The following is a 57671-nucleotide window of genomic DNA, read 5'->3' on the forward strand; positions in this document are numbered from 1 at the left end:
GCCGCTCACGCGGCAGGCCGAAGCATCACGAATACACGGAAAGCATCATGAGCCAATCGCCCTCTTCCTCGCGCCCGTCGGGCTGTCCCATCGATCACGCGGCGCTTGCCGCGATGCAAAGCCCCACCGGCTGTCCCGTCAGCGCCCGCGCCGCCGAGTTCGACCCCTTTGGCGATGGCTACCAGCAAGACCCGCCTGAATATGTGCGCTGGGCGCGCGAGCAGGAACCCGTGTTCTACAGCCCCAAGCTGGGCTACTGGGTGGTCACGCGCTACGAAGACATCAAGGCGATTTTTCGCGACAACATCACCTTCAGCCCGTCCATCGCGCTGGAAAAAATCACCCCCACCGGCCCCGAGGCCAACGCCGTGCTGGAGTCGTACGGCTACGCCATGAACCGCACCCTGGTCAACGAAGACGAACCCGCCCACATGCCGCGCCGCCGCGTGCTGATGGACCCGTTCACGCCCGAAGAGTTGAAGCACCACGAACCCATGGTGCGCCGCCTGACCCGCGAATACGTCGACCGCTTCGTCAACGACGGCCGCGCCGATCTCGTCGACCAGATGCTGTGGGAAGTGCCGCTGACCGTGGCGCTGCATTTCCTGGGCGTGCCCGAAGAAGACATGGAGCTGCTGCGCCAATACTCCATCGCGCACACCGTCAACACCTGGGGCCGCCCCAAGCCCGAAGAACAAGTGGCCGTCGCGCATGCTGTCGGCAACTTCTGGCAGTTGGCCGGCAAGATCCTGGACAAGATGCGCCAAGACCCGTCCGGCCCCGGCTGGATGCAATACGGCTTGCGCAAGCAGCAGACGCATCCGGACGTCGTCACCGATTCCTACCTGCATTCCATGATGATGGCCGGCATCGTCGCCGCCCACGAAACCACCGCAAACGCATCGGCCAACGCCATCAAGCTGCTGCTGCAACACCCCGACGCCTGGCGCGAGATCTGCGAAGACCCCGACCTGATTCCCAACGCCGTCGAAGAATGCCTGCGCCATAACGGCTCGGTCGCCGCGTGGCGCCGCCTGGCCACGCGCGATGTCGAGATCGCCGGCGTGCCGATCCCGGCAGGCTCCAAGCTGCTGATCGTCACGTCGTCCGCCAACCACGACGAAGGCCAGTTCAACGACGCCGACCTCTTCGACATCCGCCGCGAAAACGCCAGCGACCAGCTCACCTTCGGCTACGGCTCGCACCAATGCATGGGCAAGAACCTGGCCCGCATGGAAATGCAGATCTTCCTGGAAGAACTCACGCGCCGCCTTCCGCATATGAAGCTGTCGGAACAGGCGTTTACCTATGTGCCCAATACCTCGTTTCGCGGGCCGGAGCACCTGTGGGTGGAGTGGGACCCGAAGCAGAACCCGGAACTGGCGTCGCCGGCATTGCTGAACGACCAGCACCCCGTGCGTATCGGCGAGCCCTCGTCGCACGCCATCACGCGGCCCGTCGTCGTGCAAAGCGCGGTCGAAGCCGCTGACGGCATCTTGCGCCTGCGTTTGGTGTCGCCCGATGGCAAGCCGCTGCCGCGCTGGACGCCGGGCTCGCACATCGACGTGGAATGCGGCGACACAGGCTTGTCGCGCCAATACTCCTTGTGCGGCGATCCTTCGGAAACCGGTGTATTTGAAATTGCCGTGTTGAAGGAAACAGAAGGCCGAGGCGGCTCCGCGTGGATGCACGCGAACGCGGTGGTCGGCGCACGCTTGCGCATCCGTGGGCCGCGCAATCACTTCCGCATGAATGAAGCGGCCGACAAGCTGATCTTGATTGCCGGCGGCATCGGCATCACCCCCATCAGCGCCATGGCGCGGCGCGCCAAGGAACTGGGCCTGGATTACCAACTGCACTACAGCGGCCGCGCGCGCACGTGCATGGCGATGCTGGACGAACTTGTCGCGCTGCACGGCGACCGCCTGCACGTCCACGTCAAAGACGAAGGCACGCGCGCGGATTACGCGGCGCTGTTGTCCCAGCCGGATGCCGGCACGCAGATTTATGCGTGCGGCCCGCAAGGCTTGCTGGATGGCTTGGCCACTTGCTGCGCCGCATGGCCCGAAGATGCGCTGCGCGTGGAACACTTCCATTCCACCTTGGGCACGCTGGACCCGTCCAAGGAACAGCCGTTCGAAGTCGTGCTGAAGGACTCGGGCATCGTCATCAACGTGCCCGCGGATCAGACCCTGCTGACCGCGCTGCGCGGCGCCAATATCGACGTGCAGAGCGACTGCGAAGAAGGCCTCTGCGGATCGTGCGAGGTGCGCGTGCTGGAGGGGCAGATTGACCACCGCGACGTCGTGCTCACGCGCGCGGAACGCGACGCGAACAACAAGATGATGGCGTGCTGCTCGCGCTCGTGCGGCGGTGCGAAGGTGGTGTTGGAGTTGTGACGATCAACTGATCGCTTCCGCTACCAACCGCTTCCACGCGGATACCATCCTTTAGGACTCGGATTGCTACACATTATCTAGTTCGACCATCCCGCCTTCGGGATTCGCCTGCGCCGTCACCCCGGCGCAGGCTTTTTTATGCCCAGTCGGTTAGTAAAAAAGGCGGTGTACATGCCGCCAGCAGGGAAACCACGCAGGCGGCAAACGCGCAACCCGCGTGCTAGCTTGCCTCACGCGGGCGTCATCCCAGCCAGCAACAGATGTATCGGAAGACTCGATCTGTGGGGAGCTGAACATGATGAAGAATCTGGCCATCTTCTTTGACGGCACGTGGAACGAACCCAACGACCGCACCAACGCCTACGAGCTTTACAAAGCCGCGCCCGAAACCAGCACGCAGGAAACCCTGTACATCGAAGGCGTCGGCACGCAAGGCCAAGGCCTGTGGGCCGCCATCGACAAATTCCTGGGCGGCGCATTCGGCGCCGGCCTATCCGCCAATATCCGGCACGGCTACCAATGGCTATGCCAACGCCAGGAAGCCGGCGACCATATCTTTCTGTTCGGCTTCAGCCGTGGCGCATACTCGGCGCGCAGCCTGGCCGGCATGGTCCGCAAATGCGGCCTGCTTAAAAGCCCCACTGACGACAACGTCGCCGAAGCCTACGCGCTTTACCGCGACGATTGCCATCCGTCGTCTATCGAAGCGCTTTCGTTTCGCACGCAATTTTCTCGCGATACCGACCTGCATTTTGTGGGGGTTTGGGACACGGTGGGCAGCCTTGGCATACCTGTCGGCGGCATTTCGTTTCCGGGGTTCTCCAAGTTCTATAACTTCCACGACACCGAACTCAGCAACCACGTCCACCATGCTTATCACGCGATCGCAACGAACGAATATCGCGAGCCGTATTTTCCGACCTTGTGGACGCGGCTGGTTAATTCCGAACCCCGCCCTGCGGACAGGCCGGTAGAGCAGCGCTGGTTTATCGGCGCGCATTCGGACATTGGCGGTGGGTACCGGGACGGGAGTTTGCAGACGCTGCCGGCGGCTTGGCTACAGGGGAAAGCGCGGGAGGTAGGGTTGGAGGCGGGCATCGCGCACCGGGTGTCTACGGACTATGACCAGTGCCATCCGCATGACTCGTATAAGGAGTTCACGGATAAGGTGCTGATTCATGTGAAGAAGCGAGCGCGGATGTGGGATGGCGCGGCGGTGCTGAATTTGACGGTGGATGAAAGGGTGGTGAAGCGGGTGGAAAGACACTCCGAATACATGAGGGAGTATTTGGAGTTCAGGGATGCACTCTCGGAGCTTCCCGTGAGGCGGGATTGACGTTTGTTGAAATACGCATTGTCAAAACTCGGACGAGCCAGGACTTTGTAGACTGGGAGGAATATCGGGTGATCGCCGCAGAGCGGCGCCCGATCTAAGCGCTGTAATGCCTCGGCCTTGCAACAGGCACTCGAGATCTTGCCCTGAGGCCATGTGACGTGATGCTTCCCATAATCATCAAGGCTTGGAAAAGGGACTGAAAATAGATCATTCCAGGATAGTTTTCAAATTCAGCCTATCAAAATTGTCTATTTATATTTTATAAGTTTATCGATCGCCGACGAACTAGTTTAAGGTTGATTTAAAACCTAAAAAATAGATCCAATCATACGACAGACGGCCGGTTTATATCGTATATGTCAATATTCGCCTCAACAAACAAATCTTCAAGCTTATCCGAGCCGTAATTGTCTGCGAAGTCTCGTTCTTTGCGCGAAATAGGCACTGCCAGTAGCCACGCGACCAATCGACCATCCATTTCGACAGAACGAAGACGATCCCCCCAAAGAAATGGCGAGGAAAAGTAAATATCAGTAAGCGAACTCGATATTCCGTGCATGGACACGACATCGGGAAATATTCTCCCCGGGGCACAGAACCAATGCGAATTTATCACGCAGAAAGACAAGGTCGCTAAGACCTCATCGAACCCCGACGTATTCGACGCACACGCGCCGACCAGTTCAGCTCGGGTCCCGAACTCGACTCCATTATAAAAAAGCGGATGATCCGACAAGCCGATAGTCGCGTAGGCCGATACACCAAGTTGCGGCCGATCATCAATCCGCATAATGTAAACACTGCTAGTTTCCGCCTCGTCCCAATACGACGAAACTCCCTGCACACTCGCATCCATAGCAGAGGCGGTGTGTTTCGCAATTTTTTTATGTATATCAGTTACCACCAGCATTATTTATACTCGCTACTTAATAAGCCAATTGGACATATCTTCTCCCTTATGCCCCCTATTGGAGGATGGAAGCTCTGGGCGATATCGTGTCGGATCATTCATCCTATTTAAGAACTCTTTTCGAGTGACTGCTCGACCGGTTTCCATCCATTGATAAATTGAATAATCGCGCTCCTTCCGATACTCCATCTGAGGACGATGCCCCATGTCCCAGGGCTCGTTCTTTTGCATGATAACCTTTTGAAGCGGATCGCGAACTACGTTGGTAACGGGTTCAGCAGCTCCGTCCCATGCTTCGTCGCGAACGCCCTTTCTGAAACCCGAAGGCCGATCATAGGTTTTTGCGTCGAGCACTTGTCCTTCAGAGCTAACGTAAAAACGTGTAGACGGATTTAGGGGTGGGACCTCTACTTTCAGGTCAGAGCTGGGAGCTTTCCGTACATGCGTATCGGCAAATGGGATGCTAGGTTTGGTTGCTGCCTTATTGTCTATAACGCTATTGATCTTTTTTGCAGTACCCAGTGCGTTCTTCGCACTATCCATCACCATCTGACCAGCGAACATCACGCCTGAGGCCAAAAATCCTGCCTCGTCAGGCTGTAGCCCCCACTGCTGCTCAAGAAACGAAGAAGCACGCCCGTGGATGTAATCGCCCACCTGCGCCGTGTATTCGCCGATTGCGTACTCGGTCACTGAGTCCACAATCGTTGACTTGATGAGCTGCGCCGGCCCCATCATGGCCAACTGAATGCCAGTTGCCGCCACTCCAGTAAGAGTTGGATTCTCTTCGGCAAAAGCACCCACGGCTTTGACGCCGTCCATCATTGGATGAAGAACATCGTCCGTGAAGGGCACCGTCCAGTGATGCCCGATTACGTTAACTGGTGCCAACGTACCCAAGTCCTTGACTTCGACGCCCACGTTCCTGCCATCACTTGAACGAGACTGCGCTATTTCTTCAAGATTCAGGTTTGCAATGCCATCATTGGCCTGCGCTGCCGCACCAAACAAATCGTTCCTGATCCGCGGATCACCGACAAACTTCCCGATCTCATCGGGCGTGTATCCGTCCTGTATGAGGCCGTTGGTCACATCGCGCAGAACCTTATCCTTGCCTGTCGCCCCCACCTTATCCGGGTCAATGCCTGCCCGCCGCAAAACCTCATTTACCCCTGGATTCTGCGAAGCGCGTTCTGCTGCTGCGACCGTCGAATTGCCCAATGCGTTGCCGAAAGCATCAATGGCAACCTGAACGTAGTCAGCCTTTCCTCCTGTCAACACAGACGCCGTAACTCCACCAACCGTACCCGCCGCGAATCCTCGAGCCAAATCCCAGCCGAAACCCTCCTTACCCTGGAATACCGCCCCGCCGACTGCCGACCCAACACCAGCGCCCACACCTGCGGCAGCGACGTTTGTCCAACTGAACTGGGTTTGCAAGCCCACGGCCACAGTAATGCCCTGCGTGATCGTCGAACTCACCATCGCACGGCCCGCAACCTGCACAGCACGTTCAGCCATGGAGTTGCTAAGCGATGTCGTTCCCCCAAACTGGGCGCCGACGCCCGCTGTGACCGCTGTCGATACTCCAGCCATGGCAACTCCGGCCCAATTGAACTTGCTTTGGGCACCGATTGCCATGCCAACACCTTGACTCACTACGCTTCCAACCGCGCCGGCGATCAAGCCATAGCCCACTGCTGCACCGAAGCCATAGGCGCCGCCCAAAGCGCTCAGACCGGTGCCCATCATTGCCCCCAAACTCGCGCCTAAGCCCGCGCTTGCTGCTGCTCCCGCAGCAGCGCCGGCCGCTGCACCAGCTGCAGCGCCCGCACCAGCTGCAGCCCCAGCCCCGGCCGCAGCACTTGCGCCAGCGGCCGCGGGCGCAGCCAACGCCCCCGCGGTCAACACGGTCGCCACCACCGCCACCACCGCAACGATGATCATCCCGACGCCGCCGCATCCGCCACCGCCATCCGCCTTCGGCATCGGCATCGTCGGTTGCGTATCCCCGATCAACTTGGCCGGGTCATACGGCTTGAACGTCTTGTAGTCGTTGTGGTTGCCCGTCACGCGGTTCGGCACCGTGACCGTTGCGCCCACGCGCAGGTCACGATCACCTGACAGGCCATTGGCCTCGGCAATCAGATACCAAAGGCGGCTGTCGCCATATGCCTGCTGCGCGATCGACTGCAAGGTGTCGCCCGCCTGCACGCGATATGAACCCGGTGCCGCCGACGGGTTGCCACCGTCGATCGGCCTGAACGAAGGCGAGAAATCGTCAGCGCCCACAACCGGTCCCGTGGTCCCCATCATCTCGCCGTTCACGATCAACGTACGAGTGATCTTTCCGTCTTGCACGCGCTGCAGGATCTTGCCGTTGGCGTCGTTCACCAGCGTCTGGTTGTTCTTCGCTTCCTTGGAGTCCGTCACGCCGATCAGGTTGCCGTTCACGTCGTACTTGTACGTGGTCAGGCCCGGATCGAGTTTGGTGCTGGTGCCGCTCAGCGTGGCTTCGCGATAGCCCTCGTAGCGCGCATGGGTGTAGTTGTAGGTATTGATGTAGTGCGAGCCTTCCCACACTTCTGTTTTGTACTGTGTGACGTTGCCCGCGCCGTCATACCCCGTGTAGGCGGTGTTGTACTTGTTGGTAAACCCATTGACGGCCGTCATGCTCAAGACGCGCACATTCGACACCCGGCCCGCCGCGTCATACATGGTCATCTTGCGTTCGTTGACAAGGCCAGACCGTTCATAGAACTGCCCGCCGAACTCGCCGCTAATGCCGCTGGTGACAACCCGATCCGCACCGTCGTAGTAACGCCGATCGGTCAGCAGCCCATCACGTCGGATGGTGCTCAGGCGGTTCATTTCGTCGTAGCTGTAGGTTTCGTTCGTGAACCCGTCGCTGGCCACACCGTCGCTCGAATACGCCTTGCCCCAGAAGCGGTCGCTCAAGCGGTTGCCCATGACGTCATAGGTCAGCTTGTGGCCCTGGCCAACGCCAATGTCGAGGTTGGCATTGACGCCGTCCACGGTAGTTTGCCGGTTCATCGAGTCGTAGCCATACCAAAGGTCGCGACTGCGGACCGTTCTGCCGGTATCCGTGTACTGCGTCTGCACGCGAATACGGTTGCCGTTGGCGTCGTAGTCGATGTTCTCGCGCAGGTACCCACCCGATATTTCGCGCAGACGACCAAGCGCGTCATAGGCCATGACGTTAGTTTGATACACGACGTTGGCCTGCGTCGTACGTTCGCGGACCTTGTTGCCCGCGTGATCATAGGCGTAGTCCGTGATCTTGTTCAGCGAGGCGTCGGTGATGCGCGTCATCTGGCCAGCCGCGTCATACGCATACGTCAGTGACTGCCCACGTGTATTGGTCTGCTTCAACAGTTGGCGGGCGTTATCGTACGTATAGGCGTACTGCGCTCCACCGATGTCGGCGTGAGCGACCAATCGGCCGAAATAGTCGTATGCCCATGTCGACGCGTTGCCGTTTGCATCAGCTTCGAAGGTCTTGTTACCGCGTGCGTCGTAAGCCGTGCGCAGTTCCGTGGCAATGCCCGGCTTGCGAATGCCGGTGACGTTGCCACGCAAGTCATAGCGAAAGTACGTGGTCTCGCCGGCACCGTTGGTGGAGCTGAGTTTGTTGCCCAGCTCGTCGTACGTCACGCGTTCGATCACCGTGCGGCTGCCGGTGTACTGCAGGTCCAGCACGTTCGATACTTTGTAGCTACCGATCCCTGGCAACGACGTCAGCAGCAGGCGGCCAAGATTGTCGTAGCTGTAGTTGGTCGTATTGCCTAACGCGTCTATCCACGAAACCTTGTCTCCCAACGCGTTGTAGTTGTAGCGGTATACCCCTCCATCCGCATGCGTCTCGCGAATTCGATTGCCGCCCGCGTCGTAGGTGTTGCCATTGACATTGCCGTTGGCGTCCCGCGTGCCGACGTTGTTGCCGTTCTGATCGTAATAAAGGTACGTCTTCGGGCCGGCGCCCGACACGCCATCCGCGTTGGGGCGGATTTCAGATGTCATCTGGTTCGCGGCGTTATAGGTGTACGAGGTGACCCAATAAGGCGAGCGCGGGTCCGTCACCGTCAACACATTGCCCCAACGGTCGTAACTACGTTGCACGCTTGGACGGCTGGCTTGCGTGCCACCGTTGTTGGCGCCTATAGGAGTCCACGTGCCGACCACTCCCAGATTGCCGGAAGCCGCGACGCTGATCGGGCCAGGGTTGGACGCCGTTGTGCTGGTCACGCCGTACTGGACTGCTGAGCCTTTAATGGTGTAGCCGGGGGTGTAGGGCGCGGTGGACTGCGTCATACCCGGGCGCGGCACAACCGGAGGAACCCAGACTTGTTCCGACCGTTGTTCCTGGCGATATTCCACTCGCCAGTAGCCAGCCTGGCCGCCTTCGCCCCCCTCGCCCGTACCGGGAACGGGAGGGACCCAGACCTGCACCGGAACCGTCACGGTGTAATAACGCGTGTAGTAATAGCCCGGCGTCGTCGCACCTTGCGAAATCGTGCCGATCCGATGGAGCGTCGGGCCGCTGGCGACAGCGGGTGTATACAGCAGGTCGTACTCGTAGTTGCCTGCTGGCAAGGTTCCAAACGCCACCGAAAAGCGAGTGACAAGCCCCCCGTTCTCGCCGCCTTCGCCGCCTTCGCCGCCGCCGGCAAGAGCACGAGACATCGTCACTTGCGACCACCCCGTAGTGCCTTGCAACCGATACTTCAGCACCGCAACGCCCGTGTATTCCCCGGGCGCCGCCCAAGTGATGCTCGTGTTGCTTGAATCCAAAGTCAGGGCTTGGGTAATCGGAGCGATCCCGACTGGAGGAACCCACCGGTCCGGCACCGCCGCCAGCTTGTCCACTCTGCCGGTGGCATGAGCATAGGCAGCGCCCGTCTGCTTGTCGATCAACAACAACTCATAATCAAAGGCGCCCGCACCCAAAGCGGCCCAATCCACGCCATCATGGCCCTTGGTACGCGCCACGACCGGCAATGCCGTCCATGTGCCTCCGCCGGCAGGGCGATATCGGAACTGCGCGTTCACGCCGGGGCCAAAGGACGGCCAGCTGAATACCTCGCGGCTGACAGTGCCAAAACCCATCGCACTACCGATGGTGGACAGGGCAGGCGCCATCAAAGCCAAGGTTCCATTACCGGTGACTTTGACAATGCCATCGCGACCAATATGCGATACGCGGTACTCGTAGCTACCAAGCGCAAGGCCGGCTGCATCGTACCGGTACGACTTGCCGTAGTTGGTCATCGCCACTTCGGACCACGCACCGTTTGGCTGGCGAATTTCCAAGCGCACCTTAGTGGATGGATCCACCGGCGCCACCACGTCAATGAAGTTGCCTGTATTGCCAAAGATATCTTGCTGCTGGATCACATTGCGATACACACCGCCCGTGTCCTTTTTCTGAACCAGCAGCGACACCACCTTGCCCACCCCTCCGTCCAAGGTATTGCTGGCGTTGCCGTCCCAGCTGATGGTGACGCCGGCTCGCGCGGCGTACGCGCTGTAGTTCTTGGCGATCGTGCGCCGTACGCCGGACTTGCTTTCGTAAACCATAGTGACGCGAATATCGCCATCGCCAAGATCAGAGAGGGTCGTCCAATTGAGCTTGACGCTGTTGGTCCCCTGCCAAGTCGGAATTCCGGTGGGTTCACCGTTTTCTCCGGTCTCGCCATTGCCGCCGCCCCATTCTGGGTGCGGCAAGTACACAAGAGTCGCGGACGTAATTTCGGCGCTGGTGAAGTCGCGCTTCACCGATACACCACCTTCAGACACCGTGCGGGTAGCGCCGAGCGTGGTGACCACGTTACCCAAGGCGTCGTAAATGGTGTCGTCGCGCCTGAGGTTGGTCATGGCAGCGGCCTGCTGCAGCGTCTGGATCGCCGCGACATTGACGTTTCCGCCGCCGGCGCCGGCGCTGGTCATATTGGCCGTGGCCTTGCCCTGAAGGTTGTACAGCGTGATCTGGTCGTTGCCATCCTTGGCATTGGTTCGTACCAGGTTGCCGCCGTTGTCGTACTCGAAGTACTCCTGCGCACCGCCATTAACGCCACGACGAGTGACTTCACCGAACGCGTTGTACTGGATTGCCGTATCGGACCAGCCCGCATCAGCCTGCGACACGTCAGTAATTCCCGAGCCGTTGGCGGCGGCATTGCTGCCCTCCCATTTGCTTACCCAGTTGCCGGAAGCGTCCTGTTGCCAGACTCGGATATAACTCAGCTGCGAAATCCCGCCTTGTTCGACTTTGTTATCGGACCAACGGATGGAAACACCGGAAGCCGCCGAGGCGGCGGCCACATCGACGGTGCGGCTGGTCGCCACACTCGGCGATCCGAACGTAATCGTGTTGCCTCCGGTGGTCACACCGCCTTCGCCGCCCCCTCCCTCTTCGTTCGGAATAGTCTCCGTGGAAAGCGTACTGACCGTGTTGTAGTAAACCTGGACCCGCACCAAGCCGCCGCTGGCATTAATCAACGAGGACCAATTCACGTTGATCGTGTTCGTGCCCGTCATTCGGTAGCGATAGAACCCATTGAATTCCTTGGCCGACGACGACCACCCCGTCTGCACACCGCTCTTGAGCACCGACGTCGACGCCGGATCAATTACCCGGGTCTGCTGCCCCAACTTGTCGTACTCGTATGCCTGGAACCAGCTTTTTACGCTGCCATCATTGCCCGTAACGGTTCGCCATTGCTTAACCAATTGCCCGCCGGCATTGAACGACGCATAGGTGCTCTTGCCGTTGCCATCCGTGGTTTGGATCTTATTGCCCCGGCTGTCATAGCGTACGTAAGTCGCACGGTCCTGGGCGCTGGTCGTGGCCTTGAAACCTGTCGGGGTCTCAGTGACGACCGAAGTTCCGTTGGCGTGTTGAATCGTGGCGATGGCGTTGCCCAGCGCGTCGCGCCGGAACGTTGTCAACGGCGTCAGTGCCGCGCCCCCAACTTCTGCGTTGCGTGTTGGCTCAGCAATGGCCGCGACGCGGCCCAAAACGTCGTAATAGGTATACGTGGATGCGCCCTTGGCGTCGGTCACCCGAGTGCGATTGCCTAGAACGTCGTATCCGTACGTAGTCTTGAGGTCGCCGCGTAGTGCCGTGGCGGAGGATTGCGCGCTGTATTCCACGCCGACGCGCGTCTCAGACACCATTCTGCCCAACGCGTCAAAAGCATAGGTCGTGACGCGGTCGTTTGCATGCGCGACAGGCAACGTGTACGACTGCGCATTCCACACGGTGGCGGCTGTCGCATATTCGCGCTGCGACGTCTTATTGCCATTTCCGTCGTAGGACATCGTTGTCACGTAGCCCAGGGCATCTACCTTAGCCGTAACGTTGCCCAATCGGTCGTAGTATTGGGTCGTTGTCGCCCATACCTGAGATACCGGATTGACCAGATCTCGCACGGCTACGACCTGCCCGAAGGCGTCGTACTCGTTGCGTGTGACCTTGTTGCTGACAAAGTACTGGGCGTTGGCCGCCGCGGATGAATCGTAGGCGTAGATCTGCGACTGGCTGACTTCGACTACGCGGCCAAGGCGGTCGTAGCTCGAGACGACACCACGGTCGCCGCTATGATCCACCCCCGCGGCATTGACAGCAGCGGACACGACGGCAGCGCTGATCCCGGTATACCCGTAACCCACGAGTCCCGGTTTGGTGGCATATCGCAATTGCAGGGTCACATCGCCCTGCGCGTTGCGCTCGTACTCGGTAACGTAGCCCTCTGCGTTGACTTCGTACTTCAGCGCGCCCGTCTTGTCGTACACCTTATAGCTAACCGCGCCAGCCTGGTTTCTGCCGGCCACCGCATTCCCGAATGCGTCATACAGCACGTCTGAGGTCAGCGTGATCGGCGCTCCCTCGGTGCGCGAGGCCAAGCCTGACGCGCCATTGGTCAGAAGATTGTCCGCGCTGGGGTCATAGACGGAGACCGCTGCGTAGATCGTTCGGATCTGGCGTCCGGCCGCGTCATAAACGTAGCGGGTGGTGACGGCTTCGGGCCGTCCGGCCGCCTCGGTTCGCGCGACCAGATTTCCGAGACCGTCGTACTCGTAGCGGGTCACGACCGATGCGGCCACGCTGGCACCCAGCGTCAGGTTGCCCGCTGCGTCCGTATTCAACCCCACCACGGCGACTTTGGGCGTCGTTTCGGTCAGCAAGCGACCCGCGGCGTCGTAATCGTATGTCCACAAGCTGCCCAGCTTGTTGGTGAAGGTTCGCTTGTTGCCAACGCCATCGTAGGTGTAGGACTCGGACTTGCCCATTGCATCGGTGCTACCGAGAACACGTCCGGCCTTATCGTAGACGTAGGTCGTTACCCTATCTGTCGCCGTGTTCGGTGTCAGCGCCGCGGCAACTTGGGCCACTGTCGGTTGACCCGCCAGTGACACGGGTGCGCCATATCGACGGCTGAGCACTACACGCCCGCTGGTGTCGTAATCCGATTGGGTTACGTAGCCTGCCGCGTCGATCTGATAGACCGCGCGACCCGTTGCATCAAAGACCGCACGCGTCGTTCGGTCTTGCGCATTGGCAGCAGGTTTGCGTGCCGACAAGGCGGCCTGGGTCAACGCGGTAGCCGCCTGCCCTGCCAGATCCGCACCGGTTAGTTTGCCGAAGTACCGAGTACTGCCTACCAGATTTCCGGCAGCGTCGTATCGGTTTTCGGTGACGCCCATCATGGCGTCCACAACCATCACGGCTCGGTTTGCACGGTCATAGGCCGTCGTCACTACGCGGTCTTGCGGCGACGCCACTGCGGCGTCCAACATAGCTGCCGCAGTACGCGGAACGTCCGCGCCCAAGCGACCCGCGTAAGACACGACCTGGATCACGTTGCCGTTAGCGTCCAGTACTTTTTTGGTGGCGGTGCCGGTCGCATCCACCGTAAGGACTTGCCGGTTGGCGCCGTCATAGACCCAATCCGTTGCCCGGTCATCTGGGCCGCCCTGGACAGTCAATGGCCCAGCGCCCGCTGCAACCAACTTTGCATACTGAATCTGGCGGACGACATTGCCGTTCTTGTCGTAGACATTCTCTGTCACCGCCCCCATACCGTTCATGGTATGAGTCATGCGCCCGGCATTGTCGTAGATGTTTACCGTGCGCTGGTCCCGCCCTGGGGCCGCCGCCGTGGCAATTGCGGCGGCAATGGCCGCCTGTGTCAACGCGGTCGTGCTCGGCAAGCGCGTCGCGTATGCGATACGTTCGATAACGTTTCCGCTCGCGTCAAACCGCTGCTCGACAACTGCGCCGGTGCCATCCAGTTGATAGATGGCACGGTTCAGCGAGTCATACACGGTGCGCGTGCGAAGATCGTGCGCGATATCAATCACTGGCGCCGAGGGCATGGCTACCGTGCCGATCGACGCCGCGGCCAGCCGGTTGGCATGTGCAACACGTTCCAGCACATTGCCGTTGGCGTCATAGCGATAGGTCACGACCGCGCCGGTCGCATCCACCGTCATGGCCAGGCGACCGCCCGTCGTGTAATAGCGGAACTCGCGTACGTCAGAGGCGGCTGGCGCCAACAACGCACGGACTTCCGCTTCCGTGGGCGTCTGCGGCAGGTTCACCAACGCGATGGGATTGCTATACCTAGCAGTACTTGCGAGTTGGCCGACGGCGTCGTAGCGGCTTTCGGTAACGCCGCCATTTGCGTCAATTTTCAGGATGACGCGATTAGATGCGTCCAGCACATACCGTGTGGTTCCACCGTTTGGATCAATACTTGCGACGACGTTGTCATTGGCGTCGTACACATACCGCGTAGTCAGCTTCAGGCCCGACGGGTCAACGACCTCCTGAGTGCGGCGTCCCAGGCTGTCATAGGTGTACTGCGTAATCGTGCCATTGGGGGACGTCTGTGTCAGCGTACGGCCGGCGAGATCGTAGGTGTAAAGCGTTCTCAGTTTTAGGCCGGCAGCGTCTTGATAGGCTGCCGTCACGCGGCCTGCTTTGTCGAACGCGTACGTCGTCTGGCGGCCAAGAGGATCCGTCACGACATAGCGTTGTCCCAGCGCGTTATAGCGATAGTTGGTCGCCAGCGCCAAACCGCCTACATCGACCGTCGTCGTGTAGAGTTGCCCCGCCGCATCGTAGACGTGCGCCGTCCGCACGCCGCGCGCATCCGTTGTCTCGATCAAACGGTTGAGCTTGTCGTAGGAATTCTTAACGACAGTTCCACCCGCTTCGGTCGTCAATAACGAACCCGAGGCATCGTACGTATACACGGTGTTGTTGCCGTTGCCGTCGCGCAAGGTAACGCTCTGGCCATGACGATTTCGCGTCGTAATCACCGACACGCCGTCGGGCGTAGTCATGGTGACGCTTCGATTCTGCGTGTTATATGCAAACGTCGTACGCCGACCCAGCGCGTCCTGCTGCCAAATGGTATTGCCGAACGCGTCCAGACCCGTCGTCGTTGTCCCATCCGCATTTTGCGTCAGGATGACGCGGCCCAGCTTGTCGTATTGGTAGGAGACGGCATTGCCGTTGCCGTCGCGCGTACTGATCACACGCCCGAAGGCGTCGTACTCGCGGCTGGTGACTCGGGCGAGCCCGCTCGGGTCCCCCGTGGTGCTGAGCAAACGGCCTAGACGATCATAGGAGAACTTCGTCGCAACATTCAGGCTGGCCGTCAACGTGGTCGTGCGTAGGACCTCGTTACCGAAGGCGTCGTAGTCATGCGACACCACGCCCCCGTCGCCCGCCTTCTCGGTAAGGCGCCGGCCGTCAGCAGTGTATGTGTAGGTCTCGCGGACATCCGCTGTCGGTTTGACTTTGGCAGCGATGGCAGTCAACAACGTGTCATTGACCAGGCCGCCTGTCAAACCTGTCAGCGCGATGCCGACGCTGTATTTGACAACCTCGACCAGTTGTCCAAGGTTGTCGTAGATACGCTCTTCCGTGTAACCCAGCGGGTTAACCGTATGGGTGACGCGCCCTTGCGTATCGTAGTAATACAGCGTGCGCTTGCCCGCCGCATCAGTCGACGAAATGCGCCGGCCAACCGCGTCATAGGCGTACGTCGTTCCATAACCGGTCCAGACAGCGTTGATTTGCGCCTGCGTCAGATTACCGGTCAAACGGGCAGCGCCTTCCCCTGATAGTTCCCCGATAAGGCGTCCTTGCAGGTCGTAGCGCGCCAACATGCTACGCGCTTCGGCGGTGCCCGCGGCCACCACCGTGGACGTCAGCCTGCCCATGCTGTCATACACATACAGCGTCATCGTGCCTTCCGCGTTTTTCGCGGAAGAAACTTGATTGAGTTGCGTATAGCTATAGGTAAATACTTGGTCAGCGGCGACGCTCAATGGCCTCAAGCCAATAAGCGAGCTGGTCGGCCCTGCACCAGTCGTGACGGTGGCGTAACGGATCTTTGTTGTCAGGTTGCCGCTACCGTCGTAGACGGATTCGGTCAAATAACCCGCGCCATCTACGTGGCCCGACACTTGACCAAGGTTGTTGTAAAGCCAGTATTCACTGATGTCCGCCGCTGTCGCTGTCGGCTTTAACGCGTCAAACTGCCCACCGCCCGCCGGCACTGTGGATACGCGATTAAAGGACGTGGTCTTGGAGACTTGACGTCCTGCGTTGTCATACGTGTACTCAACTACCGTACCTTCAGCGTCGATAGTGCCTCGTAGCAGGCCATCGGCCGTGTAATAGCGATAAGACCGAGCATCGCCTTGGGTCGTCGCAGGTGTAACGGCGCCAGGTTGGGTCGCAGGTCCCAATGCGCTGGTGGAAACGCGTGTTGCATAGCGCACGACCTCCACCAGTCGGCCTGCGCCGTCATAACGATTTTCCGTCACGGCGCCCGTCGGATCGATCGTCTTGCTCAAGCGGCCCGACGTATCGTAGAGCTGCCAGGCATTGCGATCATTGGCCGAAGCGGAGGGCAGAATCGCGCTCAACGCAGGGTTCAGCGCCGCGCCGGCCCCGTCCACCAGCAGCGCCAGGTTTACAGCGTTCGCATACTGCGTCGTTTGCGCCAGTCGGCCTGCGGCATCGTATCGATACTGTGTGAGTGCGCCCAAAGCGCTGATGTCGGCAATCTTGCGACCGGCGGCGTCATATAGGGAAAATGCCTTGGCGCCCGTCGGGTCCGTCGTCATCAGCAAGCGGCCGTTGGCGTCATAGGCATACCGGGTCTCGCCCAGCGCTGCTCCGGCCGCGTTCTGATGAATTTGGCTGATCTGCCGGCCAGCCTTGTCGAACATCGAGACGACACGCAGTCCATTAGCCTGCGTCACGATAGCTCGGTTTCCGGCATCGTCGTACTGCGTCAACGTCAGGTTTCCGCCTGCGTCTTGCACGGACACCAAGCGCCCCAGCCCGTCATACGCGTATGACGTATTGCCTCCGGTAGGTGACACCTTCAATAACAATCGCCCGGCTTGGTCGTAGACGAATTTGGTCAGCACCTCGGTGCCGTCGGTCACCCCAATGCCTGCACTGGTTACTTTCGCGTAGGCAATGCTTTGCTGCAGCATGCCCCGGTAGTCGTAGGTGAAGTCGGTGCGCGAAATGCGGTTCATGTCCGCAGAGGCGGCCCAAGCTGTCAGCTGTTGTTCCGAAGGCACCGTGGTGGCCGCCAACCCCGCCACGGGATAGGCACTGCCCGCATACTGGATTGTGGTCGCGCGTTCGCCCGTTGCGTTATACCGGTACTCTGTAACCCGCCCTTCGGGAGATATCGAAAATCGCAGTCGACCAGAAGCATCGTACGTGTACCGCCGTGTCTGCGCGCCGGACGCAGCGGTGGTACCAGACGCTGGAGCGGTATAGACCGTCTCGGTTGACACCCGGTTACCCGCGTCGTACGTGCGCGTGACCGTATTCCCCAACGTGTCACGCTGGCTGAGCTGATTGCCGCGCGCATCGTAGGTCATGGTGATCGTGTTTCCGCCCGGCTCCACGATACGCAACACGTTGCCATTGGCGTCGTAGGCGTAGCCCGTCACCTGCGACACACCATTGACCGCGGGCGCGGTGACCTTGGTCAATCGTCCTGCAGTGTCGTTCTCAAATACCGTAACCGCACCCTGCGGATCCGTGATTGAAGTTCTGCGATTCGCGGTGTCATAGGCGTAGCTTGTCACCCGGCCCAACGCGTCCGTAACCGTCGCCACGCGGAATTCCGCGCCTTCCTGCACGTAAGTGAAAGACAGCACACTGCCGTCAGTCTGGGAGACGTTCGCAAGCCGATTGCTAGCGCCGTCGTAGGTATAGAACGTCTGGAACACCTTGCCGTCGGCAATAGCGTTGTCCTGAGGCGTCAGGTCCACTGAGACGGATGACAAGCGGTTCAACGTGTCATAGCCGTACCGCACGCGAGTCTGGATCACCTGGGCGCCGTTTTCTACACTCGCCGTGCGGATCTGCGTGAGATTGTTCCCGGTGTAGTCGTAGTAAGTAATGCCGCCGCTTGCGTCGGTGACACGTGCCAGCTTGCCGTTAGCACCATAGGTGTAGGTCACCGTGTTGCCACTAGTGTCCACCGAGTTCAGAAGCCGACCGGCGCCGCTACCTTCGTATTTCTCCGTCAACGCGGAAGCGCCGTCGGTCCAAACGTATTGTCCGCTTGCAGCATCCTTGGACAACGTATCGTAGGCGCCCGCGCCATCCGAAGAAACGTACAACTTGCGCGTGGCGTCGTACTTGTAGACCTGTTCGGAGCCATCTTCGTCCACCCGCACCATTGTGCTGCCAACGGCGTTGAGCTGCCCGACCAACCGCACCGACTTCAATGCCGCGCCCACCGACCACGGCGTGCCCCCGAGACTTCCTTGGCTGTTGTAGGTCCGTACAGATCCGAACAGAGAACCGTGGCCGGCAAGTTGATCGTCCAACGTGCGAAACACCAGGTTTCCGTTGACAACGTTCACATAGACCTGGTCCGCACTGCGCCCCAGATCGGCATTGCCAAAGACCCCGCGATTGCCCAACGTACCCAAAGACGTCAGGTTCAAGCCCAGGCTGTTCCCACTTACGATCGCGACCATTTTTCTAGCCCTAGAAGTCGTTCATCTCTCGTCTTGAACTTTCAGGACGAGATGTCAGTGATCAACTTCTCCGTCCGCGCGATTTCAGGTTTAGGCCGAAGCATGCGGCCAACAGTCAAGCCAGAGACCGGGACTAAACCGGCGCCGTGCCACGCGGACAAGTTGTATGAGCCGGCAAATGGCCGGTCTATTCCTATGCGGCCGGCCGCCAGGCACGCCAATATCCATATCGGAGCAACCATGAGCCAGACCCCTATCAACTCGCAGCAACCCGTCGCCGGTCAAAACGACCCCAAGCGCTTCACCTGGAGCGTGGCCAGCCAGCAGCGCCGCACCCAATCCATGCCGGTGCCGGCCGGAAGCAGCGGCAAGTAACTCGCGCAAGCCGGTCCGCGGGCACTGCTCGCGCCCGGCCCTCCGCCATGCAACTGGATCTTCCCCATGTGTTGATGCCCGGGAGCCTGCTGCATGGTGCGACCCTGCAATGCCGGCTCGGCAACCGCAGCCTGTCATTGCGCGCACCTCGCGCGGTCCTGCGCAGCCTGTATGCGTTTGACGGCAGCCTTACTCCCAGACAGTGGCTCGACGCCTGCGCGAAACGCCATTGGGATACCAGCGCCGCTGCCGGTCTGCTCTATGCACTGGTGGACTGCAAAATTCTGGTCTGCGTGCATGATCTCGCGCGACAGCTTTGGAGTCATGCCGAAAATCCAAGGTCGATGGGCGGCGTTCCTACCACGGACACCGTGCTAGAACTTGTAGAGGCCGCGCAACGACGTCTGGCGACGCCGGCTCCTCCTTCCTCCATCACCTTCAACAGCGACCGCCGTGCCGAGCCTCTGCATCGCTTGCTACGCGCGCGCGTTTCCAGCCGAGCTTTCGGCTGCGCGCCGATTCCGCCCCCAACGCTAACCGCCCTGCTTTGGGCCGCGGCCGGAGTCGTCGGCGAAGAAGATCGTCTTCGAGCCACTACTCCCTCGGCCGGCGCACTCTATCCGCTCAGGCACTATTACGTGAACCTTCGTACGACCGGCGATCTTGCGCCAGGTGTTTACGAACTGTGCGCAGGAAAGCCAGGGCAATTGCATTACGTTCAGTGCCACTCGGATCTGACTCAACTCGACGCGGCATTCTCTACGCCCAACCTGCTGGCCCATGCGCAAGGCATTCTCGTGGTGTGTGGGGATTTTGCACAAAGCGCAAGCAAGTACGGTCCGCGCGCGCTTTCTTATGTGCCCCTTGAAGCAGGGCATGCTGCCCAGAACGTTCTACTTGCCGCGGCGGCATGCGATTGCCATGCCGTCGAGATCGGTGGCTTTATTGAACAGGACCTTGCCGCATTGCTGCGATGCGAGCCATCCTTCGTCCCCATAACAACGGTGGCGCTGGGATCCACTGCCCCTTCTCGCGATACGCACGATGCAAGCGAGTTTGAATGGGTGGACGTCCGCGATGCCGACGGACATCGCCCATTTTTCCTTTGCCGTGCCCGCGCTGCGCCGATGCATCCTTGGTCCTGGGGTCGCGACCTGGAACCTAAGCACGCACGCCTTAAAGCCACAATGGAAAGCCACGAACGCGCAGCCTTGTGGCAACCGCGCGACTTGATCCGCGCGCGCTTCCACGACCTGACCGGTGCGGTGGATCCGACCACGATCCTCGCCTACGACGCCGCGCAATACCGCCGCTCCAACTTTCCCTATCGCCCCTTCGATCCGACAGCGCAATACCTTTGGAAAGCCGCACGCAACGTACTCAATGGTTCACCATGCTTCGTGCTTGCCGACCTTGTCTATCTGGAGGAAGGCTTGGCGGGTCTCCTGCGGCCACCGCCCTACACCAGCGCCAACACGTCCGGCGCAGCATCCCACTTGTCCTTCGAAGCCGCGTTGGAAAACGCGGCTCTAGAATTGATCGAGCGCGATGCATTCATGCGCCTATGGCTGGGTGCAGGCGCCAAAGAAGTGAACGAAGCGCAGTTACCGGATGAGTTGAAAGCGAGGATTGCCCGCCTGCGCGCACTAGGTGTGACGGTTGCCTTGCGCGACATCGGTCATGCCTATTGCCACGTGGCCTTCTGTCACGCCCAATCGGGATCCCTGCACTTCACCCGCGTTTCCAGCTGCGCCGCCTACAACTTCAATTCGGCGATGGAGCACGCGCTGATGGAGCTGGAATCACAGGTTCTTATCTCGCTGCACAACCCACCCCCTGCCCCGATCCGAGCAAGCCAAGTCCGCCAAGCCGAGGACCATGCAGCGTTGTACGGACAAAAGGCGCACTTCCGCAAGGCCGACTTCCTGACAGCGAACATCCGAGTCTCGCCTGAACCCCAGCGTCTTGCTCATGACTGGGCACATTTGACGCGGCTACTCCTTGACGACGGGCAACAACTGATCGTCGTCGACCTGACCGACGGAGCGCCGACCCAGACGCCCAGCGTCAAGGCATTCATACCCGGATTGATACCGATAAAGTTCGGAGCCGGCAACGAGCCTGGCGGTCATTCGGCCTACCAACTTCTACGCCAGAAATTCGCTACGCCAGATCGCGTTCGCGGATTCCCACACCCTTTCAACTGAAGGATATAGGCCCATGCCAACGTACTCCGTTAAAGAGGCGCCCGAAGCCCTCACCATCGTTCAGCACTTGAAAGAACAAACGTCGTTTTCGCAAGCGAGTTCGGCCTTGAACGATCGCACGTCGTCTGAGCTGTTGGCGATCCCGTTGCCAGAGGATCTGTATAAAGACTTGCAGGATGCCGCGCATGAAGTGATAGACACCTATGGGCTGCACGGCTGGCTATCGGCCGAAGGCCGTCACCACAATCACAGCTACCAATCCTTATCACTGGTCTACAACCCCGACATGCAAGATCCTGGTGTGCACGATGTGCACCAGGCAACGCTAGGCACGTCGCTGAATCCCATTAGCGAATTTTTCTACAACTCGGTTCAACATCACCGCAGCTTGAAAAACTCGTATTTTGATTCCTACGGGTTTCGCGTTCGTACGCCGGCAGCCAAGGTCGGTGCGCTTGGGAAATTCCTGGACGAGTGCGGCTTGAAACTAATCCGCTCGCGTCTGTCAGTGCTGATCGGAGAACGCGGAGCTACAACCGATTTCATGGATGGCTGGCATCGTGACGAACCGGTATTTGAAAACCTGCGGCTGAATATTCCTTTGACATCCGATCCGGCTTACCGGCTACAGATCGAGCACGAGAAAGACAAACCCCAGATGGACTCCGACACCATGACCGAGCATTTCCTTTCGCCCGGATACGCCTACACATTCAACACCAATATCCCGCACCGGGTGTACGTGAAAGAGCCGAGCAACACGCCTCGCATCCATTTGGTTCTGGGATTTTCCCCCTGGTTCGATCACAACGACGATCACGATCTCTGGAAGGCCAACACGCATTTTGGCAAAACCCACCCATTCGATCTGCTGCGCAACGGCCAACTGCACACCGCGTTGAAGGCACCCGTATGAAAAAGAATATCGTGCTGCTCTCCTCGTACAGTCGAGAAAGTGTCGCCAAAGAGAAGCAGTACAAAGCGGCCGCCCATACGCTAGGGCTCGGCGTGGCCGAGTATCCCGATGCACAGACCGTGGGGGTTATCGCCTGCAGCGACTTTCGTAGCGTAGATGCCGCGAACCTGGCCGCATTGCACGGCGTGGCGGGCCCCGACGTGCTGGCGACGATGCTCGCCACTCAAAAATCGCTCGCCTACCGATTCTTCGCGCAACGTGGATTCGCCACGCTATGGGCACATGCTCCGCTCCGCGTAGAAGACCTGAAGCTGAACCTTCCGCACCAGATCATCGTCAAGCCCGACAAGGGAAGCGGATCGTTCGCCGAGCATCCCTGGGCATATCAGCGTTACGACAGCCTTCAGCACTTTCATGACTGGCTGGTTGAGCAGCAGTTGCTGGAAGCGTTTCTGGCTTACCAGAACGATCCCAACTCGTGGTACGGGCGCTACCTGACCATGGAGTACATCGGCGACAGCGACGTCTATACCGCAGCCGCGGTGGCCGGACCGGAGGGATTTACCGTCTACGAAGGCGGCCGTTTGCGATTCACGACGGATTCGTTGCAATGCGAGTGGATGCTTCTGGGGCAGAGGCACCCTCGGCACGAAGAAATCGAAGGAATGATCCAAGCCCTCTACGACGTGGGCCTGCGCCAATCCATTATCTACATCCAAGCCGTCGAGAAGGACGGACGCCTGTGTGCGATCGACATCAATCTGCGTCCAGGAACGATGCCCGACCGAGCGTTTCAGGGTTTGGGGCTGCCCTTCTATCAGACCGCCCTTGCATACATGCTGGGGATGGCTGTTTCATTGGATTTCACCTGGGTCGCCCCCTATATAGGCATTCGACGCGTGGTGGTACCCTTGCAACACGGTCGCCGCACGGCGGAATTCGGCGCCGGATGCGTCCCTCTGATTGGGGAGCTTGCCTACGATTCGAACCGCCCCTTCGATCTTGGCCACGCATGGCCGATGTTCGCCGTCACAGGACAAAACGACGACGAATGCGCTCAGCTCGCAGAATCGCTTGCCAGCGAAATGCTGTTGTCGCCGCTGGCGCCGATTTGACGACCCCCATCTCCGCACATATACGCTATGACTCCCGCCGCTTCCCCCCTTCCATTTCTGGATCAATACGCTCAGGCGCTTGAAGATGGAGATAGCGAGCGCGCGCTCGCCATCCTGCAGCAGGCGCATGAGGATTTCCCTGATTCGGGACAGACACTTGCACTATTGGCCGCCCAGTACATTCAAATGGGAGCGCCGGATGCTGCTGAAGCGGCATTTATCGGCGCGTTGCAACGGGATGCCGCGCTCCCTACCGCAAGATTTCAGCTAGGCTTGCTGCAATACACGAGCGGGAGACCCCACACCGCTTTTCAAACCTGGCAACCATTGGACATGCTGGGGGAAAGTCATTATCTGGTGCACTTCAAGCGCGCATTTGCCGCCCTTGCCATCGATGCTTTTGACGACACACTCTTGCTTCTCGATAAGGGCATTGCTGCCAACCAGGATAACGCAGCACTGAACCAAGACATGCGCATGCTTGGCGCCCAGATCAATGCGCTGCGGGCCAAGAGCGACGAAGAGTCTTCCGTTTCCCAAGACGAAGCCGCGACTCAATTCGTCCTTGCATCCTACAAGCAGAACCTGTAGAGCCAACCATGATTGACGGCATTGGGCGCCTCGCCCAACTTATCCAGCAACGCACCGTTTCTGGTGCAAGATCTGGTGATATCGGCCGAGCGGGAAAAGCCGCTACTACAAAAAAATCGACAGAGCCCCCTGCATTTACCGAACTCTTGAAGCGAGTTGCCAGCCTTGCTCCCGACGACCAAGAGCGGGAGCGCAAGGCGTTCCGTTATTTTTTGGAGGCGGCGTTGGTTTCTGACATGGGCACGAGCCTGATCAACGATCCTAAGTTCCATCAGCTTGTAGACATTGTTCAGCAACGTATGGAAGCTCAACCGGAGTTGCTCGCAGCCAGCAGGCGGGCGGCGCGCCTGCTATTGGAAATTCCTCGGGAATCGTAGGTATCGGCGCCCCGGTCTCTGGTGCGCCGCCCTCGCTTGCTAGCGCCTTATCCAATCAACCAGAGACTTTCCATCGGGCGCCTCGACGCCGCGCAACGCGCGCGAAACAAGTGCTTGGAACTCCTCCGGTCGGTGAACGGCGCCGGACAAAACCGCTTGGGCAAATCGCGCCGATAGGCCGGCAGGGTCCAAGCGAAGCGCAAGCTCGATGTGCCGCGAGGCCGCGTCTCGAAGATTTGACACGGCGCACGCTACCGCGACGGCGCCATGACTTTCACCAAAGTTGTGGTCTAACGACAGCGCCCTTTCAAATGCGGCCTTCGCCTGCTGATGCGCCCCTGACAACAGCGATGCCCAACCTAACCCATGCCAACTGCCAATATGGTCTGGCATTAATGCCGTGGCGTACTCGAACGCGGAGCCGGCCGCGGCTCCATCCTGCAGTAACAGATGCGCAATGCCAAGCGATGACCATGCCCGGCCTTCCTTCGGCTTGGCTTGCACTACCGAGGCTAATATCGCGATAGCCTGTTCGGGATTTTTAGATGCCACCGCCAGTACGCCCGCCGTGGTGCGCGCCTCGACCGATTCCGGCAACGTGGCCAGTGCGATAGTTGCCCATTGTCCAGCAGCATCAAACTTTCCTGCGTCAACGGCGATCAAACTCAAGACTCCCGCCGCTTCCGGCAATTGCCGCAGCGTTTGCGCATGGACGTCACCCAACGATAGCGATTCGTCCAGCCGCCCAAGAAAGTGAAGCGTGCGTAATCGATTTGGCCACGCTTGGTCAGGCAATACACCACGCTGCTGCAGCGTTGACCACACACCCTCGGCCTCGTCATACCGGCCAGCATAGTGCAGCAGGTTGGCGTGGGCCCATTGCAGATCGATGTCCTCGGGGAAACGTTCGCAAAGGTCCGCCTGCAAGCTTAAAGCATCGTTCCATAGCCCCTGCGCGGCGAACAACGCCGCGCGCCTGTACTGCAGCGACGGCTCCTGCCCGGCGACGGCTAACGCCTGGTCCAGATAGGCGGCTGCTCGGCTGTACAGGCGCAGATCCAATGCCAGTTCAAATGCCTCCACCGCCAGCGACACGTTTCCCGGATCCTGTTCCAGATACCCGGCGTAGCGGTCCAAGCGATCAGCGGGATTCGACATGAGTATGTTTCCTATGGGCAAGTTCATTCAAAGTAGCGCGTAGCCCTATCCGCCGTTCTAAAAATCGGCGGAGGACTGTTGATATCGATTTAATTCCCGCCGGAGCATTTCCAGTGCCCGCTTATGCAGTTGGGAGATCCTGCCTTTAGTCAGACCCATCTCCACCGCGATGTCCTGGAAGGGGATGTCCTGCATATAGTGGGCACGGACGATATGGCGTTCGCGTTCTGGCAGGGAGGACACCAGCGCGATAACGCGGTCACGCAACTGCTTAAGCTCTACTTGCTCGTAGGCACCAAAGCCGTTGGAGTTTTCAGCATTCTGCCACTCGATAAGTCCGGATCCCTCCAACAGCACCCCAAGCGCCACGCCCACCCCGACGGCCGCCAACCGCCGGAACAGATCTTCGGCCGACTCAGTGGCTTCCCCCCCTTCGTCAAGTTCCCCTAAAGACGCGGCGCGATCTTCGTGGTGCGCCAAGCGCCGTTGAATCGCAACCTGTTGCTGTCGCTCGGTCAACTTTTCAAGGCCATTCAGAATCGAGCCAGTCATGCGCGTCGTAGCATAGGTCTTGAACGAGGCCCCTAATCCGGGCTGGTATCGATCCACACACTCCATCAGGCCTAATGAGGCGTATTGAAGGTAGTCATCGAACTCGAAGTCCTGCCCTCCCCGACGCGCGTACATCCGAGCTGCGATCGCCCGCGCGTAAGGAAGATAGCGTGTCACAAGCTGGTCGCGAAGAGATTGATCAGGTTGCTCGCGGTATCTACGCCACAAGGCGTCCTCATCCGGCGGGATGGGCCATTCCGACTCGACTGCTGCGACTTTCATAATGGCCAAGGGACTCAATGGAAGGACCCTATCGTTGACCGCAACACAAGCCCCCAGCCATCGATCAGCACAAATAGGAGGATCTTGATCGGCAGGGATACTGTTACGGGAGGCATCATCATCATCCCCAAGCCCATCAGCACGCTGGAGACAATGAGGTCGATCAGAAGAAATGGCAGAAAGATCACAAACCCAATCTGAAACGCCACCCTAAGCTCCGACAGCATGAAGGCGGGAATCAATTGGACGTTGCTTACCTGCTCCAACGTCTCCGGTTTCGATGCACCGGACAATTCAAGCATGAGCGCGAGATCTTCTTCGCGCGTCTGCTTGACCATGAAGACACGCATGGGCTGCGCTGCCCGGTCGTATGCCTCGTCGATCGACATCGCTCCTTGCATAAAAGGTTGAAGCGCATGTTGATTGACGTCCTGAATAACTGGAGACATGACAAAAAGCGTCAAGAACAATGAAAGCCCGAGCAGCGCGGCGTTAGGTGGCGTTTCCTGCATACCGAACGCATGTCGCAGCATCGACAGCACAATAATGATGCGAAGGAAGGCCGTCATGCATACCAGCATTGCCGGCAACAGGCTCAGCGCCGTCAAACCAATCGCAATGCGCAATGCTGTTGCGGTCTCCGGGGCAGCTCCGGCGACTGGAGCCAGAGAAGCAGCCAGGCCCGGTGCGCTTACGCCTGTCGCCGCCAAAGCGGAGCCGGCAAAAGTCGACAGCAAGGCGCCCAGCAGGATCTGCATCATGCGAGGGAATGGATTCAAGATATCCGCTCCTCATCATCGGCGGTCACGCGCTCTCTTGCGATTTCTCGGGCGCCAGTTTCACTGACCGACAACAGGATCCGATAATGGCCAAACTCCACGACCTCGAGTGCGACCTTCTGATTAAGTCTTGCTCCACCCAGTCGACGAACCGGCGAATTACCAGGCTTAAGCCAAACGGGCGCCCCGCCGCGTTTGCGTAGCCATAGCACCACGACGCAGGCCAGCAACGCGAGCAAAATCGCCAAAGCCCATGACCAGGACTGAAGTCCGGATACCGGCGTCATGTTCCGGGCAAAATCGAGTGGCGTCTCGGTGTTCATGCGAGTGAACGCAGATCCAGAGGCAGTTCGATGATTCTTACGCCGAAATGATCGCCCACTGCCACTAATTCCCCACGCGCCACCACGCTGCCTTCCAACAGCAGGTCCACGGGCTGATCGACGCGACGGTCCAACGCAAAAACCTGAGCGGTCTTGGCATTGATGAGGTCCCCCACGGTAAGTTCGACGTCGCCCACGCGCACGGACAAAGTCGCTTTTACGTTATGGATTGGGTTCAGATTTCGAATCGCCAAAGGGACTTGGTCGGCTGCGGCCTGCTCCCCTTCCGGGTAATCAATGGGCTGGGCCATCACATGCGCGATATCGCCTTGGTGTGTCGTCAACGTGTACTCCATATATATGCTTTAAAGATCCGCGCAAGCTCAAGGAATTGCGCGCTCCAATCGGACCGCTTTGCGAACACCGACTTTTGCCAAATGCGCCTGCGCGACGAAGCATCCGTCTGCGGCCCCCAAAGTGACGGGATCGTCAAGCTTGTGGTCAAGCGCAATCACGTCGCCCACGGCTAGTGAACACAGACTGCCGATTTCGAGTCGAACTGGCTGCAATGCCACGCTAAGCGAGATCGGACGCTGACCGATCACCTCTTGCAACGCCACTAGCGACGTCGCGGAGGGCTGCGCCTTTCGACCGGCGACCGCCCGGCATACCCCTGCGCTGAAGGCCAATTGCAACGTGGCGTTTCCGACGCAGAGCGCAAAAGCCAGGCCTCCTCGCTCCAGACCAGACGGCAACGCTTCGCGGGACTCATCCGCGGCGTTCCAATCGAAATGTGTACACAATGCGGCAGCCAGCGCATGTGCAGCTTGGCTTCCGGCCTGGAACGCCAAAGGACCGCCATGCCGGCCCAAACCCGGCGCGTCCTCGCCAGCGCTTCCGCACAGCGCAATTCCCAGCTCGCGCCCGGCTGCGTCCGGGTGGGTCATCCAAACTCCGTCCCTATCGCCGCGGCCCGTTATTGGTTTCCAGTCTGCTGCTTGGCTGACGCCGGTCCAGGGGATACTCGTCACCGAGGGAAGCCGGGACTGGCCTTCCCACAAGACCGTCCATTCGCCCAACGCGGCGGCTACCGCTGCGGCGGCACGTTGCTGTTCGGCGTCGGTCCACCAGCCAATTGTCCAAGTCGTCATTAGCGCCTGCCCTTCAAATCGAACAGCGACTGGATGAGGTCGTTTGCCGTCGAGATCGTTTGTGATGCAGCCTGATAGCCGCGCTGCATAACAACCAAATCACTGAATTCCTGGGAAAGGTCTACGTTCGACCCTTCGACGCGTCCAGTTTGCAGACGACCAAAGCCATCGATGCGAGGATTGCCGACCGTGCGCGCACCAGGCTCGGTCAACACGAATTGACTGGCTCCCAGCGGGGACAGCACTTCATCCGACGAGAACCGTGCCAATGCGATACGCGAACCCTGCACCGATTGGCCGTTCGAGTAGCTGACGGACAACGTCCCAGACGCGTCAAACGTAACGCCCGTTGCCGTGCCCGCGGCATAGCCATCCTGTTTCGACGCAGTCAATGTCGATGTGGTCCCCGAAGCGAAGGAGGTCACCCCTTCGCTGAAGTCAAACACCAGTTGCTGAGCGGACTGGCCCGTCTGCGGAAAATTCACATTGATCTTCGACGTCGCCGGGTCTATCCGTCCGTCTTTAAATACGAGCGTGCCCTCACCCAGACGCGTGGGGCCGTCTTCGATCGAGACTTTCCACGCACCCGGCTGAGTCGCGCCCTGATTCACAAAGGTGACCTTCAGCAGATGTTCCGCGCCAGACCTGTCATAGAACTTGACCGCGGTGAGTTCGTGATCTGTCCCGGTCGATGACAAATAGCCCGAAAACTGGATTGACGTGGTCGGGGTGGCGGCCGAGGTCGTCAATCCAGCCAAAGAAATCTCGCCCAGCGAACCCGTACCATCCCGATTAGTGCCCAACACGGCCGCGCCATCGGATTTGTTGCGCAAGATGCTGTCAGCAGCAAAGTCGAACTGTCCAGCCCGTGTATAGCGGATCTCCGAGTCGGCGCCGCGCAACATGAAATAGCCGGCTCCATCCAAAGCCATGTCCAAGCCGCTACCGGTCTGGCGAGCTTCGCCCGGGCTGAAGTCAATGCGGGTCGCATACGTGTTCACGCCCGCTCCCTCGCCGTTGTTGCCCGGCCCCTGGCGGTCGTGTTTAAACGGTACGCTGGCGTTGAATTGCTCTTCGAACAAGACCTGGGATTTCTTAAATCCGGGCGTATTCATGTTCGACACGTTGTTGCTGATCGTGCGCAAGCCTTTCGAGAATCCGTTCATCCCTGAAAGGCTGAGCCAAATGCTGTCTAGCATGGTATCCCCTTAGCGAATCGCTGTGACCGCACCCAAGCTCAAGTCGTTGACGACTGAGCCGCTGGAGGTTCGGACGCTCAACGTGGGCGTGCCGGAAGACAGGCTTAACGCCGTCACCGTTCCAGTGATGCTGCCCGTCGCCGATTCCACATCGACGGTCTTTCCGATCAAGCCAACCGACTGCAACGTCGACTGCAGCCCGACTAGCTGGTCAAGCTTGGAATAGGTCTGCCGGCTCTGCTCCAGGGACGAAAACTGTGCGATCTGACCGATGAAGTCCTGGTTCTCCATCGGCTTGAGCGGGTTTTGGTTCGTCAGTTGCGCAAGTAGCACCTTGAGCAGGTCCTGCATGCCAAGCTGGGTCGAGGCCGCAGCCCCGGTCGAATCGATTGCCATGATGCTTACTCCGACGGTTTGGTTGAGAGCAATGAAACGGGTGTCATGGAGCGGGTCGCCACCACTTCCCCATTGAGATACAGCGCCGCAACGCGATCGTCTTCGCCCCCGAGGCTGGCGACGATCGCCGCGGCCAGATGCTTCGCCTGCAGGCTGTTCAACGTGGCATCTCGCACCCAAATAGAGAGCCCGTTCTTGCCAGCCTCCATGTGCATACCCTGTTTTCGTGGCCGCGCGCCCGTTGTGTAGCGGGGCGCCGTGGGCGTATTCAGCTCCTCCTGGACGCCAACGACGGGCGGTTCCTCGAACGCGACTCCGCCCACAGTTCCGGCTGGCGGCATTGCCACTACGTAGGATGTGGGAAACGTTGGTGTCCCGGCGCGCCGAGGCGTGAATGGAAGTCGTGCCGATTGAACGTGTTCCTTGGACAACGGCGAGCCGGAAGCTGACGTCGTCTTGTACTCATATGACGGCGGGGGGCTGTGCTCAGCACCGCCATCACGAGGTGCCCCCCGGCCTTGATCGTCCGTGGTTGGTTGCTGATACATGTCGACGCCGCGATTGCCCAGCCAAGATTTAGCTTGCGCCTGTTCGACGGCCTGGCGCCAGTCGCCCGCACGCCCCCGAGAGCTGGACGCACCCGCGGTCGAAGTGGGTGCTGTCGCGCCCGCCATCAGTACATCAAACGCAGTCATGGGCGATGTCCTTTCAATGGCCACGAAGCATCGGCCAAGCGCTGCTCAACGCGAGCAGATTCCTGCGCAAACTCGCGTAGCGAATACTCCTTATGACGAGCTACGGTTTCAACGCGCCGATGAGCTAGCGCCACGTGCTCTCGGCAAAGCTCTACTTGCGCTTGCAGTTCCTGCCGCGATTCAACGGCTGCCGCGAGGGCAGCCTGTCGCACGGCCAGGGCCTCACGTACGGCGGCGAATCGAGCGGGGTCGAATCGCATCGACTGGCCTGATACCTCGATCCAATCGTCATGCGCCCGCGCCAACTCCAATTGCATATGGCCGATAAGGCGCTGCTGTTCGTCCACCTTTCGCTGGGCAGAGACCAAGAGCAAGCGCGTCTGTTCAAGCCTGTGCGCGTACAACGTTTCCAAAGCACCCAACGAATACTTGAAACGAGGTTGAGCCGCGGTCACGTTCCCGCCTCCTGTTCGGCCTTCAGCGCTTCACCTAATGATGCAAAGGCCCCGTCGCGCGTATCTGGCCTATCGGTATCCTGCCGCAGCCAGGCCTCCAGTTGAGGTGCTACTGCCAAGGCGGCGTCCAGGATGGGATTCGATCCGGCCTGATACGCACCGATGTCGACCATCTGACGGTTTCGCTCCAGCAAGGCCAGACATGCCGAGGCTTGGACCAATAAAGCCCGCTCTTCCTTGGTGGTCAGCTCGCTGACCAATCTGCTTGCACTACGCAGCACATCGATAGCTGGATAATGTCCGCGATGCGCCAGGTCGCGGCTAAGGACAATATGGCCATCCAGTGTCGCGCGCAGGCTGTCGGCAATTGGCTCGTTGAAATCGTCCCCCTCCACCAACACGGTAAAGACGGCGCTGATGGAGCCCCCGCCTTCCATACGGCCGCATCGCTCGCAGAGTTCGGGAATATCCGAGAAGACGGACGGCGTATATCCTCGCGCCGTCGGTGGCTCACCTGCCGCCAACCCGATCTCGCGCCGCGCCATCGCATACCGAGTGACCGAGTCCATGGTCAGGAAGACGTTCTTTCCTTGGCCCCTGAAGTACTCGGAAATGGCCAGGGCGGCATAGGTGGCCCGCGCCCGCATCAAGGCAGGTTCATCCGAGGTCGCTACCACCACCACCGAGCGCGCAAGCGTGTCCGGCCCAAGTTGCCGCTCGATAAAGTCCCGAACTTCGCGCCCTCGTTCGCCGATCAAGGCGATAACGTTGATATCCGCCTTCACGCCGCGCGCCAACATGCCCAGCAGCGTACTTTTTCCCACGCCACTGCCGGCGAAAATGCCAATACGCTGGCCTTGGCCTAAAGGCAACATGGCGTCGATAACGCGCACGCCCGTCTCCAGCGGCGTGTCAATGGGCTTTCGATGCAATGGATTGACGGCTGCCGCTTTCAAGGGCGCGTACGCAATCGCGTCCACGGGAGGGCCGTCATCCAGCGGTTCGCAGAATGCGTTGACAACTCGCCCCAACAATGCCGGCCCCACCGGCACACCCGTCAGGCTCCCCGCTGCTGTCACACGGCAACCCGCCGACACGCCATCAAGACGTCCATAGGGCATTAACACCACGCCATCAGGTTTGACTCCAACCACTTCGGCCAAGATGTCGCGGCCGGCCGAATGCGGTGTGATCCGACACAGTTCGCCCAGGCTGGCGTCCGGCCCTGAACACGTCACGACTAGGCCCGCCACCTGGCGAACCGCGCCATCGCGCGCATATATCGCCGCAGCACGAATTGCGTCTAGATAGGGGTGCATGGCAAAGCCCGTCATGCCTGATGGCCTCGAGCGCGATAGACCCGCATCAACGCATCTTCAAGAACGGTCACCTGTTTGAGCAGGCGAGCGTCAAGGTTGCCCGTCTCGGTTTGCAAGATGCAGCCACCTTCGATTGCTGGATCCTGAACCCACTGAACGTCGGCGGCCTGCGGCACAAGCGATAGCGGCAGCACGTTGGCCGCCTGCAGCAGTTCGATGTCGGCGGGGGCCATTCTGACCCTTACGCGCGTGGGGTCTCTTAACTGCGATCCCGCCTGCCGCACAATCGCCGCGACGGATTCCGCTTCAGGCGACTGTCCCAGGATTCGCGCAAGCGCGGCCATTGTCAGCTCAAGCGCCGCGTCTTCCGTGGCGACGCGTTCACGATCCAACGCGCCCGCGAGGGCTTCCGTCACGATCTCGAATCGCGTCTGCAGGGATAGCAAGTGTTCCGAGACCTGGACTTCGGCAGCGCGGAGACCTTCATCCCGACCGGCCGCCAAGCCTTCCTCACGCGCCCCTTTGCGTACCTGTTCGATTTCAGCGCGCATCATCCGCTGCGCTATCGCCAGCGCGCGTTGCTCGATCTCCGCCTCACTCACAGGGGGTGTGATCTTTACCTGCGCGGCGGAAACGGAAGTTGTCGCAGACGAAGAGGCGTTGGACGAGGAGGCAGGCAGACGCGGCGGCAGCTGAGCCGCCGGCCCCAACCGGCGTGACGACGGCGCCACGGGCATTTGCCGCAGGATAGGCGCTGTTTTCAAGTCGATCTCCTGGCGCGTCGCCCGAAGCGCCAACGAGTTTGCGGTACGCGGGGGTAAGTGGATTGGCGAAGACTCAGCCTACGGTCGAGTTCGCCAATCAACGCCTGCTCCAACGCTTCAGCGACAGGAAGCTGCGTCGCCAGGTTGTCGATTCGCTTCGCCCGAACCGGTCCGCAGAGTTCTCGTAGCGCTGGTCTCCAGGGCCAGTCATGAAGCCGAATGATCCTGCAAAGGACGGCGTCCGACTCACCTCTGAGAAGCGTCCATACATCTTCAGCGTCGGCCCGTAGCAATCGCTCGACCAACGCACCCGCAACCGGGCTGCGCGCCAATACCTCTTGCTCGCGCACCAGTTGCTGCACGATTTCGGGGTCAGCTGGCATACCCGTTACCCGCAGCTCATCGACCAACGCTGCCAGTTGCTTGCGCTGTGCCTCAGGCAAACGCGACAACAGCCACGCGCGGTCGCGGTCTGCCACCGCGTGCAGCGCCAAAGCGCTCATGCGCAGGCGGTCCATCATGGCTTCTCCACGTCCGTTGCCGGCTTGGCCGGATCTAACCATTCCCTCAACTGGTGAAGCAGAACCTCGCGTTGCTCCACGGACAAGCGAGGCGCCTGCGCGCGGCGCCGGCCCAAGAGCAACAGCAGCACGACCAACACTCCCCCCGCAGCCAGGAGGAACGCAATTGCCAGGCGTGGCGTCCATTCAAAATCGGTCCGCAGCACCGCGGCAGGGGCCGGCGCGCTTGCCACGGTCAACCCGGCATCCTGCGCGATTGCACCATTGCGCGCCGCCATCTGCTCGGTGCTATAGACTACGACCGTGTCTCCGCGCTCGACCTGCGCGCCAGCCGCATTTCCTACAAGGACACGAAGTCGATCCAGCGCAACGCCGTCAATGGGGCCACGGACCACAGCAGTCACACCCATTTTCATGATCACCCCAGGCGTGGAGACAATTTCTTCGACCTTTCTTCCCGCCTGGTAATCGGTCTCGCTTTCCGTTCCCCCGCCCGCGCGTCGACTGTTGTTAACACCCGCGCCCAGCTCGCCTTCCCGGTTCGACCGCCGCTCGCGGACCACCACACCGGTGGGCTGCCCCTTGCCTGTAGGCGAGTAGGGCAACACGTCTTCAGTCGTGATACGGATGCGGTCCATATTCAGCAACACGTCCACGCTCGCAACAACCGTCCCCGCGCCAAACGTCTGATCCAACATGGCCGAGATCTTTCGCGTCAGGTAATCCTCGGTCGAACGCTTCAACGCAAGCCGAGTATCCGCGGCCCCAGCGCCATCGCCTTCCTCTCCCGAAGCGGTCAGAGCCACGCCGTGTTGATTGACGATCGTGACATTGTGCGATTCGATATCAGGGATTGACGCCGACACCAGGCGCTGTATGCCCCAAACTTGCTCAGACGTCAGACTGCGTCCGTCTCGTAGTGCAACAGCAATCGACGCGGTAGGCGCCCCGCCGCCCCGATGAAACAAGCCTTGTTCGGGTAAGGCGATAAGCACTCGCGCTGATTCGACGTTAGACAACGACAGGATCGTTCTTGTGATTTCGCCCTGAAGCGCCCGTTGATAGTTGATTCTCTGTGCGAACTCCGTCATACCGAAGTCGGCGTTGTTAAAGAGTTCAAAGCCGACCCCGCCGTGCAACGGCAGGTCCTGACCCAAAAGACCAATCCGAGTCTTGTGAACCACTTCTTGCGGAACGAGAATGGCGGTACCTTCCGCCTCAAGTCTGTAGGGAATCTTCTGCTTGTCTAGCTCGCTCAACATCACCGACGCATCCTGCGGCTTCATGCCGGAGAAGAGCACCTGATAATTTCCGCGCGTTATCCAAAACCCGACTACAGCAACCGCCACGACAATGGCGCCAATACCCAGCGTCAAACTGACGCGATTGCGCCGATCAAGGCGCGTCCAAAACTCCGTGAGAGACATTTACGATGAATCCTGTGTCAAATCTGCATGCGCATGACTTCTTGGTATGCGTCCATCAGCCGGTTTCGCACTTGCAAGAAGAGTTGGAAGCTGGCCTTGGCCTCTTCCATGTGAATCATGACCTCATGGAGGTTCTGGACGTCCCCGACCGCCAGGCGTTGTGCGTCGACTTCCGTGCGGAGCAAAGCCCGGTTAACTCCAACCAAGCCGGCATTGACCATTGATTCAAAGGACGATCCTTGTGATGCCAGCGGCGCGGGCGCGCCTGCGGGCATCTGATGTGCTGCCGCGGCTTGCAAAGCCTCGATGGCGGCAATGCTCATGAACGGCCTCCGATCTCAAGCGCCTTCATGGCCATGGTCTTGGCCGCGTTGAATGCCGCCACATCCGCCTCGTAGGCACGGCTGGCGACCATCAACGTCATCATCTCAGTAAGGGAGTCGACACCGGGATACGAAACAAATCCGTCTTTATTGGCCTGGGGGTGTCCCGGTTCATACACGCGTCGTGCCGGCGCACGATACGGCGCCACGCTCAGTGTCTGTGCCGCGGCAATTCCTTGGTCCATCAGTGCGTCGAAGCTGCGTGCTCCCGGCACGGCGCGAACGGATGCTTGCACGCGCAGCGGTTGATACCCCGCTCCATTGGGCGACAAGGGCGAATTTGCGTTCGCAAGGTTTAACGCCGCCACATCGACGCGCAGCTTTTCCGCCGTCATCCCCGCCGCACTGATGGCGAATGCGCTTTGATAATCCATGGCTAGCGCCTTCCATCAGAAAGTGCCGCATCGACCAGCGCAATCTGCCCATTCAGCGATTTGATCAGCGCTTGGTAATGCAAGGTGTTACGAGCCAGACTCGCCACTTCCTGATCGATGGACACAGCGTTCGCCCCGTACGGCATGGCGGTTCCCGACGGCGCTTGGGACAACTGCGGCGTGGCGAGATCGCGGGGATCAAGCCGGCCGCCTCGCTGCAACGTATTCAAAGCACCGGGCATCAGTGCTTCGAACCCGACACGGATGGGCTTATAGCCAGCGGTATTGACGTTGGCGATATTGGTCGCGCCGACTTGCTGCCTGAGACTTGCTGCGTCAAGCGCAGCGCTCAGCGTGCTTAATGTGACGGGGTCAATCATGTTGATGGACGCTCATGAAAAGTGGCTGAATTACTGAATGATGAGATCGGCGTGCAGCGCGCCCGCCGTCTTGATTGCTCGCAGGATGGAAATGATGTCCCGCGTGCTCGTCCGAATCTTCGTCAACGCCTGTACCAACTCGGCAACGGTGCTGCCTTCCGACATGACGAAAGCGCTGCCCTCTCCTTCGCGTACATCGATGCTGGAGTTCGAGACCACTTCGGTGCGAATACCGTCGCCGCCCTGCCGCACGAAGATCGGCTGCGAAACCTGGTTATCGGTCACGATGGAGATTCGTAAATCACCGTGTGAGATAGCCACCTTGGACAAACGGACATTGCCGCCTGAAACCACCGTGCCGGTGCGTTCGTCAAGAATCACCTTGGCGCGTTGATCGGGCGTTACAGACAGTGCCTCGATCCTTGAGACAAAGGACACAAGGTCATCGCGCTGATAGTCGGGCACCATGATGTCGACGCCGGCGGCGTCGCGCGCACGCGCAACCTGGCTGCCGAGCGCGCGATTGATTTCGGCGGCAACGCGGCCGGCCGTCGTGTAGTCTGGATTGGCCAGCAGGAATGTCAGAATGCCATCGTTACTGATCATCTGAGCGGCAACGCCTACTTCGACTAAAGCGCCCCCTGGGATGGAGCCCGCGGTTGGGTGATTCTTCTGCACCACGTTGCCATTCATGTCGTAGCGGTAGCCGCCCACCGACAAGGGGCCTTGGGCCAGCGCATAGACTCTTCCGTTGGCGGCCTTCAACGCCGTTACCAGCAGGTTGCCTCCCACCAGACTGCGCGCGTCCCCGGCCGACGTCACGACGACGTCAACCGCGTCACCCGGACGTGCAAACGGGGGCATCATTGCGCTGACCATCACTACCGCCACGTTCCGGCTCTGCACTTGTTCCGGGGCCACGGTCAGATCAAACTGCGAGTAGACGTTGGCCATGGCCTGGCGAGTCGTTTTGTTGGATGGAGAATCGCCAGTACCGGCGAGGCCGGCAACGATTCCGTATCCGATCAGCGAGTTCTCGCGCCAACCCTTCAACTTGCCCAAGTCCTTGATACGAACGACATCCGTCGCTGCAGGCCTTGCCGCCCAAGCCGGCCCCGTCGATCCCAGGAACGCGAAAGCCAGTACTACGATCAACGCACGCATCAAAACCCCAGCCAATTGAGAAAGCGGTTCCACCAGGCAGGACGCTGCCGGCCAGCCAATTCGCCTTCGCCTACATAGATAATTTCCGCCTCGGCCAGGCGCGTCGACAACACCACGTTGGCCGGCGAAATATCCTGCGGCCGCACCCTGCCCTTAACGTGGATCTTTTGCTGTTCGTCGTTCACCGTCAGCAATTGGTCGCCGTTCACATACAAGTCCCCGTTGGCTGCAATGTCGACGACGTTGACGGACATCTGCGCCAACAATCGTCCGGAGCGCTGCGTCTTTCCGCCGCCGTCGAAGTCGCCATCGACGTCCAGGCTTGCTGACGTGGTGGGATGCCGCGACAGGCTGAAGCCCGCATCGACGCTCGCCTTACGGCCAGTTGTGGTATCCGCGGAGCTTGTGGCGGACGATGTCTCCACGACTTGGATGGTCAACACGTCACCGATGCGCGCGGCCTTCCTATCCGTGCCCAACGAGCGATACAGCGTGGCGTCATAGAGGCTTTCAGCGCTTACTCCGGCTGCGATCATTGCGAGCACGGCAAAAACAACGCCACCAGCTCCCCAAGTGCGAAGTCGATTGATCATTCCTGTATCTCCACCAAGCCAGTGCGAACGACCTTTGCAAGGACCGTGTCTTCGGCCTTATTTGGCCTTACCCGCACCGAACGATCGACCCATCCGTCCTGCAGGGCTTGCGCAGTCGTCTCGATGACGACCGAACCCGATCGGACGCGCAACGCCACATGATCGCCACGTTCAACATCAGGAAGCGCCTGCAACTGCGCACGTAACAGCACGGCGCCCGCCGCGAGGGATTGCTTGGCTCGGACTTTGTGCAAGGGTGTGTCGGCGGGCCAATAGGCGCCCGTCAACGAGGCAACGTCGACTTCCTGCACGGATACGTCGTCCGAAGACAACGATGCCCCTGCAGCAACGTCTGCGTTCAACTGCAGAACAGGCGCGAATGCTCGAACGTTAAGGGCGATCGGAAGTGCTCGGTACAGGCCCTTGTCATGCCAAAGCTCAACCCACACCACCAAGCGGCTGGGCACGACTTCGCTTAGCTCCACTGCGCGAGGCCGCGCTTGATACTGGCCGGCCGCGACTTGCTGAGGCAACAGATTCCCTGCGGACTCCACATCAAATTTCCGATAGCGGGTCCGTAGCGCAGCCACTGCTGCCGCGATGGCTGCCTCGGTGACCTTGTTTCGATCAAGCGATACGACCTTGCGGGTCACACGTACACTTGAATTTCCTCGCCATGTCACCGGCCCCACCGGCTCCAGCGCAGTGTCGATCCAGCGTTGCAGCTCTTCCCTGCCGATTTCCCTCACGGCGTTGTCGACAGGAGCCCGCCCGATAGGTAGCCTGGCCAGGCTAGCGACCTGGTCCGCGCTTCCATCAAGCTTGGCAACATCGCCTAGCGTAAGGTCCGTGTTTTGAACCTGCACTGCGGCGCGCAGAAACACAGCCGTGCTTTCGGGCGTGCTTGCGCAGGCCATCGCAGACCAGAGCATCAGAAGCGGAAGAAGCAGCACTCGCACGTTGGTGACCTAGCGCCTGAGGTTGTTGACAAGACCGAGCATGTCATCGGAGGCCTGGACAATCTTGGCGTTCGCCTCATAGGCGCGTTGTGCGACCATCAAGTTGACGATTTCCTGGTTCAATTGCACGTTGGAAGACTCGAGATAGCCTTGCGCATACAAGCCCATCCCGTCTTCGCCCGGCCTTCCCAAGATGGGATCCCCGGAGCGCTCGGTCGCTTGGTACAGGCCGTCACCCAGCACCAGAAGGTCTTCCGGCGCGTTGAAGCGCACGAGATCCAGCTTTCCAAGCTCATCGGCATCGCGACCGCCGTTACGCCATGCGGTGATCCGGCCATCCGGAGCAATCGTCAGCTTTTCGCTGTCAGCAGGGACGGAGATCATCGCGTTCAACGGCAGACCTGACTGAGTGGTCAGCAACCCGTCCTGATCGACTTTCAATGTGCCGCCGCGGGTATAAGCGACGCTGCCATCCGGCATTGCCACTTCCAACAATCCATCGCCCCGAATCGCCAAATCCAAGGGCTGGCCGGTCGGCTTAACTTCTCCTGCCGAAAAGGACTTCGCATTGCGCGAAATTGCCACCCCCAATCCCATGTTCGACGCAGGATCCATTCCGAGTATGCCGGCCGGCAAGCCTTCCGCTGCGGCGCGGGTCATCATGTCTTCGAACACGACGTAGGACTTTTTGTAGCCTGTCGTGTTCATGTTGGCCAAATTTTGCGCGACCACGTCGACGCCAGCCTGTTGCGCATGCATGCCAGTTGCACCGATATATAGTGAATCAATCATTGCCAGACTCCTTAGAATTCACCTAGTTTTTGCACGGCGCGCCCCGTCATTTCATCTACGACTTGCGCAGTCTTCTGCAGGCTTTCGAAATGACGCATGACGTCAATAGTTCCCACCATTTCATGCGCGGGATCGACGTTCGAACCTTCCAGGTACCCTTGCAGCACGGAGAAGGCGCCATCCTGCGCCGGCTGTGCGCGCTGGTTCTCCGCACCGTAGACGCCGCCGCCCAATCGCGTCATTTTTTCCGGCTCATCGAACGAGGCCATGCTTAACTTGTCGACGAAACGGCCCTGGTCATAAACGTTGCCCAGATGGTCGATTCGGGGTGACGTCGAGACCACGCGGATTTCCCCCCCCACTCCCATCACCAAGTCGCCCTGCGCCGTTACCAGCCGGCCCTGGCTGTCTGTGTGCATAGCGCCTTGCCGCCCGTACAGCGTCTTGCCGTCGCGGGACAGTTCCAGGAATACATTGTTTCCAGTTAGCGCAACATCAAAGGGGCGCCCTGTGTACTGCACGGCCCCGGGCCGCATATCCGAATAGGTTGATGAAGCCGTGGCGCGCGTTTCCGCCACGGGCGCGGGGCGTTCGAGTGCATTCATCTGCGCCTCAAAACCAATGCCTGCAACCATTTCCCGCTTATAGGCGGGCGTACGCACGTTGGCCAGATTCACCGCGATCGCGTTAAGTCGCGTCTGGTCGATTGCCATACCTTGCGCGATGACGTTCATTATTTCCACGACTCACTCCTTGATCGGTCACTTTTGGCGGTGGGCGTAGGCATCAGGCCGCCACGTCTTGCAGTGCAGCGACGGACACCGCCGAAAACGCCTTGAGGTCGATGCTGTTGGGTACTTCGGACATCGACAACACGCGCAGGTGCGGCAACACGCGCTCTGTCAGCATCCTCATATGCCGCCGCAGATCGGGCGAGCACAGCAGGACCGGCAGCAGATTCGCTTTCATCATTCTTTCCGCCTGCTGAACCAAGTTTCCGATCAACTGATCAGCGAACTTTGGCTCGATAGCCAAGCGGGCTCCTGTCTCGGATGAAAGCCTGAGCGCACGGCCGATGTGGGCTTCGGTTAGCGGATCCAACGTGATGACATGCAACGTACTTGTGTCCCCGGACAGCGAACGGCAGATTGCCTGCCCCAGGCGCTGCCGAACTTGTTCGGCCAACAAACTGGAATCGCGCTGGTGCCTCCCCGCGTCGGCAAGTACCTCCAGAATGGCTTCCAGATTACGTACGCTGACTTTTTCCCTGACCAGGGCCTGAAGCACCTTTTGCACTTCGGTGGTGGACAGCACCCCTGGGATCAGCTCTTCGACCAGGCCAGGTTGGTCCTGGCGTATCCGCTCCAGTAGCCTGTCCGTCTCTGAACGAGTCAGCAGCGTCGCGGATTCTCGGCGTAGTACTTCCGTCAAATGAGTCATCAGTACGGTCAACCCGTCGATGAGCGTATAGCGCCCTTGTTGGGCACTCGCCTTCTCTGACTCTTCGATCCATACCGCGGGCAAGCCATAGGTTGGATCACGGGTCTCGATGCCACGCACAGTCTTGGTGACTCCAGCCGGGTGAATCGCGAGCCAGCGATTGGCCATCGCCTGGCCTTTGGCAACTGGCACGCCGTACACCAGGATCTCGTATTCATCCGGACCCAAGCGGGCGCTCGCGCGGAAACGGACGATTGGCAATACCAGCCCCATTTCCTGCACATACTGATTGCGAAAGACGGACACGCGGTCAGAGAAGCCGCTGTTATCCAGCACTGACGGCAATAGGTGCGCACCAGCCTGGATCTCGATAGGTTCGACTTTTAGCGCTTCGTAAGGGTCACCAGAAGCCGGCGCAACAGGCAAACCGTCTTCCGTTCCTTCCTGGGCGCCTTGGGTGGCTGCCGAGCGCATGGCCCGGCTTGCTATCCAACCCACGACCAGCATCAGCATCGCCAAGACGAAGGCTGGCAGCGCCGGAATGCCAGGTAATGCCATCAGCCCGAACAAGGCGGCGCAAACAAGGAAGAGTGTCTTGGGGAACAAGGTGATCTGTCGCGCCACCTCTTGGCTGAAGTTGCCGTCGGATGCCGAGCGGGTAACGATGATGCCCGTCGCCACGGCAATCACCAGCGCCGGCACCTGCGTCACGATCCCGTCGCCAATCGTCAACAACGTGTAGATCTTGACCGCTTCGCTCCAGGGAATTCCCAGCTGCATCACACCGATGACCAAGCCGCCGATGATGTTGATCGCCATGATAAGAATGCCGGCAATCGCATCGCCCTTGACGAACTTCGATGCACCATCCATCGCGCCGTAGAAGGCGGCTTCTTTTTCGAGTGTCTTGCGTCGAGTCTGGGCTTGTTCCTGCGTGATGAAGCCCATGTTCAAGTCAGCATCGATGCTCATCTGTTGACCCGGCATGCTGTCCAACGTGAACCGCGCAGCCACTTCGGAAACACGCTGCGCGCCGCTGGTGACCACGACGAACTGGACGACGATCAGAATCAGGAAAACGATCAATCCGATTACGTAGTTGCCGCCCACCACATAACCACCAATTGCAGAGATCACGCTTCCCGCGTTGGCTTCCGACAAGATAAGCCGAGTCGCCGCGACGTTCAGTGACAGGCGGAATAGGGTTGCGATCAACAGCAACGCCGGGAAGGTCGAGAATTCGACCGGCCGCGTCATGTAGAAAGTCAACAACAGAATTAAAAACGCGAAGCTGAAGTTCGCCAGGATTAGAAAGTCCAACGCCCAAGGCGGAATGGGCATGAACAGGACGATCAGGATCCCCATCACGACGAGCACCATGATGACGTCCCGATTGCTCGCCAACCATTGCGAGATCCGGTTCATTTGGCCCCCGACAATGCCGCGCGTGCATTGCGCTGCGCAAATAGCCACACCATGATGCGTGCGACGTCCGCATACAGCGCCGTCGGAATGGTTTGGCCCATATCGCCCTGGAAGTACAGGGCTCGCGCAAGAACTGGGTTGCGCACGATTGTGACGCTACACCGCGTAGCCTCGGCGCGCATCCGAGCGGCCAACGATCCCGCACCTTTTGCCAACATGACGGGTGCGGCCATCTCGCCGCGCTTGTATTCCAAGGCGACAGCCAAGTGCGTGGGGTTGACGATCAAGACATCGGCCTTACCTACCTGGCGCACCGATGACGCCTTCAGTAGCATCTCCATCCGCAATCCGCGCAACCTTGACCGGACACGGGGATCGCCTTCGCGGTGCTTTACCTCGTCCTTTACGTCGCGGCGACTCATACGCATCTTGCGCCTGAACTCGAACCGGGTATAGCCCACATCCAGTAGCGCCAAAAGCAGCGCGACGAACGCCAGTTTCAGTGCCATTGAGGCCAACATCGAGATCAACATGCGCAGCGCGCCATATGGCGTCTGTTCGCCCAGCCGGTACAGATCAGACCGGAAATCTGACACGATTAAGTAAAGAACCCAAGCCAGTATCGTGATTTTGACGACACTTTTGAAAGCGTCGTAGATGGTACGCATCGAGAACAAACGCTTGAGGCCGGTCGCTGGGTTAATACGGGTCAAATCTGGCTTTAGCGGAAACGCGCTCCACACGAGCCCTGTCTGCCCCAAACTGGCTATCAGCGCAGCTGCCGCCACCGCCACCGCGAATGGAGCAATGATGCCTAACGCTTGCGAACCAACGCGCCCGATCAGCGACACAACGGACGTCGCGGTAACGTCCATGCTCAAGCCTTGAATCAGTGCGGCACGACCCAATGCCACCAACTCCTGCAGCGCATCCCAGCTCCATGCGTACAGCGCCGCGGCCGCAGTCAACAAAGCTACGGCACTGGTGAGGTCGGGGCTACGAGCGACGGAACCCTTTCGACGCGCCTGCTGGAGCTTGTAAGGCGTCGCGGCTTCGCTTTTATCGAATTCCTGCATTAGCGCACCGCCCCATTCCACACGTCGGACGTCAACCGAAAAGCCCGAGAGATCCCGGTCGGCATGAACCGCGCCCAGATCGACAAAGCGAACAGCCCAACCATGATCTTGACCGGCAAGGCGATCACGAACACGTTCATTTGAGGCAGCCCCCGGGCTAGGACGCCAAGTCCCAGCTCCACCAGTAGCAACACTGCAGCCACCGGCGCGATTAGCACGAAACCCGCTGCATATACGCTTCCCCAAGCGGCCAGCAAAGCGCGCAGATCAACATCCTGGACTGAAAACTCACCCACTGGCACTGCTGTCAGCGTATAGGCGATACCGCGCAACAGCGCATGGTGTCCGTCGAGGAGGAAAAACAACAATACGCTCGTGTACAGAAACACCGATGTGATGATGGGCACCTGCGCCCGACTGACAGGGTCGAAAACCTGACCGATTCCGAAGCCAATCTGAATGTCCAACGCACGACCAGCAAAGGCGATGGCCGAAAATGCGCAAAAGATCCCGCAGGCGAGCAACAGTCCAAATGAAAACTCCAAAGCGGCGCTTTGTAAGAACTCGCCCACCGAAACCGGGGCAGCGAGCGCCGTGACCGGCAGGGTCGAAGCAATAGCGAAGGACAGCATCGCTACCAGCAGTACTCGAACCGTAGTGGGGATCGGAAACATCGTAAAGACAGGCGTGAACGCCAGCATCGCTCCAATTCGGATCGACACCAAAACGACGGTAGCGAAGGTCGGGATGAAGACGGCGGACATGATTAGTTAGCGCAGTCCAGGAACATCGCGCAGCAGGGTCGTCGCGTATTGCATCAATGTCCTCAACATCCAGGGACCGAACATCACCATCGCCAACACCGCGGCTACGATCTTCGGAATGAATGTCAGCGACATTTCCTGCACCTGAGTCACAACTTGCAGGATGCTGATTGCAACGCCAACAGCGAGTGTCAGCAGTAAAACTGGCGCGCAGATCAAAAGTCCGGTCCAAAACAAATCGCTCATCAACTGAATTGCGAGGTCAGGCCGCATGCGCGCCCCCAGCAACCATGCCGTCTTCGATCTCGTCCATAGCAACTGCGTCGTCGCCAAACATAGACCCCAGCATGGCTGGGTACACGTTTGGGTGGATCATGGGATGGCTGTTCATTTCCAATAACCAAACTTGGTCGTTTTCGTCAATAACAGCATCCAGCGTGAAAACCGAATTTTTACGTACAGCCTCCGGAATTCCGCGATAAAGCAGGGGACCGGCGTAGCAAAATTGTGCAGCCACGTCGGGGGGCATTTGGTGCCATACGTCTCGATTCTTGAGCGTCACGCGGTCGTGAGGCGTCAAGTACCGAAAGTCGAGCATCGCGCGGACACCTTCCGGCAGTACTTCGTCAAGGCTATAGCCTTGCCAAGCCAGGATCTGTGCCGACTCATCAAGATTCATGGTCAGGTCAAAATTGCCTCGGGGCTGAGTGGCAATTTCACGCAAGGTCCGCCGCCCGTCTCCGGTGATTTCCGGCGGCGACAACACTTCCAGCGCGACAGGCTCACCATTCCAAAACCACGCTTTAGCACTTCGACCTCGGATGAACTGTTCGCAGAAGTTCCCTTCCTGTATTGCGATGTCATCACTTAGTGGAGCTAGCGGCCCAAACGGACCGCGGATGCCCACGCCAAAAGAACCGATAGCGGGCTTGATGATGTAGTCCGGAGTCAAAGGCGGACCAGAAGTCCAGCTGGCAGTAACGCGCAGGCCATTAGCCAAGGCATAGTCTTTGAATAGCGTCTTGTCTGTGGACAATGGCCAGGATTTCACCGGATAGGGCATCCAGCCGATGAAATCTCCGTCACCCGTGAAATCTCGCTGATAGATCGTCCTGCCTTCGTAGTCACGGACGAAGCGCGGTATCAACACAACCCGACGTCCGTTCAGGCGAATGGTCATTTCGAACGTTTCGGGCGCGATCAACATTTCGGCCCCACGTGCAAGCGCCCATTCACGAATGGGGTGCAGGTGTTTGATTGGGCGAAACAGGTAATACATAAAAGCCGCCGAACAGAAGGCCAGAAACGGGGTTTGCCTAAGATGCGGCGGAGTTTAAGGGCACCGCAATAAAATCACAATACGAAACTAGTAACGTCATATTGTTTCAATTGAAACTTTACCTTGGGTCGATGAATATAGGAAAAATCTTATTTTTTCGGGGACTTAGACTGATCTCTCGTACTTCACACTACCTGCGATTACCCGCCTTGTTACATTATCGGTATTTGGCGTGGTGTAGTGCATGAGGTACCTGGGAAACAAAATGAGATCGCCTTCGCGAGGCTGAATGATTTTTACTAAGGCATGTCGGGGGACAACAAACCCCCCTCGACCAATGGTCCCGCGCGGATCCATGAGCACCAATTGACCGCTACCGTCCTTCGGCATCGTCAGGTAGTAGACAAAAGCCAGATCGGACCCTTCGTGATAGTGTGCGTGAACGGCATCCTTGGCTTGACCCGACCTCTGCACGACAAACCACATGGTGTGATGCCGATCGGCCTGGTGAATTTGCTCACCATAGACTTCCGAAGCGTAGTGGTCGCATTCGGCCAACAATAGCTGGCGGATAGCTTTCAGATGAGGATTGCGCGTCCGCTTGAAGATTCCCGTGTCGTAGCGGGTATACAAGGTTTCAAGCGTGGCCGACCGTTTTTCGTCATTCAGCAGGCGGCTTTGATTCTGTTCTGAGTAGGCTTGCAGTGCCTCATGCAGACCCGTCCCAACCTGCCCGGTTTCGCGCAGGTTGTAATGCATGATCGGAGTGGGCCACAACCATTGAATTTCGCGGGACATGGATCAACAAAGGAAGTTTGGCGGCGCGCCTTTCGCGCCGCTACATACCAAAGTTATCCTTCCAGCCGAAGTTCAGTTTAGGGGCCGTCAGAAAATAATTTTCGGGCTCTCGGGCATCAGGTTCGCGCGACCAGCTTCGCCCAAGGTCCCGCCACACAAAAAAAACCCGACGATTTCTCGTCGGGGAGTCCCTGCACACACAACACAGCTTGCTCAGTTCGAATACACCTTGATCTGGTCGCTTTTCAGCACGTCCGGGGTCAGGCTCTTTTCAATCCAGCCCATCGACGTGTCTTCGACGCCCGGGGTGACCAGTTCGGCCGGCACGATGGTGATGTCGGCCAGTACCTTGAACGGGTACTTGTCGCTCTTCTTGGTCACGCCGAACAACTGCGCTTCCAGGGCTTGGCCGTCGGCGCGGTGCATTTTGACTTCGCGGCCGTAGCCTTTGAAGTTCACGTCGTGCATGGCGGCGGCCACTTGTTCCACGGTGGGCCAAGCGCCGCCGTTGTCCTTGATGGCTTTTTCGTAGCCGGCTTTCAAGCCTTGCACCGCCTGCACCATGTGGTAGACCGAATAGATCGGATATGCGCCCGTCTTGTCGTGGAACTTCTTCACGAAAGCCTGGTGCTGCGGGTCGTCCTTGGTTTCCGGGTGCAGGAAGTAGTGGTCGCCGCGCGCGCCGACGTAGACGCCTTCGGGCAAGGCGTTGCCCAGGCGTTCCAGCGAGCTTTCAGCCAGGGACAGCACGAAAGTGGAGTTCTTGAACAGGTTGCGTTGCGAGGCCTGGCGCACGAAGTTGTCCAGGTCGCCGCCCCACGAAGTGGACACGATGACGTCGGGGCGCAGGGCTTGCAAGCGGCTGATTTCGGTGGAGAAGTCGGCGGCGCCGAACTTGGGGAACATCTCGGCCACGACCTTCACGTCGGGCTTGAACTTCTTCAGCGCGGCCAGGAAGATGTCACGCGAATCGCGGCCCCAGGCGTAGTCCTGGTTGACGATGGCGATAGTCTTGAAGTCGGGCTTGACCTTCATCAGGTACAGCACCTGGGCGACCATTTCGGTGGTGGCGTTGGCTTGGGTACGCACCACGTACTTGTACTTCTTGCCTTCCAGGGCTTTTTCCGTGCCGCAGTCCCACATCACGTTCAGCACTTTCAGGTCTTCGGCGACGGGGGCCACGATGTTGCAGTGGCCGCTGGAAATGGCGGACAGCATCACGCGGGTGCCGCCTTCGGCCAGGCGGCGATATTCAGACAGCAGTTTCTCACCGCCGCCGCCTTCGTCGATGTAGCTGGGCACGAGCTTCACGCCGTCGATGCCGCCTGCGGCGTTGATGTCCTGGATGAGGATTTCGGCCGCGTCGCGGGCGGGCACGCCGAATACCGAGGCCGAGCCCGACAGGAAGGTCGAGATGCCGATGTTCAGTTCCTTGGGCTTGTCGGCGGCGCCGGCCAGGGCCGCGAAGCCGGTCAGCAACGTGGCGCCTAACAGGGCGGCGAGTCTTGAGGTTTTCATGGTCTTGTCTCCAGTGTTGTAGTCGGGTCTATGCCCTTAGAAAACGATGGCGTCGCGCAGGCTGCCGCCGGTGGCGAGGTGATCGAACCCCTCGTTGATCTGGTCCAGCGAAAACGATTTGCCCATCATCCGGTCCACCGGCAACTGGCCGGTTTTGTACAGGTCGATGTAGCGGCTGATGTCGATGGCGGGTACGCCCGACCCCAGGTAACTGCCGCGTATGTCGCGCTCTTCGCCCACCATCTGCGAGAGCGACAGCGGGAAGCTGAGCTTGGGGTTGGGCAGGCCCGACGTCACGGTGGCGCCGCCGCGCCGGGTGAGCTTGTAGGCGGTCTCGAACGCGGGCACGGCGCCCGCCATGTCAAAGCCGTAATCCACGCGGCCACCGGCCAGGTCGAACAGGTCGTCGTCGGTCTTGACCTGCTTGGGGTTGACCACGTGGGTCGCGCCCAGCTCTTTGGCCAGGGCGAGTTTTTCGTCGCTGAGATCGACGGCAACGACGCGGCGCGCGCCGGCCGCCACAGCGGCCAGCAAGGCCGACAGGCCCACGCCGCCCAGCCCGACGATGGCGGCGGTGTCGCCCGCCTTGATACGCGCCCGGTTCAGCACCGCGCCGGCACCCGTCAGCACGGCGCAGCCGAACAGCGCGGCTTCACGGTGGCTGAGTTCAACGTTGACCTTTACGCAAGACCGACGCGACACCACGGCGTATTCCGCGAAGCAGGACACGCCCGTGTGGTGGTTCAAATATTCGTCGCCAATGTGCAGGCGGCGGTCGCCGCCCAGCAACGTGCCTTGCGTGTTGGCGGCGGCGCCGGGTTCGCATAGCGCGGGGCGGCCTTCCATGCAGGGGTTGCAGCAGCCGCAACTGGGCACGAACACCATGGCCACGTGATCACCGGGTTTCAGGTCGGTAACGCCGGGGCCGGTCTCGACCACTTCGCCCGATGACTCATGCCCAAGCACGATCGGCACGCCACGCGGGCGGTCGCCGTTGATGACAGACAAGTCGGAATGGCAGAGGCCGGCCGCCTTGATGCGCACCAGCACTTCGCCCGCGCCGGGCGGGTCCAGTTCGACCTCGGTGATGGCCAATGGCCGGGTCTGGGCGTAAGGACCTTGCACCCCTACGTTACGCAACAACGCCGCTTTGATTTTCATGCGCTGACATCCAAGTAGAAGCAATACGGGCTAGAAGCGATGCGGACCGAAAGCAATACGGACCAGTAGCAATGCCGACCGGAAACCGGCCGGCAGGCTCCGGCCCGATCACAGCCTTACACCGTGCGTCCACCGTCCACGGGGAACTCCACGCCGGTGATGAATTCCGCCGCGTCGCTGGCCAAGAACAACGCCGCCGCCGCCACGTCCGAGGGTTGGCAGAAGCGGCCCAGCGGAATGGTGGACACGAACTTGGCGCGGTTTTCGGGCGTGTCGGGCAAGCCCATGAACAGTTCGAACATGCCGGTGATGCCCATCACCGGGCAAATCGCGTTGACACGAATACCGTCGGGGCCCAGTTCCACGGCCATCGATTTGGACAGCACGTTCACCGCGCCCTTGGACGCGTTGTACCAACTGAGGCCGGGGCGCGGGCGGATGCCGGCAGTCGACCCCACGTTGAGAATCACGCCGCGCTTTTGCTTGCGCATCACGGGCACCACGGCCTGCGCCATGTGATAGATGGACTTCACGTTGATCTCGAACATGCGGTCAAACATGGCCTCGTCCACGTCCAGCATCGGCTGGTTCTTGTGGGTGATGGCGGCGTTGTTGACCACGATGTCGACCGACCCGAATTGCTCCAGGCACACACGCACCACGTTGTCGATGTCGGCACGGCTGGACACGTCGGCCTTCACGGCCAGCGCGGCCGCGCCTACTTCACCGGCCACGCGGTCGGCGGCTTCCTTGTTGATGTCGGCAATGACGACCTTGGCGCCTTCCTTCGCGTACAGCTTGACGATGCCTTCGCCGAAACCACTACCCCCACCCGTAACGATGGCGACCTTACCCTGCAACTGACTCATGACTGGACTCCGTAGATGGCGTGGCGATCATTCGCCGTAGAACTGGATCAACGTTTTCGTGGTGCTCATTTCTTCCAGGGCGATAAAGCCCTTCTCGCGCCCGTGGCCGCTTTTCTTGACGCCACCAAACGGCAGTTCCACGCCGCCGCCCGCGCCAAAGCCGTTGATGTAGACCTGGCCGCACTTGATGCCGCGCGCCACGCGCTGCTGGCGTCCGCCGTTCTCGGTCCAGACCGCGCCCAGCAGGCCGTAGTCGGTGGCGTTGGCCAGCCGGATGGCGTCGGCTTCGGTGTCAAAGGGCAGCGCCACCAGTACCGGCCCGAAGATCTCTTCGGTCAGCAAGGTGCTGTCATGCGAGGGCGCGGAGAACAGCGTCGGCTTCACGAAGAAGCCGCCCGCGGGCACGCCGTCGGCAATGCCGCCTTCGGCCGCCACGGTCAGGCCGTCGGCCAGGCCCTTGGCGATGTAGCGGTTCACGCGCTCAAACTGCGCCTTGTTGACGACGGGGCCGCAGGTCAGGTCCATGTCGGGCGTGCCGGCGCGTACCTTGGAAAACTCTTCGGCCAGCGCCTTCATGAAGTCGGCGTAGACGCCGCGCTGCACCAGCAGACGGCTGCCCGCCGTGCAGGTCTGGCCCGTGTTGTGGACGATGCCCTTCACGATGGCGGGAATGGCCAGCTTGTAATTGGCGTCATCGAACACGATGTGCGCCGACTTGCCACCCAGTTCCAGCACGCACTTGACGGCGTTGACGGCGGCCGCCTGCTGGATCAGCACGCCCACTTCGTTCGACCCGGTGAAGGTGATGAAGTTGATGTCGGCATGACGAGACAGGCTGGCGCCCGCCTCTTCGCCCAAGCCCGTCACGATGTTCAGCGCGCCGGCCGGAAAGCCCACTTCCAAGGCCAGTTCGGCCACGCGGATGATGGACAGGCAGGCGTCTTCAGCCGGCTTGACCACGCTGGCGTTGCCCATGGCCAGGGCCGGCGCCACGCTGCGGCCAAACATCTGCGCCGGGTAGTTCCACGGAATGATGTGAGCCGTCACGCCCAGCGGCTCGCGAATCAACTGGACGGAATAGTCCTTCTGGAAAGGTATGGTCTGGCCGTGCACCTTGTCGGCCGCGCCGCCGTAGAACTCGAAGTAGCGGGCCAGCACGGTGATATCGCCGCGCGCGGTGGACATGGGCTTGCCGGTGTCGCGCGATTCCAGTTGCGCCAGTTCTTCGTGGTGCGCCAATACCGATTCACCAAGGCGCAGCATCAGACGGCCACGTTCCAGCGCCGTCATGCGGCCCCAGTCGCCCTCCAACGCGGCGCGCGCGGCCTGCACGGCGGCATCGACGTCAGCCTGCTGGCCGCGCGGAATGGTGGTGAACACCTCGCCATCCACGGGCGACACCACGTCGATAGTGCGCCCGTCGTGCGCGTCGACCTGGCGGCCGTTGATAATCATCTGCGTCATGCAATGTCTCCGGTAGTCAATTCAAGGTGATCGAGCCGCGCTCGATCGTCCAGATCTGGTCAGGGATGCCGCCCAGCAGCTTCACGTTGGATTCGGTGATGACCACGCACAACTCCGGCTGCAATTCCTTCAGGCGTTCCAGCGCTTCGGTGTAGTCGCGCGCCAGCTTTGGGGCCAGGCCCTGAAACGGTTCGTCCAGCATCAGCAAGCGGGTGCCGACCATGATGGCGCGCGCCAGCGCCACCATCTTTCCCTGGCCGCCCGACAAGGCCGAGCCCGAGCGGCCCAGCATGGGTTCCAGTTGCGGCACCACCTTCAGCACGGTCTGGATGCGGGCCGCGATGTCTGTCTTGGACTGGCCTTGCACCTCGCAAGGCAGGTTCAGGTTTTCCTGCACGGTCATGGTCGGGAAGATCACGCGGTCTTCCGGCGCGTAGCCCACTTTCAGCGCGGCGCGCTTGTGGCCAGGCATGGCACTGAGGTCGGCGCCGTCAAACATGATCTTGCCGGACTTGATCTTGGTCAGGCCCATGATGGTGCGCAGCAGCGTGGTCTTGCCCGCGCCGTTGCGGCCAACGATGCCGATGGTCTTGGACGCGTCGAAGCTGGCGCTGACGTCGCGCAGGATGCGGTTGCCTGCCAGGTCTACGTTGATGTCGGATAGGTTCAGCATGGCTCAGGCCCCCAGCACTTCGCTTTTGATCTGCGGGTTGTTCAGGACTTCGTCCGGCGTGCCGTCGGCCGCCACCTTGCCCGAGATCCAGGCCGCCACCCGCGTGGCGTAGCGCGACACGATGTCCACGTCATGCTCGACAAACCAACTGGTCACGCGGCGTTCGTCCAGCGCATGCATCACGGTTTCCATCAAGGCGAATTTGTCTTCGGACGCCACGCCGCTGGTGGGCTCGTCCATGATCAGCAGCTTGGGGCGCAAGGCCAGCGCCATCGCCACGTCCAGCAGCTTGCGCTTGCCTTCGGGCAGTTCAATGGACGCTTCGTCGGCTTCGGGCAATAGGCCCACCAGGTCCAGCGGGGCGTCCACTTCCTTCTCGTCGATGGTGCTTTCCAACGAGCGAAACCAGCTCAGTTCCTTGTTGCGGCGCGCGGCGGCAATCTGCACGCACTGGCGCACGGTGTGCTCGGTAAACAACTGCGGCAACTGGAACGAACGGCCCAACCCCAGGCGCACGATCTTGCGCGGGGCCATCGCCGTAACGTCGCGCCCGTCGAAATACACCTTGCCTTTGGAGGGCGCCAGGTAGCCGGTGCAGATGTTGATGAAGGTGGTCTTGCCCGCGCCGTTCTGGCCGATGACGGCCAGGCGTTCGCCTTCATGCAATTCAAAGTTGATGTTGTCGGCCGCGATCACGCCGCCGAAGGACAGATGCAGGTCAGTGGTTTGAATAAGGGGTTTCATCATCAGTTCCTGGCCGGCGCTTGCGTCGCGGCTTGAATACGCGCCTGCGAGATGGCGTTGGCGCGGGCCCGGGCTTCGTCGCGCTTTTGCCTGGCGATGCGCTGCATGATCTGGCCGACAAAGCCGGTGGGGAACATGAAGATCACCAGGATCAGCGTCAGGCCCAGCAAGAACTGCCACAGGCCGGGGAAGTACGCGGCCGACACCAGCTTCACGGTTTCAAAGCCCACTGCGCCCAGGAAGGCTCCGGCGGCATGCCCTGCCCCACCCAGAATCGTGATGAACACGAATTCGCCCGACCGCAGCCACGATCCGATTTCCGGCGTGACCAGGCCCTGCATCAACGCCAGGATCGCGCCCGAAAACCCCACCACGACGGCGGACAGCAGGTAGCCCTTCCACATGATGAAGTAGGCGGAAAACCCCAGATATTCAATGCGCGTTTCGTTCGTCTTGATGGCCGCCAGCGCCTGGCCGCTGCCCGACCGGAAGTAGCGCTGCACCCACCAGGCCAGCACCAACGACAAGACCAGCGTCAGCACCAGCAAGGCACGTTCGAACGATTCGCGCTCCATCAGCACACCGGCAATGGCGGGGCGCACGATGCGCATGCCGTCCGAGCCGCCCGTCAGGGTGTAGAGCTTGCCCAGCAGCGCGAACAGCACCATGCTCAGCGCCAGGTTCAACATGCCGAAGAAGATGCCGCGGTAGCGCACCACGAACAGGCCGACCACCACGGCAGCCAGGAAGCTGGCCACGACACCGGCCAGTATCAGCACCAGCGCATCGGCGCCCGGCATGGCGCGCGCCAGGAAGGCCACGGTGTAGGCCGAGATGCAGGAATACATGGCGTGGCCGAACGAGATCTGGCCGGCGCGGGCCATCACCGACACGCCCAGTGCGGCAATGGCGTAGGTCAGGCCGATGACGATCGGCGTGATGGTCCACGAATAGGTGTAGCCAAGGAACAGCGTGGCCAGCGCGGCCACGAGGCTGAGTACGACGACTTTCATCAGATCCTCCGGGCTTGGGCGACGGTGAACAAGCCATGCGGCCGGATGATCAGCACCAGCACCATGATGATGTACGGCACCGCCACTTCCAGTTCGGGCGCGGCGTAGACGGCAATGGAACGCATGATGCCGATCAGCAATGCGGCGATCAGCGCGCCGGTAATCTGCCCCAGGCCCGCCGTGGCCACCACGGCGAACGACAGCACCGTCATGTCGGTACCGGCGCCGGGCACCAGCGACGTGGTGGGCGCGGCCATCGCGCCGCCCAGGGCACCCAGGATGGTGGCGATCACGAAGGTGACGTAGCCGATCTTCTTGGCGTTGATGCCCAGCGACGTGGCCACTTCACGGTTGTGCGTGGTGGCCACCGTCTGCTTGCCCAGCTTGGTGTGGCGCAGGAAGAACTCCAGGCACACGTAGGCCAGCACGGCGGTCACCGGCACCACCACCAGTTGGTAGGTGGTGTAGGTGATGTCGCCGATTTCGATATTGCCCAGGCGGTTGACGACTTCGCTGGCGCTGTAGGGCTGCGCGCCCCACAGCAGGCGCTGTATGTCTTCCAGCATCAGGAAGCCGCCGAAGGTGATCAGCAGTTTCAGGATGGGGTCGTAGTTTTGCGCGCGGCGGATCAGCACGAATTCCATGATGCTGCCCAAGGCCAGGCCCACCGCGATGGCGGCCACGAACAAGGCGGCGAACAGCAGGAAGGGGGAGTCGGTCTTGGGCGCCAGGAACATGACGAGACTGGCCGCGGCGTAGCCACCGAAGGCATAGAAGGCGCCGTGGGCGACATTCAAGATGCCCATCACGCCGAACACCAGGGTTAGTCCCATCGACACCAGGAACAGCAGACTGGCGTACGCCACGCCATCCACCAAGGCGAGAGGCAGTAGATCCAAGGTCAAGCGTCTTCTCCCAATCCGCTAAGCACCTGCCGCGCGGGCGATGCGTTGCCTTGGCAACGTGCGTCCCCTGCACGGCGGTACGGGCATGTTGCCCGGGACGCGCATGGCGCGCCCTTGTCTCGTTATGGACCTTGCCGTGCCCGCTGCCGATACGAATCGGAACAGGCCGGAAGGCGTTTATATGGACGGGTCCGATCGCAGGCCACAACCGCTTTTCGTAGTCGTCCGATGTGGAAAAGAAGTATAGGGAGGCGCGTTTTCAGCGCCTATTTATCTTTGCGCAAGCCGGGTTTCACAAGCGATAGAGTGGCAGTGGCGGGCGTGTTTACCGTCTACGGGTTTACCTGCATCGTCGCGGCCAAGGGCGCCCGCGTCTGGTAATTGGGGATGATGCGCAGGTGCGGTTCGTTGGGCAATCGCACATAACGGCCTAGGCCATCCGGCGTAAGCGCGCCCACGTCCATGCGGGCCAGCGCGACGCCGTGGGCGTCGTCGATGGCGATGCGCAGCGCGGGTGGGTTCAAGCCATAGGATTCGTCGGCATGCGGGGTCAGGATGCGGTCGCTGCGGGCGTGCGAAAACAAAGTCAGGAAGTCGGCGACGTCGAAGTTGGCGACGGCGGGGGTTGCGTGCCAGCCTTGCGCGCCGCGTTGCAGCATCAACGTCTGCGCCGATGTCTGGGTCTGCTCCGGCACCTGCACCTTCGATGTCTGCGTCGATGTCTGGGTCGATGTCTGGGTCGATGTCTGCATCTGCGCAGGGATCAGCAAAGTAACGCGTGCTGCTTGCTCGGCTTTCCAGGCATACAAACGCGCGGGCTTGCCGCTATCGTCATGCAGATGCGTGTGGCCGCTGTGCGTGGCGGGCGACTCCATGGCTTCGTGCCACTGCCACGCCGACAACACCACCCCGGCCGCCAGCAACATCGGCCATGCGATGCGACGTCCCTGGGAAAGGCGCGCGGCGTTCACCGCCGTCTCCACCACAGCAACAACCCCGTCATCAACGCCAGCAGCGGCAAGACGACGGTGCTGGTCCAGAACACCGTGCGCATCTGGCGGTTGCTGAGTTCGACGCGGCGGTTTTCGTAATGACGCGGGCGGATCGTCAGCAAGGCATCTTCTCCGGCCAGCAGCGTAACGGCGCTGGTGAAGAGCGCGCCGTTGCCCAGGGTGGCGAAATGGCGGTTGGTCGCAAAGTCGCTATCGCCCGCCACCAGCAAGGTGGGCCGCGCCGATCCATCCACGCTGGCCGTCTGCGCGTTGCGCGTGGCCCGCGCCATCAAGGTGTGGCGCGTGCCGGCTTGACCCGGCAGATGTGCCTGGGCGGACGTCTGCGCCAAGGGAATCACGGGCACGCCCGGGGGCAGACTGTCGCCCGCGGGCTCCAGCACGGCCGCGCCGGGAAAGAAGCTCAAGGGCAAACCGCGCGTCATCTTGTGGCGGGTGTAGTCGCTGACGGCGGGGCTGCCGGCGTCGTTGCGGTAGTGGCTGGCCGGGTCCGCCAGCGCGCCCGCCGGCCGTGCAATGCCGAAGTCGGCCAGCAAGGCATCCAGGCCGTGCTGCGTGTCGGGTTCCAGCAGCAGCAAGGTCTTGCCGCCGTCCGCCGTCCAGCGGCGCAGCGCCTGCGTGTCGTCCGCGCCGAAGGGCGTACGCGGGCCGGCGGCAACCACCACGGCGCACGCCGGCAGCACTTGCGCGAGGCTACCCGCGTTCACGGCGCGGGTGCCAAAACCCAGCGTTTGCAAGGCATTGCGCGCCATCGCCAAGCCGTGCTGCTCATGCACTTCAACGCGCGCCACCAGGTTTTCGTCGTCGCCGTGGTCTTCCAGATCGTCCAGCGACGTCAGGCTGTCCAGCATGGCTTCACGATGCCCTTGCGTGAAGCACACCGTCTGCGCGCCCTGCTGGTTGATGCGGATCAGCGCGTTGGTGAAGTCGGTTTCAGTGCCGCCGTTGATCGTCATCTTGCGGCTGTCGGCGGCCAGCACCGCGCTGCCCGCGAACTGGATGCCGGCTTCGCGCGCCGCGGCCGGGCGCAGCGCCGGGTCCACGCCGCGCACGCGGATCAGCGGGTTGGCGTGCTCGTACTGGCGCAGCAGTTCCAGCGCATCCACCATGCTTTTGTTGCGCAGGTCATAGAACCAGGTCACGTCCACCGGCTGCTTGATCTGGCGCGCCACGTCCAGGCTTTCGGGCGACAGGCTGTAGAGCCGCTGCGCCGTCAGATCCCAACGACCCAGACTGCGGGATGCCCACAGGTTCAGCGCCAGCAGCAAGGCCGCGACCGCCAGCACGGGCAGCCATAGCCCCAGCCGTCTGCCCGCGCGGCGCAAGCCGAGGTGGCCGTTCATCGCAGCCTCCAGCGCTTCAGGTTGACGGCCGCGATCATCAACGCCAGCACCGCCACGCTGGCCAGCGTCACCGTGGCAGGCCCGGGCAGCACGCCACGGATAAAGTCCACGTGCTGCGCCGACAAGGACAGCGCCTGGAAGAACGGCGACAAGGCCGGGAACGCATCCAGCGCGGCCGGGTAGTCCATGAACCACAGCAACACCAGGATGCCCCAGGTGGCGCTGGCCGCCACGATCTG

General features: G+C 60.4%; 49 protein-coding genes (1 of these 49 only partly in view). 8 read left to right on the plus strand and 41 right to left on the minus strand.

The window, feature by feature from the left end; translation table 11 throughout:
• Window positions 1-47: 47 nt before the first annotated feature.
• Window positions 48-2399 (plus strand): cytochrome P450/oxidoreductase, encoded by a 2352-nt coding sequence (locus ACE04A_RS22795; protein WP_448716754.1) that lies wholly within the window; start codon window positions 48-50, stop codon window positions 2397-2399.
• 295 nt (window positions 2400-2694) lie between these two features.
• The gene (locus tag ACE04A_RS22800) at window positions 2695-3735 is read left to right on the plus strand and encodes a T6SS phospholipase effector Tle1-like catalytic domain-containing protein (protein ID WP_448716526.1); all 1041 of its coding nucleotides are present in this window, start codon (window positions 2695-2697) and stop codon (window positions 3733-3735) included.
• Between the two features lie 325 nt (window positions 3736-4060).
• Here ACE04A_RS22800 and ACE04A_RS22805 read toward each other — a convergent pair whose 3' ends face one another.
• Both ACE04A_RS22805 and ACE04A_RS22810 read right to left on the minus strand, forming a co-directional pair.
• Window positions 4061-4645 (minus strand): suppressor of fused domain protein, encoded by a 585-nt coding sequence (locus ACE04A_RS22805; protein ID WP_448716527.1) that lies wholly within the window; start codon window positions 4643-4645, stop codon window positions 4061-4063.
• A 12-nt stretch (window positions 4646-4657) separates the two neighbouring features.
• Entirely contained in the window at window positions 4658-18703 is a 14046-nt protein-coding gene (locus ACE04A_RS22810) for a GH-E family nuclease (RefSeq protein ID WP_485820548.1), read from the minus strand.
• 240 nt (window positions 18704-18943) lie between these two features.
• Here ACE04A_RS22810 and ACE04A_RS22815 point away from each other — a divergent pair, with 240 nt between their 5' ends.
• The 6 genes from ACE04A_RS22815 to ACE04A_RS22840 are packed head-to-tail and all read left to right on the plus strand — an operon-like array spanning window position 18944 to window position 24284.
• Complete coding sequence (locus tag ACE04A_RS22815; protein ID WP_448716529.1) at window positions 18944-19078, plus strand: hypothetical protein; 135 nt, start codon at window positions 18944-18946, stop codon at window positions 19076-19078.
• Between the two features lie 47 nt (window positions 19079-19125).
• The gene (locus ACE04A_RS22820) at window positions 19126-21285 is read left to right on the plus strand and encodes a YcaO-like family protein (RefSeq protein ID WP_448716530.1); all 2160 of its coding nucleotides are present in this window, start codon (window positions 19126-19128) and stop codon (window positions 21283-21285) included.
• Between the two features lie 13 nt (window positions 21286-21298).
• Window positions 21299-22201 (plus strand): hypothetical protein, encoded by a 903-nt coding sequence (locus tag ACE04A_RS22825; RefSeq protein WP_448716532.1) that lies wholly within the window; start codon window positions 21299-21301, stop codon window positions 22199-22201.
• Complete coding sequence (locus ACE04A_RS22830) at window positions 22198-23316, plus strand: ATP-grasp domain-containing protein (protein WP_448716533.1); 1119 nt, start codon at window positions 22198-22200, stop codon at window positions 23314-23316. Before ACE04A_RS22825 ends, ACE04A_RS22830 begins: the two co-directional genes overlap by 4 nt.
• 27 nt (window positions 23317-23343) lie before the next feature.
• A complete protein-coding gene (locus ACE04A_RS22835; protein ID WP_448716535.1) occupies window positions 23344-23907 on the plus strand; it encodes a tetratricopeptide repeat protein in 564 nt (187 codons plus the stop codon).
• 8 nt (window positions 23908-23915) lie between these two features.
• The gene (locus tag ACE04A_RS22840; RefSeq protein WP_448716536.1) at window positions 23916-24284 is read left to right on the plus strand and encodes a hypothetical protein; all 369 of its coding nucleotides are present in this window, start codon (window positions 23916-23918) and stop codon (window positions 24282-24284) included.
• A 39-nt stretch (window positions 24285-24323) separates the two neighbouring features.
• Here the strand turns inward: ACE04A_RS22840 and ACE04A_RS22845 are convergent, their stop codons facing one another.
• The 39 genes from ACE04A_RS22845 to ACE04A_RS23035 all read right to left on the minus strand — a co-directional run.
• Complete coding sequence (locus tag ACE04A_RS22845) at window positions 24324-25442, minus strand: tetratricopeptide repeat protein (RefSeq protein ID WP_448716538.1); 1119 nt, start codon at window positions 25440-25442, stop codon at window positions 24324-24326.
• Between the two features lie 57 nt (window positions 25443-25499).
• Window positions 25500-26276: a sigma-70 family RNA polymerase sigma factor gene (locus ACE04A_RS22850; protein WP_448716539.1), complete on the minus strand. Its 777-nt coding sequence runs from the start codon at window positions 26274-26276 to the stop codon at window positions 25500-25502.
• Between the two features lie 14 nt (window positions 26277-26290).
• The gene (gene fliP / locus ACE04A_RS22855) at window positions 26291-27055 is read right to left on the minus strand and encodes a flagellar type III secretion system pore protein FliP (protein ID WP_448716540.1); all 765 of its coding nucleotides are present in this window, start codon (window positions 27053-27055) and stop codon (window positions 26291-26293) included.
• A complete protein-coding gene (locus ACE04A_RS22860) occupies window positions 27052-27378 on the minus strand; it encodes a hypothetical protein (RefSeq protein WP_448716541.1) in 327 nt (108 codons plus the stop codon). Before ACE04A_RS22860 ends, fliP begins: the two co-directional genes overlap by 4 nt.
• The gene (locus ACE04A_RS22865; RefSeq protein ID WP_448716543.1) at window positions 27375-27722 is read right to left on the minus strand and encodes a FliM/FliN family flagellar motor switch protein; all 348 of its coding nucleotides are present in this window, start codon (window positions 27720-27722) and stop codon (window positions 27375-27377) included. Before ACE04A_RS22865 ends, ACE04A_RS22860 begins: the two co-directional genes overlap by 4 nt.
• Before the next feature lie 39 nt (window positions 27723-27761).
• The gene (locus ACE04A_RS22870) at window positions 27762-28325 is read right to left on the minus strand and encodes a FliM/FliN family flagellar motor switch protein (protein WP_448716544.1); all 564 of its coding nucleotides are present in this window, start codon (window positions 28323-28325) and stop codon (window positions 27762-27764) included.
• 203 nt (window positions 28326-28528) lie between these two features.
• Window positions 28529-29728 carry a flagellar hook protein FlgE gene (locus ACE04A_RS22875; protein WP_448716545.1) on the minus strand — a complete coding sequence of 400 codons (1200 nt, stop codon included), beginning with the start codon at window positions 29726-29728 and terminating at the stop codon, window positions 28529-28531.
• A 9-nt stretch (window positions 29729-29737) separates the two neighbouring features.
• Entirely contained in the window at window positions 29738-30124 is a 387-nt protein-coding gene (locus tag ACE04A_RS22880) for a flagellar hook assembly protein FlgD (RefSeq protein WP_448716546.1), read from the minus strand.
• Between the two features lie 5 nt (window positions 30125-30129).
• On the minus strand, window positions 30130-30819 hold the full coding sequence (locus ACE04A_RS22885) for a hypothetical protein (RefSeq protein WP_485820549.1): 690 nt from the start codon (window positions 30817-30819) through the stop codon (window positions 30130-30132).
• Window positions 30816-31274, minus strand: a complete 459-nt coding sequence (locus tag ACE04A_RS22890) for a hypothetical protein (protein ID WP_448716548.1) — start codon at window positions 31272-31274, stop codon at window positions 30816-30818. Before ACE04A_RS22890 ends, ACE04A_RS22885 begins: the two co-directional genes overlap by 4 nt.
• Window positions 31271-32608, minus strand: coding sequence for a FliI/YscN family ATPase (locus ACE04A_RS22895; RefSeq protein WP_448716549.1), 1338 nt, complete (start codon window positions 32606-32608; stop codon window positions 31271-31273). The genes ACE04A_RS22890 and ACE04A_RS22895 overlap by 4 nt, the downstream gene beginning before the upstream one ends.
• Window positions 32605-33357, minus strand: coding sequence for a FliH/SctL family protein (locus ACE04A_RS22900; protein WP_448716551.1), 753 nt, complete (start codon window positions 33355-33357; stop codon window positions 32605-32607). Before ACE04A_RS22900 ends, ACE04A_RS22895 begins: the two co-directional genes overlap by 4 nt.
• Entirely contained in the window at window positions 33354-33878 is a 525-nt protein-coding gene (locus ACE04A_RS22905; RefSeq protein WP_448716553.1) for a hypothetical protein, read from the minus strand. The genes ACE04A_RS22900 and ACE04A_RS22905 overlap by 4 nt, the downstream gene beginning before the upstream one ends.
• Entirely contained in the window at window positions 33875-35305 is a 1431-nt protein-coding gene (gene fliF, locus ACE04A_RS22910; RefSeq protein WP_448716554.1) for a flagellar basal-body MS-ring/collar protein FliF, read from the minus strand. Before fliF ends, ACE04A_RS22905 begins: the two co-directional genes overlap by 4 nt.
• A 17-nt stretch (window positions 35306-35322) precedes the next feature.
• Window positions 35323-35628, minus strand: coding sequence for a flagellar hook-basal body complex protein FliE (gene fliE, locus ACE04A_RS22915; RefSeq protein ID WP_448716556.1), 306 nt, complete (start codon window positions 35626-35628; stop codon window positions 35323-35325).
• Window positions 35625-36062 (minus strand): flagellar basal body rod protein FlgC, encoded by a 438-nt coding sequence (flgC, locus tag ACE04A_RS22920; protein WP_448716557.1) that lies wholly within the window; start codon window positions 36060-36062, stop codon window positions 35625-35627. The genes fliE and flgC overlap by 4 nt, the downstream gene beginning before the upstream one ends.
• A 2-nt stretch (window positions 36063-36064) precedes the next feature.
• Window positions 36065-36442, minus strand: coding sequence for a flagellar basal body rod protein FlgB (gene flgB, locus ACE04A_RS22925; RefSeq protein WP_448716558.1), 378 nt, complete (start codon window positions 36440-36442; stop codon window positions 36065-36067).
• A gap of 30 nt (window positions 36443-36472) precedes the next feature.
• The gene (locus ACE04A_RS22930) at window positions 36473-37606 is read right to left on the minus strand and encodes a flagellar basal body P-ring protein FlgI (RefSeq protein ID WP_485820550.1); all 1134 of its coding nucleotides are present in this window, start codon (window positions 37604-37606) and stop codon (window positions 36473-36475) included.
• The gene (locus ACE04A_RS22935; protein ID WP_448716560.1) at window positions 37606-38199 is read right to left on the minus strand and encodes a flagellar basal body L-ring protein FlgH; all 594 of its coding nucleotides are present in this window, start codon (window positions 38197-38199) and stop codon (window positions 37606-37608) included. Before ACE04A_RS22935 ends, ACE04A_RS22930 begins: the two co-directional genes overlap by 1 nt.
• Window positions 38196-39158 carry a flagellar basal body P-ring formation chaperone FlgA gene (gene flgA, locus ACE04A_RS22940; RefSeq protein WP_448716562.1) on the minus strand — a complete coding sequence of 321 codons (963 nt, stop codon included), beginning with the start codon at window positions 39156-39158 and terminating at the stop codon, window positions 38196-38198. The genes ACE04A_RS22935 and flgA overlap by 4 nt, the downstream gene beginning before the upstream one ends.
• Before the next feature lie 9 nt (window positions 39159-39167).
• Window positions 39168-39950: a flagellar basal-body rod protein FlgG gene (gene flgG, locus ACE04A_RS22945; protein ID WP_448716563.1), complete on the minus strand. Its 783-nt coding sequence runs from the start codon at window positions 39948-39950 to the stop codon at window positions 39168-39170.
• An 11-nt stretch (window positions 39951-39961) separates the two neighbouring features.
• Complete coding sequence (locus ACE04A_RS22950) at window positions 39962-40684, minus strand: flagellar hook-basal body protein (protein ID WP_448716755.1); 723 nt, start codon at window positions 40682-40684, stop codon at window positions 39962-39964.
• A 52-nt stretch (window positions 40685-40736) separates the two neighbouring features.
• Entirely contained in the window at window positions 40737-42815 is a 2079-nt protein-coding gene (locus tag ACE04A_RS22955) for a flagellar biosynthesis protein FlhA (RefSeq protein ID WP_448716564.1), read from the minus strand.
• Window positions 42812-43891, minus strand: a complete 1080-nt coding sequence (locus tag ACE04A_RS22960) for an EscU/YscU/HrcU family type III secretion system export apparatus switch protein (RefSeq protein WP_448716565.1) — start codon at window positions 43889-43891, stop codon at window positions 42812-42814. Before ACE04A_RS22960 ends, ACE04A_RS22955 begins: the two co-directional genes overlap by 4 nt.
• Window positions 43891-44655 carry a flagellar biosynthetic protein FliR gene (locus ACE04A_RS22965; protein ID WP_448716566.1) on the minus strand — a complete coding sequence of 255 codons (765 nt, stop codon included), beginning with the start codon at window positions 44653-44655 and terminating at the stop codon, window positions 43891-43893. The genes ACE04A_RS22960 and ACE04A_RS22965 overlap by 1 nt, the downstream gene beginning before the upstream one ends.
• Before the next feature lie 6 nt (window positions 44656-44661).
• On the minus strand, window positions 44662-44901 hold the full coding sequence (locus ACE04A_RS22970; protein ID WP_448716568.1) for a flagellar biosynthetic protein FliQ: 240 nt from the start codon (window positions 44899-44901) through the stop codon (window positions 44662-44664).
• Window positions 44902-44917: 16 nt separating this feature from the next.
• Window positions 44918-45934 (minus strand): hypothetical protein, encoded by a 1017-nt coding sequence (locus ACE04A_RS22975; protein WP_448716569.1) that lies wholly within the window; start codon window positions 45932-45934, stop codon window positions 44918-44920.
• A 165-nt stretch (window positions 45935-46099) separates the two neighbouring features.
• The gene (locus tag ACE04A_RS22980) at window positions 46100-46693 is read right to left on the minus strand and encodes a putative 2OG-Fe(II) oxygenase (protein ID WP_448716570.1); all 594 of its coding nucleotides are present in this window, start codon (window positions 46691-46693) and stop codon (window positions 46100-46102) included.
• A 252-nt stretch (window positions 46694-46945) separates the two neighbouring features.
• Window positions 46946-48250, minus strand: a complete 1305-nt coding sequence (locus ACE04A_RS22985) for an ABC transporter substrate-binding protein (RefSeq protein WP_100854355.1) — start codon at window positions 48248-48250, stop codon at window positions 46946-46948.
• Window positions 48251-48286: 36 nt separating this feature from the next.
• Complete coding sequence (locus tag ACE04A_RS22990; RefSeq protein WP_448716571.1) at window positions 48287-49411, minus strand: zinc-dependent alcohol dehydrogenase family protein; 1125 nt, start codon at window positions 49409-49411, stop codon at window positions 48287-48289.
• Between the two features lie 116 nt (window positions 49412-49527).
• Window positions 49528-50280 (minus strand): glucose 1-dehydrogenase, encoded by a 753-nt coding sequence (locus ACE04A_RS22995; RefSeq protein WP_100854353.1) that lies wholly within the window; start codon window positions 50278-50280, stop codon window positions 49528-49530.
• 27 nt (window positions 50281-50307) lie between these two features.
• Window positions 50308-51744, minus strand: coding sequence for an aldehyde dehydrogenase family protein (locus ACE04A_RS23000; protein ID WP_279997251.1), 1437 nt, complete (start codon window positions 51742-51744; stop codon window positions 50308-50310).
• Between the two features lie 16 nt (window positions 51745-51760).
• Complete coding sequence (locus tag ACE04A_RS23005; protein ID WP_259250473.1) at window positions 51761-52417, minus strand: ABC transporter ATP-binding protein; 657 nt, start codon at window positions 52415-52417, stop codon at window positions 51761-51763.
• Window positions 52418-52420: 3 nt separating this feature from the next.
• Entirely contained in the window at window positions 52421-53161 is a 741-nt protein-coding gene (locus ACE04A_RS23010; RefSeq protein WP_448716573.1) for an ABC transporter ATP-binding protein, read from the minus strand.
• 2 nt (window positions 53162-53163) lie between these two features.
• Complete coding sequence (locus tag ACE04A_RS23015; RefSeq protein WP_448716575.1) at window positions 53164-54174, minus strand: branched-chain amino acid ABC transporter permease; 1011 nt, start codon at window positions 54172-54174, stop codon at window positions 53164-53166.
• The gene (locus ACE04A_RS23020; RefSeq protein ID WP_100854348.1) at window positions 54174-55079 is read right to left on the minus strand and encodes a branched-chain amino acid ABC transporter permease; all 906 of its coding nucleotides are present in this window, start codon (window positions 55077-55079) and stop codon (window positions 54174-54176) included. Before ACE04A_RS23020 ends, ACE04A_RS23015 begins: the two co-directional genes overlap by 1 nt.
• Before the next feature lie 332 nt (window positions 55080-55411).
• Window positions 55412-56050, minus strand: a complete 639-nt coding sequence (locus tag ACE04A_RS23025) for an electron transporter SenC (RefSeq protein WP_448716577.1) — start codon at window positions 56048-56050, stop codon at window positions 55412-55414.
• Window positions 56047-57432: a GldG family protein gene (locus ACE04A_RS23030; RefSeq protein ID WP_485820551.1), complete on the minus strand. Its 1386-nt coding sequence runs from the start codon at window positions 57430-57432 to the stop codon at window positions 56047-56049. The genes ACE04A_RS23025 and ACE04A_RS23030 overlap by 4 nt, the downstream gene beginning before the upstream one ends.
• Window positions 57429-57671, minus strand: the 3' portion of a protein-coding gene (locus tag ACE04A_RS23035; protein WP_391437779.1) for an ABC transporter permease. 471 nt of this gene lie beyond the right edge of the window; 243 of the gene's 714 nt are visible here — the last part of the coding sequence; the start codon falls outside the window, past its right edge; the stop codon is at window positions 57429-57431. The genes ACE04A_RS23030 and ACE04A_RS23035 overlap by 4 nt, the downstream gene beginning before the upstream one ends.

The sequence above is a fragment of the Achromobacter colocynthidis genome (genome assembly GCF_057334535.1).

Bases quoted from the DNA above. Each gene is read 5' to 3' on its own strand.
- ACE04A_RS22795 (WP_448716754.1), top strand. From the start codon at position 48: ATGAGCCAATCGCCCTCTTCCTCGCGCCCGTCGGGCTGTCCCATCGAT.
- ACE04A_RS22800 (WP_448716526.1), top strand. From the start codon at position 2,695: ATGATGAAGAATCTGGCCATCTTCTTTGACGGCACGTGGAACGAACCC.
- ACE04A_RS22805 (WP_448716527.1), bottom strand. From the start codon at position 4,645: ATGCTGGTGGTAACTGATATACATAAAAAAATTGCGAAACACACCGCC.
- ACE04A_RS22810 (WP_485820548.1), bottom strand. From the start codon at position 18,703: ATGGTCGCGATCGTAAGTGGGAACAGCCTGGGCTTGAACCTGACGTCT.
- ACE04A_RS22815 (WP_448716529.1), top strand. From the start codon at position 18,944: ATGAGCCAGACCCCTATCAACTCGCAGCAACCCGTCGCCGGTCAAAAC.
- ACE04A_RS22820 (WP_448716530.1), top strand. From the start codon at position 19,126: ATGCAACTGGATCTTCCCCATGTGTTGATGCCCGGGAGCCTGCTGCAT.
- ACE04A_RS22825 (WP_448716532.1), top strand. From the start codon at position 21,299: ATGCCAACGTACTCCGTTAAAGAGGCGCCCGAAGCCCTCACCATCGTT.
- ACE04A_RS22830 (WP_448716533.1), top strand. From the start codon at position 22,198: ATGAAAAAGAATATCGTGCTGCTCTCCTCGTACAGTCGAGAAAGTGTC.
- ACE04A_RS22835 (WP_448716535.1), top strand. From the start codon at position 23,344: ATGACTCCCGCCGCTTCCCCCCTTCCATTTCTGGATCAATACGCTCAG.
- ACE04A_RS22840 (WP_448716536.1), top strand. From the start codon at position 23,916: ATGATTGACGGCATTGGGCGCCTCGCCCAACTTATCCAGCAACGCACC.
- ACE04A_RS22845 (WP_448716538.1), bottom strand. From the start codon at position 25,442: ATGTCGAATCCCGCTGATCGCTTGGACCGCTACGCCGGGTATCTGGAA.
- ACE04A_RS22850 (WP_448716539.1), bottom strand. From the start codon at position 26,276: ATGAAAGTCGCAGCAGTCGAGTCGGAATGGCCCATCCCGCCGGATGAG.
- ACE04A_RS22860 (WP_448716541.1), bottom strand. From the start codon at position 27,378: ATGAACACCGAGACGCCACTCGATTTTGCCCGGAACATGACGCCGGTA.
- ACE04A_RS22870 (WP_448716544.1), bottom strand. From the start codon at position 28,325: ATGACCCACCCGGACGCAGCCGGGCGCGAGCTGGGAATTGCGCTGTGC.
- ACE04A_RS22875 (WP_448716545.1), bottom strand. From the start codon at position 29,728: ATGCTAGACAGCATTTGGCTCAGCCTTTCAGGGATGAACGGATTCTCG.
- ACE04A_RS22880 (WP_448716546.1), bottom strand. From the start codon at position 30,124: ATGGCAATCGATTCGACCGGGGCTGCGGCCTCGACCCAGCTTGGCATG.
- ACE04A_RS22885 (WP_485820549.1), bottom strand. From the start codon at position 30,819: ATGACTGCGTTTGATGTACTGATGGCGGGCGCGACAGCACCCACTTCG.
- ACE04A_RS22895 (WP_448716549.1), bottom strand. From the start codon at position 32,608: ATGACGGGCTTTGCCATGCACCCCTATCTAGACGCAATTCGTGCTGCG.
- ACE04A_RS22905 (WP_448716553.1), bottom strand. From the start codon at position 33,878: ATGATGGACCGCCTGCGCATGAGCGCTTTGGCGCTGCACGCGGTGGCA.
- fliF (WP_448716554.1), bottom strand. From the start codon at position 35,305: ATGTCTCTCACGGAGTTTTGGACGCGCCTTGATCGGCGCAATCGCGTC.
- fliE (WP_448716556.1), bottom strand. From the start codon at position 35,628: ATGAGCATTGCCGCCATCGAGGCTTTGCAAGCCGCGGCAGCACATCAG.
- flgC (WP_448716557.1), bottom strand. From the start codon at position 36,062: ATGGATTATCAAAGCGCATTCGCCATCAGTGCGGCGGGGATGACGGCG.
- flgB (WP_448716558.1), bottom strand. From the start codon at position 36,442: ATGATTGACCCCGTCACATTAAGCACGCTGAGCGCTGCGCTTGACGCA.
- ACE04A_RS22930 (WP_485820550.1), bottom strand. From the start codon at position 37,606: ATGCGTGCGTTGATCGTAGTACTGGCTTTCGCGTTCCTGGGATCGACG.
- ACE04A_RS22935 (WP_448716560.1), bottom strand. From the start codon at position 38,199: ATGATCAATCGACTTCGCACTTGGGGAGCTGGTGGCGTTGTTTTTGCC.
- flgG (WP_448716563.1), bottom strand. From the start codon at position 39,950: ATGATTGATTCACTATATATCGGTGCAACTGGCATGCATGCGCAACAG.
- ACE04A_RS22950 (WP_448716755.1), bottom strand. From the start codon at position 40,684: ATGAACGTCATCGCGCAAGGTATGGCAATCGACCAGACGCGACTTAAC.
- ACE04A_RS22955 (WP_448716564.1), bottom strand. From the start codon at position 42,815: ATGAACCGGATCTCGCAATGGTTGGCGAGCAATCGGGACGTCATCATG.
- ACE04A_RS22960 (WP_448716565.1), bottom strand. From the start codon at position 43,891: ATGCAGGAATTCGATAAAAGCGAAGCCGCGACGCCTTACAAGCTCCAG.
- ACE04A_RS22965 (WP_448716566.1), bottom strand. From the start codon at position 44,655: ATGTCCGCCGTCTTCATCCCGACCTTCGCTACCGTCGTTTTGGTGTCG.
- ACE04A_RS22970 (WP_448716568.1), bottom strand. From the start codon at position 44,901: ATGAGCGATTTGTTTTGGACCGGACTTTTGATCTGCGCGCCAGTTTTA.
- ACE04A_RS22975 (WP_448716569.1), bottom strand. From the start codon at position 45,934: ATGTATTACCTGTTTCGCCCAATCAAACACCTGCACCCCATTCGTGAA.
- ACE04A_RS22980 (WP_448716570.1), bottom strand. From the start codon at position 46,693: ATGCATTACAACCTGCGCGAAACCGGGCAGGTTGGGACGGGTCTGCAT.
- ACE04A_RS22985 (WP_100854355.1), bottom strand. From the start codon at position 48,250: ATGAAAACCTCAAGACTCGCCGCCCTGTTAGGCGCCACGTTGCTGACC.
- ACE04A_RS22990 (WP_448716571.1), bottom strand. From the start codon at position 49,411: ATGAAAATCAAAGCGGCGTTGTTGCGTAACGTAGGGGTGCAAGGTCCT.
- ACE04A_RS22995 (WP_100854353.1), bottom strand. From the start codon at position 50,280: ATGAGTCAGTTGCAGGGTAAGGTCGCCATCGTTACGGGTGGGGGTAGT.
- ACE04A_RS23000 (WP_279997251.1), bottom strand. From the start codon at position 51,744: ATGACGCAGATGATTATCAACGGCCGCCAGGTCGACGCGCACGACGGG.
- ACE04A_RS23005 (WP_259250473.1), bottom strand. From the start codon at position 52,417: ATGCTGAACCTATCCGACATCAACGTAGACCTGGCAGGCAACCGCATC.
- ACE04A_RS23010 (WP_448716573.1), bottom strand. From the start codon at position 53,161: ATGAAACCCCTTATTCAAACCACTGACCTGCATCTGTCCTTCGGCGGC.
- ACE04A_RS23015 (WP_448716575.1), bottom strand. From the start codon at position 54,174: ATGAAAGTCGTCGTACTCAGCCTCGTGGCCGCGCTGGCCACGCTGTTC.
- ACE04A_RS23030 (WP_485820551.1), bottom strand. From the start codon at position 57,432: ATGAACGGCCACCTCGGCTTGCGCCGCGCGGGCAGACGGCTGGGGCTA.